The 44,513-nt window shown below is 62.6% G+C and carries 37 protein-coding genes and 1 pseudogene; 18 read left to right on the plus strand and 20 right to left on the minus strand.

What is annotated here, in order from left to right:
- Positions 1 to 222: 222 nt before the first annotated feature.
- A pseudogene (locus CGA21_RS30295) lies at positions 223 to 351 on the plus strand (outer membrane lipoprotein carrier protein LolA); the annotation flags it as partial.
- A 68-nt stretch (positions 352 to 419) separates the two neighbouring features.
- Here the strand turns inward: CGA21_RS30295 and CGA21_RS27910 are convergent.
- The 3 genes from CGA21_RS27910 to CGA21_RS27920 are packed head-to-tail and all read right to left on the minus strand — an operon-like array spanning position 420 to position 2,577.
- Positions 420 to 1,055 (minus strand): nuclear transport factor 2 family protein, encoded by a 636-nt coding sequence (locus tag CGA21_RS27910; protein ID WP_110755115.1) that lies wholly within the window; start codon positions 1,053 to 1,055, stop codon positions 420 to 422.
- Positions 1,055 to 1,828: an SDR family NAD(P)-dependent oxidoreductase gene (locus CGA21_RS27915; protein WP_188265521.1), complete on the minus strand. Its 774-nt coding sequence runs from the start codon at positions 1,826 to 1,828 to the stop codon at positions 1,055 to 1,057. Before CGA21_RS27915 ends, CGA21_RS27910 begins: the two co-directional genes overlap by 1 nt.
- A 14-nt stretch (positions 1,829 to 1,842) precedes the next feature.
- On the minus strand, positions 1,843 to 2,577 hold the full coding sequence (locus CGA21_RS27920; protein WP_188265522.1) for an SDR family NAD(P)-dependent oxidoreductase: 735 nt from the start codon (positions 2,575 to 2,577) through the stop codon (positions 1,843 to 1,845).
- A 253-nt stretch (positions 2,578 to 2,830) separates the two neighbouring features.
- Between CGA21_RS27920 and CGA21_RS27925 the strand changes: the two genes are divergently transcribed.
- On the plus strand, positions 2,831 to 3,664 hold the full coding sequence (locus CGA21_RS27925) for an alpha/beta fold hydrolase (protein ID WP_110755112.1): 834 nt from the start codon (positions 2,831 to 2,833) through the stop codon (positions 3,662 to 3,664).
- A 79-nt stretch (positions 3,665 to 3,743) separates the two neighbouring features.
- On the opposite strand, the gene CGA21_RS27930 is transcribed toward CGA21_RS27925, so the two are convergent.
- The 5 genes from CGA21_RS27930 to CGA21_RS27950 form a co-directional block, all read right to left on the minus strand.
- A complete protein-coding gene (locus CGA21_RS27930; RefSeq protein ID WP_110755111.1) occupies positions 3,744 to 4,976 on the minus strand; it encodes an NADH:flavin oxidoreductase in 1,233 nt (410 codons plus the stop codon).
- Positions 4,977 to 5,051: 75 nt separating this feature from the next.
- On the minus strand, positions 5,052 to 6,698 hold the full coding sequence (locus CGA21_RS27935) for a DUF1302 domain-containing protein (protein WP_188265523.1): 1,647 nt from the start codon (positions 6,696 to 6,698) through the stop codon (positions 5,052 to 5,054).
- A gap of 95 nt (positions 6,699 to 6,793) precedes the next feature.
- Positions 6,794 to 8,410 (minus strand): FadD3 family acyl-CoA ligase, encoded by a 1,617-nt coding sequence (locus tag CGA21_RS27940; protein ID WP_188265524.1) that lies wholly within the window; start codon positions 8,408 to 8,410, stop codon positions 6,794 to 6,796.
- Positions 8,411 to 8,441: 31 nt separating this feature from the next.
- On the minus strand, positions 8,442 to 9,464 hold the full coding sequence (locus CGA21_RS27945) for a ferredoxin--NADP reductase (RefSeq protein ID WP_110755109.1): 1,023 nt from the start codon (positions 9,462 to 9,464) through the stop codon (positions 8,442 to 8,444).
- Positions 9,465 to 9,542: 78 nt separating this feature from the next.
- A complete protein-coding gene (locus CGA21_RS27950) occupies positions 9,543 to 10,730 on the minus strand; it encodes an acyl-CoA dehydrogenase family protein (protein ID WP_110755108.1) in 1,188 nt (395 codons plus the stop codon).
- An 897-nt stretch (positions 10,731 to 11,627) separates the two neighbouring features.
- On the opposite strand from CGA21_RS27950, the gene CGA21_RS27955 reads away from it, so the two are divergent.
- From CGA21_RS27955 to dmpG, 4 genes are all read left to right on the plus strand, one after another.
- Positions 11,628 to 12,401 carry a glucose 1-dehydrogenase gene (locus CGA21_RS27955; protein ID WP_188265525.1) on the plus strand — a complete coding sequence of 258 codons (774 nt, stop codon included), beginning with the start codon at positions 11,628 to 11,630 and terminating at the stop codon, positions 12,399 to 12,401.
- Positions 12,402 to 12,487: 86 nt separating this feature from the next.
- Positions 12,488 to 13,279, plus strand: coding sequence for a fumarylacetoacetate hydrolase family protein (locus tag CGA21_RS27960; RefSeq protein WP_188265526.1), 792 nt, complete (start codon positions 12,488 to 12,490; stop codon positions 13,277 to 13,279).
- Positions 13,280 to 13,311: 32 nt separating this feature from the next.
- Positions 13,312 to 14,238 (plus strand): acetaldehyde dehydrogenase (acetylating), encoded by a 927-nt coding sequence (locus CGA21_RS27965; RefSeq protein WP_110755341.1) that lies wholly within the window; start codon positions 13,312 to 13,314, stop codon positions 14,236 to 14,238.
- Positions 14,239 to 14,248: 10 nt separating this feature from the next.
- A complete protein-coding gene (gene dmpG / locus CGA21_RS27970) occupies positions 14,249 to 15,277 on the plus strand; it encodes a 4-hydroxy-2-oxovalerate aldolase (RefSeq protein ID WP_188265527.1) in 1,029 nt (342 codons plus the stop codon).
- Between the two features lie 832 nt (positions 15,278 to 16,109).
- Here dmpG and CGA21_RS27975 read toward each other — a convergent pair.
- From CGA21_RS27975 to CGA21_RS28025, 11 genes are all read right to left on the minus strand, one after another.
- Entirely contained in the window at positions 16,110 to 16,943 is an 834-nt protein-coding gene (locus tag CGA21_RS27975; protein WP_188265528.1) for an SDR family NAD(P)-dependent oxidoreductase, read from the minus strand.
- Positions 16,944 to 16,954: 11 nt separating this feature from the next.
- On the minus strand, positions 16,955 to 17,722 hold the full coding sequence (locus CGA21_RS27980; protein ID WP_188265529.1) for an SDR family oxidoreductase: 768 nt from the start codon (positions 17,720 to 17,722) through the stop codon (positions 16,955 to 16,957).
- A 251-nt stretch (positions 17,723 to 17,973) separates the two neighbouring features.
- Positions 17,974 to 19,209, minus strand: a complete 1,236-nt coding sequence (locus CGA21_RS27985; RefSeq protein WP_110755014.1) for a helix-turn-helix transcriptional regulator — start codon at positions 19,207 to 19,209, stop codon at positions 17,974 to 17,976.
- Between the two features lie 145 nt (positions 19,210 to 19,354).
- Complete coding sequence (locus CGA21_RS27990) at positions 19,355 to 21,787, minus strand: efflux RND transporter permease subunit (protein ID WP_110755015.1); 2,433 nt, start codon at positions 21,785 to 21,787, stop codon at positions 19,355 to 19,357.
- 14 nt (positions 21,788 to 21,801) lie between these two features.
- Entirely contained in the window at positions 21,802 to 22,788 is a 987-nt protein-coding gene (locus CGA21_RS27995; RefSeq protein ID WP_188265530.1) for a WD40/YVTN/BNR-like repeat-containing protein, read from the minus strand.
- A 426-nt stretch (positions 22,789 to 23,214) separates the two neighbouring features.
- Entirely contained in the window at positions 23,215 to 24,165 is a 951-nt protein-coding gene (locus CGA21_RS28000; protein WP_110755018.1) for an OB-fold domain-containing protein, read from the minus strand.
- A gap of 4 nt (positions 24,166 to 24,169) precedes the next feature.
- Entirely contained in the window at positions 24,170 to 25,381 is a 1,212-nt protein-coding gene (locus CGA21_RS28005) for a thiolase family protein (RefSeq protein WP_110755019.1), read from the minus strand.
- 93 nt (positions 25,382 to 25,474) lie between these two features.
- A complete protein-coding gene (locus CGA21_RS28010; RefSeq protein WP_110755020.1) occupies positions 25,475 to 27,142 on the minus strand; it encodes a DUF1302 domain-containing protein in 1,668 nt (555 codons plus the stop codon).
- A gap of 67 nt (positions 27,143 to 27,209) precedes the next feature.
- A complete protein-coding gene (locus CGA21_RS28015; protein WP_110755021.1) occupies positions 27,210 to 28,295 on the minus strand; it encodes an MBL fold metallo-hydrolase in 1,086 nt (361 codons plus the stop codon).
- On the minus strand, positions 28,288 to 30,141 hold the full coding sequence (locus CGA21_RS28020) for a long-chain-acyl-CoA synthetase (protein WP_188265531.1): 1,854 nt from the start codon (positions 30,139 to 30,141) through the stop codon (positions 28,288 to 28,290). The genes CGA21_RS28015 and CGA21_RS28020 overlap by 8 nt, the downstream gene beginning before the upstream one ends.
- Entirely contained in the window at positions 30,138 to 31,223 is a 1,086-nt protein-coding gene (locus CGA21_RS28025) for an alkene reductase (protein ID WP_110755023.1), read from the minus strand. Before CGA21_RS28025 ends, CGA21_RS28020 begins: the two co-directional genes overlap by 4 nt.
- Before the next feature lie 353 nt (positions 31,224 to 31,576).
- Between CGA21_RS28025 and CGA21_RS28030 the strand changes: the two genes are divergently transcribed.
- The 3 genes from CGA21_RS28030 (at position 31,577) to CGA21_RS28040 (ending at position 33,999) form a co-directional block, all read left to right on the plus strand.
- Positions 31,577 to 32,902 carry a spinster family MFS transporter gene (locus tag CGA21_RS28030; protein ID WP_188265532.1) on the plus strand — a complete coding sequence of 442 codons (1,326 nt, stop codon included), beginning with the start codon at positions 31,577 to 31,579 and terminating at the stop codon, positions 32,900 to 32,902.
- Positions 32,903 to 32,979: 77 nt separating this feature from the next.
- Entirely contained in the window at positions 32,980 to 33,408 is a 429-nt protein-coding gene (locus tag CGA21_RS28035; RefSeq protein ID WP_223194287.1) for a nuclear transport factor 2 family protein, read from the plus strand.
- Positions 33,409 to 33,504: 96 nt separating this feature from the next.
- Positions 33,505 to 33,999, plus strand: a complete 495-nt coding sequence (locus tag CGA21_RS28040) for a nuclear transport factor 2 family protein (RefSeq protein WP_188265533.1) — start codon at positions 33,505 to 33,507, stop codon at positions 33,997 to 33,999.
- A 95-nt stretch (positions 34,000 to 34,094) separates the two neighbouring features.
- Here the strand turns inward: CGA21_RS28040 and cysQ are convergent, their stop codons facing one another.
- Positions 34,095 to 34,859 carry a 3'(2'),5'-bisphosphate nucleotidase CysQ gene (gene cysQ, locus CGA21_RS28045; protein ID WP_177411683.1) on the minus strand — a complete coding sequence of 255 codons (765 nt, stop codon included), beginning with the start codon at positions 34,857 to 34,859 and terminating at the stop codon, positions 34,095 to 34,097.
- 1,044 nt (positions 34,860 to 35,903) lie between these two features.
- Here cysQ and cysD point away from each other — a divergent pair.
- The 9 genes from cysD (at position 35,904) to CGA21_RS28090 (ending at position 44,243) form a co-directional block, all read left to right on the plus strand.
- Positions 35,904 to 36,890 (plus strand): sulfate adenylyltransferase subunit CysD, encoded by a 987-nt coding sequence (gene cysD, locus CGA21_RS30060; RefSeq protein WP_223194290.1) that lies wholly within the window; start codon positions 35,904 to 35,906, stop codon positions 36,888 to 36,890.
- Positions 36,890 to 38,803 (plus strand): sulfate adenylyltransferase subunit CysN, encoded by a 1,914-nt coding sequence (gene cysN / locus CGA21_RS28055; RefSeq protein WP_110755028.1) that lies wholly within the window; start codon positions 36,890 to 36,892, stop codon positions 38,801 to 38,803. Before cysD ends, cysN begins: the two co-directional genes overlap by 1 nt.
- 73 nt (positions 38,804 to 38,876) lie before the next feature.
- The gene (locus CGA21_RS28060) at positions 38,877 to 39,989 is read left to right on the plus strand and encodes a DUF1214 domain-containing protein (RefSeq protein WP_110755029.1); all 1,113 of its coding nucleotides are present in this window, start codon (positions 38,877 to 38,879) and stop codon (positions 39,987 to 39,989) included.
- Positions 39,986 to 41,173, plus strand: coding sequence for a sulfotransferase family protein (locus CGA21_RS28065; RefSeq protein ID WP_188265535.1), 1,188 nt, complete (start codon positions 39,986 to 39,988; stop codon positions 41,171 to 41,173). The genes CGA21_RS28060 and CGA21_RS28065 overlap by 4 nt, the downstream gene beginning before the upstream one ends.
- An 18-nt stretch (positions 41,174 to 41,191) precedes the next feature.
- Positions 41,192 to 41,908, plus strand: a complete 717-nt coding sequence (locus tag CGA21_RS28070) for an EthD domain-containing protein (RefSeq protein ID WP_188265536.1) — start codon at positions 41,192 to 41,194, stop codon at positions 41,906 to 41,908.
- Between the two features lie 22 nt (positions 41,909 to 41,930).
- On the plus strand, positions 41,931 to 42,386 hold the full coding sequence (locus CGA21_RS28075; protein ID WP_110755032.1) for a nuclear transport factor 2 family protein: 456 nt from the start codon (positions 41,931 to 41,933) through the stop codon (positions 42,384 to 42,386).
- 20 nt (positions 42,387 to 42,406) lie between these two features.
- On the plus strand, positions 42,407 to 42,874 hold the full coding sequence (locus CGA21_RS28080; RefSeq protein WP_151142821.1) for an SRPBCC domain-containing protein: 468 nt from the start codon (positions 42,407 to 42,409) through the stop codon (positions 42,872 to 42,874).
- Between the two features lie 39 nt (positions 42,875 to 42,913).
- Positions 42,914 to 43,705: an SDR family oxidoreductase gene (locus tag CGA21_RS28085; protein ID WP_188265537.1), complete on the plus strand. Its 792-nt coding sequence runs from the start codon at positions 42,914 to 42,916 to the stop codon at positions 43,703 to 43,705.
- 82 nt (positions 43,706 to 43,787) lie between these two features.
- Entirely contained in the window at positions 43,788 to 44,243 is a 456-nt protein-coding gene (locus CGA21_RS28090) for a nuclear transport factor 2 family protein (protein ID WP_020801155.1), read from the plus strand.
- Positions 44,244 to 44,513 lie beyond the last annotated feature (270 nt).

Raw genomic sequence — 44,513 nt, forward strand, 5'->3', positions numbered from 1 at the left:
GGCGCAAGCGCACCTGGGGGCTCGAAAGTGAGGGGGTAATCATCACGTGCTTGAGAGGCATATTCGTAGCCCACAGGTGCATGTTCCTTCCCTGATCAAAACTGACTTCCAGACACCGAAGTATGGAGGAGGAAAGGAACGGACAACCTATATCGAGAGGCCGAGTGGAGGTTCTGCGCAGTGGCTAAACCGTCATGGATGCCGGTTTAGCCACGCTGGGCCATGGATGGCCCAGCGCGGCGACCCATTGTAGGAGCGAGCATGCTCGCGATGGTCGTCAACGATGACGCTGGGCACCTGACACCCCTCGGCGCTCTCAGGTTCATCGCGAGCATGCTCGCTCCTACAGTAAGGGCAGAACCCTAGGTGGCCGTCACCGCAGCAACGGATATGCACCCAATCCAGTCCCACCACGGTTTTCAACGCACCCGAATCTTCGGATCACCCGCCCCCCGGCGCAGATTGGCAAGAAACCCCTCCAACGGCGCCGGTTCGGCGATCTGTGGCAAGGCGTCTTTGTCCGGGCGTTGCGCCCAGAAGGCATCCCAGGACGGAAACAGCTCGTGGAAGGTACCGGCGTAGGGTTCGCGCCCTGGCCAGCGCATTTTCAGGCCGCCGATCGGCGGTTTGTTCAGGTCGCTCGCGTACCAGTAGCACGGCAAGCGGCGACGGAAGCACCAGCGCCCGTCGACCCGCTCGTAGTCGTCCCAGTACAGCATCTGCATGATCACCCACTCCGGACCGGTCTCATGTTCGTTCTTCGAATAGACCACGCCGGTGGCGTGATCGGCATCGCTGAACTCGATGATGTGTTGCCCCAGGTGGTGGGAGGTGCCGTGGAACTGCTTGCGCATGGTTTCGTCCAGCCACGCCTTGAGGTGCGCGCGGCCGCTCTTGTCGCGGCCCACCCGCACGTCCGGGGCGAAGCAGTTGGCCATGGCGTCCATGTCGCGCATGTCCAGGGCCAGGGCGTACTTGCCGGCCAGTTGGCGGATCGCGTCCAGCGACTCCAGACGGTCGATGCGCTCAAGCAAGCTGTCGTTGTCCTGGTTCATCAGTCGAGCACCGTGTACAGGTCCGAACCGCGTCCGCCGTCCACCGCCAGGCTCGCGCCGGTGACATACGACGCCTCGTCGCTGGCCAGGAACACAATGGCGTTGGCCAGCTCCACCGGCAGGCCGACCCGTTTCATCGGGATGACTTTTTCCGTGTTGCTGCGGGTCTTGGCATCGGCCAGCATGCCGGCCGTGGCCGGGGTGTCGACCACGCCGGGAATGATCACGTTGCAGCGGACGTTGTTCGGTGCACCTTCACTGGCCGCCGCGCGACTGAAGTTGATCACCGCTGCCTTGGCCGCCGAGTAACCGGCCATCCACGCCGTACCGAACAGGCCGCAGATCGAAGCAATGTTGACGATCGAACCGCCGCCCTGCGCTTTCATCAATTGCATCGCGGTGCGAGTGCCCCAGAAGGTGCCGTCCACAGTGGTGGCGAAGTTGGCGTGCCAGTCGGCGGTGGTCATGGTGTCGATGCCGCCCCATGTGTAGGCCATCGCATTGTTGACCAGGATGTCCAGGCGCCCGTGACGTTGCGCGGTGGCTTGCAGCGCGCCGACGTAGGCCTGTTCATCGCTGACATCGGCTACAGCAATCTCCGCCTGCCCACCCTGGGCAATGATTTTTTCCTGCACGCCCTGCAGCGGCTCGATGCGCCGTCCGCACAGCACCACCGTGGCGCCCTCTTCGGCGAACCGCAATGCGGTGGCTTCGCCGATGCCGGAACCGGCACCGGTGACGAAGGCAATTTTTCCTTGTAGACGCTTGCTCATGGGTGACTCCCTGATCAGATAAAGGCCATGCCGCCGTTGACGGCGATGTTCTGCCCGGTCATGAAACTGGCATCTTCGCTGGCCAGGAACACCGCGACCCGGGCAATCTCGTCGGTCTCGCACATACGGCCCAGAGGCACGTTTTTCAGCAGCGCCTGCATGTAGTCGTCAGGGATGCCGGCCATCATCGGTGTGTTGGTCGGCCCCGGCACCAGGGTATTGACGCGTATGCCACTGGAGGCCAGTTCACGGGCGATCGAACGGGTCAGGCCCATCACCCCGGCTTTCGACGCGCAGTAGTGGCTTGGGCCGTCGCCGGTCAGTGCGGCGGTGCTGGAGAGGTTGATGATGGCCCCTTTGCGCCCACCCTTGACCATCAGCTTGGCGCCCTCGCGGCAGCACAGGAAGGTACCGCCCAGGTTCACGCCGATCACCCGCGCCCAGCTTTCGTCCGGGGTTTCGAGGAAGCTGTCCAGCGCGCCCACACCCGCGTTGTTGACCAGGATGTCGAGGCCGCCGAAGTGCTGCTCGGCCTGGCCCATGGCATCGGCCACGGAGGCGCCGTCACCGACGTTGCAGGCCAGGGCCAGTACTTTCTCACCCAGGTCGGCCAGGCTCTCGGCCAGGGCTGCCTGGTTCAGGTCGACAGCCACCACCTTGGCGCCTTCGGCGACAAAACCGCGCACGATGGCCTGGCCCATGCCCTGCGCGGCGCCGGTCACGAAGGCGACTTTATTGAGTAACTTCATAGCAATCTCCAAGTCTGCGAATACGCTGCGGCCCGCTGCAATGGAGCCGTCACTTGCATGATTAGCGGCAAGGCCCCGGGCACACATCGTCCGATGGGACTAGCGCCACGTGGTCTGAACGGACGATGTGAACACCCCCGTCTACGCCCAGCATTCGCCAAGCGCGCACCTCGCCAGGCGCTGTTTCCCCTTCGATCCGCTGCAGCGCCTGGCGCGGCTGTGCCTCATGAATCCGCAGACAATGGAGAACCCCATGAACCAACCCGTAGACCTGCCCCTGCCCGTCGGCCATTACGCGACCCTGCCCAACGGCCTGCGCCTGCACTATCTGGATGAGGGCGCAGGCCCCGTGGTGCTGTGGCTGCACGGCAGCGGGCCAGGTGCCAGTGGCTTCAGCAACTTCAAGGGCAACTACCCGCAATTCGTCGCCGCGGGCTATCGCAACCTGGTGCTCGACCTGCCAGGGTTCGGCCGCTCGGACAAACCCGAGGACGTGCAGTACAACCTTGAGTTCTTCGTCGATTGCGTGGCGGCGTTCCTGGAGTCGGTCGGTGTGCGACGTTGCACGCTGCTGGGTAATTCGCTGGGTGGCGCGATCGCCCTGGGACTGGCCCTGCGCCTGCCGCAACTGGTCCACAGCCTGATCCTGCTGGCACCGGGCGGTGTCGAGGAGCGGGAAACCTACTTCAAGATGGAAGGCATCGTGCGCATGGTCAGCCTGTTCAGCGCCGGCCCCATCGGCATGGAGGAGATGCGCAGCATGATGCGCCTGCAGCTGTTCGATGACTCGATCCTGCCGGAAAGCCTGCTGCAAGAACGCGTGGCGGTGGCGGTGACGCAACCGAAGAACCTGTTCAGTACGATGATGGTGCCGAACATGGAAGCGCAGCTGGGTGACATTCAGTGCCCGATCCTCGGCTTCTGGGGCACCAACGATCACTTCAACCCGGTCAGTGGCGCCCAGCGCATCATCGACGGCGCGCCGAACGCCCGCTTCATTGTGCTCAACCGCTGCGGGCATTGGGTCCAGGTGGAACACCGCGAACTGTTCAACCGCAGCTGCATCGATTTCCTGCAGAACGGCTGATCGACAAGCACCACAAAACCTGTGGGAGCGGCGGTGCGGCGATCCCACAGGGTTTGTGGTGTACTGGTTGCCTGGGTTGTTAGCGATCTGCCGCCTTCTGGCTGTTCAATATCGCGTCACCGGGCTGGCCGAGTACGCAAGACGTGCCACCCGGGGTGTACATCATCGCTACGCAGCGATTGCAGGCGGTGCAGATCGAGTCGCGGCTGGCGCCACTTTCGAGTTTGTTGATGTAGTCATTTTCGGCCAGCAACACCCGGCCCATGGCGACCAGGTCAAAGCCCTCGGCCATGATCTTTTCGATACTCGCCAGGCTCTTGGCACCGCCCAGATAAGCCAACGGCATTTTCACCGCCGCACGCACCTTGCGCGCATGCTCAAGCAAATACAGCTCACGGAATTCCACCGTCGGCTCCTTGCGCCGCTGGATGGCCATCGCCAAAGCAATGATCTTGTTCTTCTGCTGCACGCGGTTTTCCTTGGGGAACGAGGAACCGAACATAGTGGTGATCGACTCGGCATTCATACCCGCGCTGAGCACCAGCAAGTGCGCGCCCTCTTCTTCCAGCATGCGGGCGATCTTCGCCCCGTCTTCGGCGCTGTTACCGGCGCGCACACCTTCGGTGACGCTGTATTTGCAGATCACCGCCATGTCGTGGCCGACCGCATCCAGCACCGCCCGCAGCACCCGGCGCGGAAAGCGCAGGCGGTTTTCCAGGCTGCCGCCGTACTGGTCGCGGCGCTTGTTGTACATCGGCGAAATGAACTGGCTCAGCAGGTAGCCGTGGCCCATGTGGATTTCCACGGCATCGAATCCCGCCTGGCGTGCCAGGCGTGCGCCTTGCGCGAAGTCGCGCACCACTTGTTGCATGTCGGATTCGTTCATCGCCTGCTTGAGGAACATGCCACTCATCAGGCCTATCTTGTTGAAACCGCCGCTGGCCGACAGCGGACGCTTGGTCGAGCGCTCGCGGATAAAGGTAAAGCAACCGCCATGGGTAATCTGCGCGCTGGCCAGGCCACCGGCCTGGTGCACACCATCGGTCAGGGCCTTGAAGTGTGGCAGGCTGGATTGGGTCAGGGTCAACTGGTTGGGCAAGGTACGACCATCGCTGCTCACCGCGCAGTAGGCCACGGTAGTCAGGGCGATGCCGCCAGCGGCCAGGGCGGAGTGCAGCTTGACCAGTTGCTTGGACGGCACGCTCTGGGCACTCATGCCCTCGTTGGTGGCGGACTTGATAAAGCGGTTTTTCAGGGTCAGTGGGCCAATGGTGATCGGACTGAACGGTGATGGGGTCGGACGAGGATTCATGACAGGCCTCTCTTTATTTTTATCGGGCTAAAAACGAAGGGCTGCGTCGCCAGACGGGCGACGCAGCCATGATCATCAGAAGGTGTACTTGGCGTTGAGCGACAGGTAGTCGCGGTCAGCCAGCAGTCGGCCCTGGGCAACGTCCGGCGAGCTCAGGTACGCGACATAGGTCATGCCGATCTGAAAGTTGCCCAGGTACTTGAAGTCGCCACCCACGGTCAGGCGCTTCTCGTCGCGGCCCAGGCCCTGATAGGCGCTGCCGTCGACGTTCTGCGTCCATACCACTTTGGTGCTCAGGTCCAGGCCGGTGGCGATGGAGGGATAATCCATGTAGGCGCCGACACCGAGCAGGGTCGAGCCACGGGTCTGGGTCTTCGATTGGAACTGGTCGAAGGCGCCGTCCACGCCGGCCCCGCCGCCGGTGATCGTCAGGCTGTCGACCCCGTCGATGTGTTGATGCACCACCTCACCCATGAAGGTGGTCTGCTGGGCGAGCAGGCTTGGCCCCAGGATGTACATGGCATTGAGGTTGCCCTGCCAGATCTGCCCGGTGGTCGGCGCGCCGTTGTTGAGGTAGACCGAGGCACCATCGCGGTAGCTCAAGTCACCGGCGTACTGCACCGAATCGCCGACCTTGGAGCTGAAACTGACACCTGTCAGCTTGACGTCTTCGAAGTAGCCCAGGCGATAGGACGGCGCGGTGCCGTCGTGCCCGATGCCCTTGAGCGAAGAGTATTGGGTGGTGCCGGTGAAGTCGAAGAACATCGAGCCGATGCGCTCGTTATAGCGGTAATGGAACAGCCCCACTTCGGTGTTCTCGGTGATCCGGTAGCGCACGCCCAGGCCCCATTGACCGCTGTCGCTGGCGTCTTTTTCACCGGCATAACCGACCGCCAGGCCGTTGGGCAGGCTGTTGACCACCCCGCTGCCCAGGCGATAGAACTCGGCACCGGGACCGAAGGTATCGCTGCCGAAGTAGTCGCCCACGGGATTGAGCTGGGTCTTTTCCCACTCGTACTGGTAGTAGCCCACCAGCGCGAGGTCTTCGTTCAGCGACCACGACCCGGACACCTGCCCTACCGGCAAGTACGAGTCCTTGGCCTCGGTACCCGGCACGTTGAACTTGGTCGCATCTACCGGGGCCTGGCCCTGGCTGATGTTGGGCCAGAACAGGCTCTCGCCCCAGGCCACCAGATGCCGCCCGGCCTTGAGCGACAGGTACTGGGTCTCGCCGAGCTCGAAGTTGCCATACACATACGCATCGAGCAGGCGCGCCATGCTGCCACTGAGCCTGCGGGTTTCGTCGCTGAACCCATCGTTGTGCCCGGTCTTGTTGACCGTCTGTGGCGAATCGTTGGCGTTTTTCTGGTTATAGACATCGTCGTAGAACTGGCTGCCGCGCAGCACCGCTCCGAGGTTGTCGTGCTTGAGCTGCAGTTCGCCGAACAGGCTCAGACGGTTATTGATCAACGAGCCGCGCTTGAAGTTGCGCGTGCCGTCGTCGTTGTTCGGATCGTTGAGGTACTGACTCGCCTGCTTGGCGGTACGCATGGAGGCGGTGTAGTTGACCGTCAGCGACGAATCCAGGGTGGTATTTTCCCCCAGTTCGATGCTCGGTGCGGCGCTGGCCGTGGCACTGGCGATGGTGATGGCCGTTGCCAACAGACAGCGGCCAACGCTCAACTCTCCCGAATGGCGCGCGACAGTGTTTCCCGTGAACATGCTCCTCTCCTTTTGTTGTTGTTTTTTCTGGTGTCGCCACAGCATGAAAAAAGCCGATGCCGCGCACATCGTCCGTTTGGTGAGATGAGTGCGCCTCATGCCTGGGCGCTATTGGCCACCAGCGCGCGCAGTTCGTTCTTCGCCACCTTGCTCGACGGGTTCAATGGCAAGGCACTGAGGAAGCGCACCTGGCGCGGCACCTTGTAATTGGCCATCTGTTCCCGGCTCCAGGCGATCAATTGCGCCTCGTCGAGCTCTCGTCCATCACGCAGCACCACACAGGCACACCCGACTTCGCCCATGCGTTCATCGGCGACACCGATCACCGCCACCTGGGCAATGGCCGGGTGCCTGATCAGCGCTGCCTCGATTTCCGCCGGGTAGCAGTTGAAACCGCCGACGATGAACATGTCCTTCAAGCGATCGGTGATGATCAGGTTGCCCGCCCCATCCAGGCGCCCGACATCGCCGGTGTGCAGCCAACCTTCGGCGTCGATGGCTTCGCGGGTCGCTTCAGGGTTCTGGAAATAGCCCTGCATGATGTGAAAACCACGCAGGCAGATCTCACCGGTCTGTCCTGCGTCCAGCGCCTGGTTGTGCGGGTCGCGGATGCTCACTTCGGTGCCGGCGATCGGCCGGCCGCTGGTGCCGGCAATCACCTGCGCCGAATCTTGCGGATCGCAGATGGTCGCCAGTCCGCCACACTCGGTCAGGCCGTAGGCGGTGGTCACCACGGCGAACCCCAGCTCAGTGCGCATGCGCTCGATCAGGCTCGGCGGGATGCTCGCCGAACCGGTCACCGCGATTCGCAGGCTCGACAGATCGGTCTGCTTGAGTTGTGGGTGGGCCAGCAGCGAGAGATACAGGGTCGGCGCACCGGGCAGGACGCTGATGCGCTCACGGGCGATGCGCTGGAACACTTGTTCGGCATCGAACACCGCATGGGGCAGGATGGTCGCCCCGCCGATCAGGCAGGTCAGCCAACCGGCCTTGTAGCCAAAGGCATGAAAGAACGGATTGACGATCAGGTAGCGGTCCTCTGGCACCAGGCCGAGGACCTTGACGTATTCGGTGAAGGCCCGCAGGTTCTGGCCATGGCCGCTCATGACGCCCTTGGGTTTGCCGGTGGTGCCGGAGGTGAACAACAGGTCGCACATGGCCTCGGGGCCGACCGCCAATGCACGGCGCTTGGCGCTGCCGGCATCGATAGTCGCGGCACCCTGCAGGAACTGTGCAAGGGTCAGGTCCGAAGGCTGCTCCGGCGTGTCGCCATCGATGATCACCAGGTGTTCGAGGCTGGCCGGCCGATGAGGTGCGAGCAGCGCCGGGTAGTCGACGTCGAGAAAACGCTGCTGGACAAACAACACCCGGCAACCGCTGCGCTCCAGCACATCCGCGGCCTCAAGGCCCTTCATGCGCGTGTTGATCGGTACCAGCACCGCCCCGGCGCACTGAATGCCCAGCGCCGCGAGGATCCAGTCGCCACTGTTTGGCGCCCAGACGCCAACCCGGTCACCGGCCTGGATACCCAGGGCCATCAAGCCCCGGGCGAAGCCCATGACGCGATCGGGCAGATCGGCGTAGTCGATGCATTGGCCGTGCTCTTCAATGACCGTGCGCCCGGCAAAACGTTCGGCACTGCTGAAGACCAACTGGGCAAGGGTGACAGGGGCAGCGCTCAGGGGCGCGGCAAGGTTCAGGCTCTGATTCATCGTGGGCTCGTGCTTGGCATCATGGAGGGCATCAATCGGGAAAGCGGATACGCAGTTGTGCGCTGGTGGGCACCGCCTGGCAGGCTAGGATCCAGCCTTCGGCCAGATCGCCCGCGTCCAATGCATCGTTGTGCAGCAGTTCGACCTCGCCGCTTTCCAGGGTGCACATGCACGAGGCGCAGCCACCGACACGACAGGCGCTGGGCGGGTTCAGGCCGGCGCGCTCCATGGCAGCCAACACGGTTTCGCCGCTGTCACAGGCCAGCTGGTGATCCTCGCCATCCAGGCGCACTGCCAACTGCGCGGCCACGGCCGCCTCGCTGCTGGTAACCTGCGGCAATTCACCTTCGCCGGGCAGCGAGACGAAGCGTTCGACGTGCACCCGGCGATCCGGCATGCCGAGGCTTTTGAGCGCACTGACCGCCGCGTCCATGAACGGACCCGGACCACAAATGAACGCCTGGGCATCGATAAACGACCGCGCCAGCTCGGCCAGTTGGCCGACGCTCGGGATGCCCTGCACCGAATCGAGCCAATGGACGATTTGCAGGCGTTGCGGATGAGCGCTGGCCAGGCTTCTGAGTTCGTCCTTGAAAATCACTGAGGACTCATCGCGGTTGGCATAGATCAGCAGGACCCGGCCGGTTCCGGCGAGCAACGCCGAACGCAGGATCGACAGCACCGGGGTCACGCCGCTGCCGCCCCCGAACAGCAGCAAGTCGCAGTCGAGGCTGCGTGGCACGAACACCCCGGCCGGTGGCAGCACCTCGAGGTTCTGCCCGGCCTGCAACTCGCCGCACAACCAGTTCGACGCGCGTCCCTCGTGCACGCGCTTGACCGTTACTCGCAATGGCTCATCCAGCAACGGCGTGCTGGACAATGAGTAACATCGGGGCAGCCAACCGTCCTCGAAAGGGACGCGCAAGGTCAGGAATTGGCCGGGTTGATAGCGAAAACGTTCGCTTAGATGCTCGGGCACGTCGAACACCAGGGATCGCGCATCGGCGGTTTCCTCGATCACGCGCGCCACGCGCAGGGCAAGATAATTGTTCATAGGTCAGGTACTCATGACCACCTGGCCGTGGATCACGGACAGGTGGAAACCCAAGGGGGCGAAACAGGCTCTGTCGCCTCAGACGTAAGGGTCCGGGTTGGGCAGGCCGAGCATCACCGCGCCGTAGCTGCGCCCGTAGGCCATGTAGTTGTTGGCGATGTGTCCGCGCGCCTGGTGCAGGTCGCGGAACAGCCGCGCCACCGGGTTGGTGTTGTACAGACCCGAAGCGGCCATGCTGCGCAGCAGATCGTTGGCGCGTTCGGCGCAGATGTTGGTCACATAGGCCGACTGGTAGCGATACAACAGACGGGTCTCGGTGTCCGGGTATTCGCCGGCACGTGCCAGGGTCATCAGGTGCTCGTAGTTGCGCTCCAGCACCAGGCGCAGGCTATCGACGGTGACCATCGCTTCGGCCACGGCGGTCTGTGCCACCGGGTCCTCAGCGGTACGGGCGCCGTGCTTGCCGATGTGCTTGGCGGCATTGTCGCGGAACTCGTTGATCGCGCCCTGCAGGGCGCCGATGGCCGAGGTCGAGACGGCGCGGGAGAACACCTGGGCGAACGGGATCGCGTAGATCGGGTTGGTGTTGACCAGGCGCCCGGGTGTCGCTTCGAGGGTCCAATTGTTGGTGCGTTGCACACGATGGGCCGGGACGAATACATCTTCGACCACGATGTCATGGCTGCCGGTGCCGCGCAGGCCCATCACGTCCCAGTTGTGTTCGATCTGATAGTCGTGACGCGGCAGCAGGAAGGTTCCGTGCTCGGCGGCCATCTCGCCATCGGGTGGCAGGATGCCGCCCAGGAACACCCATTGGCAGTGCTCGCTGCCACTGGAGAAACCCCAGCGCCCGCTGATGCGGTAACCGCCCTCGACCACCGTGACCTTGGCCGCCGGCATATAGGTCGAGCAGATCAGCGCGCTGTGGTCATCGGCCCAGACTTCGCGCTGCGCCTCGATCGGGTAACGCGCCAGTTGCCAGGGGTGAACGCCCATCACGCCGTAGATCCAGGCTGTGGACATGCACCCTTCGGCGAGGATGGTCTGGATCTCGAAGAAGGTGCGCGGGTCCACTTCATAACCGCCGAACGCCCTTGGCTGCAAGGCCCGCAGCAAGCCGGCGGACTGCAACTCGACGACGCTCTCCACCGGCACCTTCAAGTCCTTGTCGGCCTGCGCCGTGCGTGCCTTGAGTGCCGGCACCAGGCTGCGTGCCCGCTCAAGCAGATCTCGTTCGTCCTGGGTTTTTTCTCGCATGCTGTGCATCACTCAATTCTCCCGATCTCACTGCGCCACTGCGCCAGTTGTGATGGATCATCGGATTGAGCGGGGAATCATTCATCGTCAAAGCGGACTAGGGGTGCGTGGGCTGACAGCCTACTGGGATATTTACGGGGTACATATCCGTTGCTGCGGTAACGGCTACTTATGGTTTCGCCCTTACGGCGAGTCACTTTCGAAAAGCGCGAAAGTAACCAAAGCGCTCTTGCCCCACCACTCGGTGCCTCGCTAAGGCTCGGCATGCCAGAACGAAGGCATTGCTCCGTGGGTCGCCGCGATGGGCCATCCATGGCCCAGCGCGGCTAAACCGGCGTCCTGCCGGTTTACCCACTGCGCAATGCCTGCGTTCGGCCAGCGTGGTTTAACGGGGCGACCCAGATCAAAAACAAAAGCGAGGCGGCCTTAAAGCCGACCTGACTTTTCCGGTAACCCCCGACCTGATCGTTCCCACGCTCCGCGTCACCGTTGCGCACGGCTCACGTCATGCGTCGTCATCGGAACGCGGAGCGTCCCTGGCGGCATTCCCACGCAGAGCGTGGGAACGATCACACAGGGAGAACGCGTACGGCTCCCGATCAGGTCGGCGTTAAGGCCGCCTCGCCTTGCTTTGGCTTTTGATTTTCTTGCCCCATCGAGAGGCTTCGTTCCGGTTCTGCGCAGTGGGTAAACCGGCATGGATGCCGGTTTAGCCGCGCTGGGCCAGGGATGGCCCAGCGCGGCGGGCCCCGTAGGAGCGAAACCATAGGTGGCCGTTACCGAAGAAACGGATATGTACACCAACCCACCTCATCCAGCCCCCGCTAGTCCGTTGAGACGATGCCCCACCCGATCACCGCAGCGATAGTAAACCCATCCGAAATCGACCCCACGGAGCAAGGGCCCATGAGTATTTTGCAGCGTTTCCAAATGGACGGCAGCGTCGCCATCGTCACTGGCAGCGGCCGCGGTATCGGTCGGGCGATTGCCCTGGCGTATGCCGAAGCCGGCGCCGATGTGGTGTGCTCGGCACGTTCGCTGGACGAAGTGCAGGCCGTGGCCGAGGAAATTCGCGCCCTCGGTCGGCGCGCCCTGGCCTTCGCCTGCGACGTCAACGATGCCGAGCAACGCCAGGCACTGGTGCGCCAAAGCGTCGAGCACATGGGCCGGATCACTCATCTGGTGAACAACGTCGGCGGTGGCGGTCCCAATGATCCGCTGAGCATGACACCCGAGCAGTTCGCCCAGGTACTGAACTTCAACGTCGCCACCACCTACGCCTTCTGCCAGCTGTGCGTACCGCTGATGCGCGAGGCCGGGGGCGGCAACATCATCAATATCAGCTCAGTGGCGGCGCGTTATGCCCAGCGCCATTTCAGCGCCTACGGTGCGGCCAAGGCGGCCCTCAGCCATCTGACCCGTCTGCTGGCCCAGGACTTCGCCCCGCAGATCCGGGTCAACGCCGTCGCCCCCGGCCCCACCCTGACCGAGGCACTTAACGGCGTGATGCCTGCCGCCATGCGCCAGGTCATGGAAAACAACACCCCGCTCAAATGCCTGGGCACCCCGCAGGACATCGCCGCCGCCGCGTTGTACCTGGCCAGCCCTGCCTCGGCCTGGGTGACCGGCAAGATCATCGATGTCGATGGCGGTGCCGACTCGTCGGTCTGGCCTGGCTGAACGACTCCTTTGGGCCCGCCCCTGTCGATGTTGGGGCGGGCTTTTTTCTTTTCATCCTACTTCCGATCCAACTGGAGCCCCTCGCCATGGACACCCATTTGATCAACGCGCTTGGTGACGAGCTGTTCAACGCGCTGCGCAACCGCCAGACGCTGGCGCCCCTGACCCAACGCTATCCGCAGATCACCCTGGAGCAGGCCTACGGGATTTCCCTGCAATTCCTGCAGCGCCGTGAAGCCCTCGGCGAGCACGTGGTCGGCAAGAAAATCGGCGTCACCAGCCGTGCCGTGCAGGAAATGCTCGATGTCCATCAACCGGACTTCGGTTTCCTCACCAACGCCATGCAGGTCGAGGACGGCAGCGACGTCAGCCTGGCCCGTTACAACCTGATACAGCCCCGGGCCGAAGGCGAAATCGCCTTTATTCTCGGCGAAGATTTGCAAGGCCCGGGCATCCTTGCCGAGGACGTGCTGGCCGCCAGCCAATGGGTCGTGCCGTGCTTCGAGATCGTCGACTCGCGTATCGACGACTGGCAGATCCGCATCCAGGACACCGTGGCCGACAACGCCTCGTGCGGCGTGTTCGCCCTCGGCTCCCAGCGCATCGACCCACGCTCGCTGGACCTGGCCGCGGTGCACATGCAAATGAGCAAAAACGGCCAACCGGCGGGCTCGGGCCTGGGCTCGGCGGTGCAAGGCCATCCTTGCGCGGCTGTGGCCTGGCTGGCCAATACCCTGGGCGAGCTGGGCATCCCGTTCCGCCGTGGCGAAATCATTCTTTCCGGTGCCCTGGCGCCGCTGGTGCCGGTGATCGCCGGTGACCATATCAGCCTGTCCATGACCGGCCTGGGCGAAGCCAGCCTGCGCTTTGTCCCGTGAATCGCCCTTCCCTCTTCAGGAGCCAAGAAACCATGAGTAAAAAGATCAAATGCGCGCTGATCGGGCCGGGCAACATCGGCACCGATCTGCTGTACAAACTGATGCGCAGCGAAGTGCTGGAACCGGTGTGGATGGTGGGCATCGACGCCACCTCCGAAGGTCTGGCACGAGCACGCGAGCTGGGCCTTAAAACCACCGCAGACGGCGTGGACGGATTGCTCCCGCATGTACTCGAAGACCAGATCCAGATCGCCTTCGACGCCACGTCGGCCTATGTCCACGCCCAGAACTCGCGCAAGCTCAATGCCCTGGGCGTGTTGATGATCGACCTGACACCGGCGGCCATCGGCCCGTATTGCGTGCCACCGGTCAACCTCAAGTCTCAACTTGGCCTGGGTGTGATGAACGTCAACATGGTCACCTGCGGCGGCCAGGCCACCATTCCGCTGGTGGCGGCAGTGTCCAGCGTGCAGCCGGTGGAATACGCCGAAATCATTGCCACCGCCGCGTCCAAGTCGGTCGGCCCCGGCACCCGCAAAAACATCGACGAGTTCACCCGCACCACCGCCAGCGCCGTGGAAAAGGTCGGCGGCGCGAAAAAAGGCAAGGCGATCATCATCATCAACCCCGCCGAGCCGCCGCTGATCATGCGCGACACCGTGCATTGCCTGACCGCGAGCGAACCCGACCAGCCGGCGATCACCGCCGCCATCGAGGCCATGATCGAGCAAGTACAGCGCTACGTGCCCGGCTACAAGCTGGTCAACGGCCCGGTGTTCGACGGCAATCGGGTGTCGATTTTCATGGAAGTCGAAGGCCTGGGGGACTACCTGCCCAAGTACGCCGGCAACCTGGACATCATGACTGCCGCCGCGGCACGCACCGCCGAGATGTTCGCCGAGGAAATCCTCAAGGGCGAGCTGGTACTCACCGCTACTGCCCAAACCGCTCACGCATAAGGAGTCGACCATGGATCTTCGCGGCAAAAGCATCACCGTTCACGACATGTGCCTGCGCGACGGCATGCACCCCAAGCGCCACCAGATCAGCCTGCAACAAATGAAAGACATCGCCTGCGGCCTCGACGCGGCCGGTGTGCCGCTGATCGAAGTCACCCACGGCGACGGTCTGGGCGGCAGCTCGGTGAACTACGGCTTCCCGGCCCACACCGACGAAGAGTATCTGTCGGCAGTGATCCCATTGATGAAAAAGGCCAAAGTCTCAGCCCTCCTGCTGCCTGGCATCGGCACCGTCGATCATTTGAAAATGGCCCATGAGCTGGGGGTCAACACCATTCGCGTAGCCACCCATTGCACCGAGGCTGATGTCAGCGAACAGCACATCTCCCACGCCCGCCACCTTGGCATGGACACCGTCGGTTTCCTGATGATGGCCCACATGAACAGCCCGGAAGGCCTGGTCAAGCAGGGCTTGCTGATGGAAAGCTACGGCGCCAACTGCATCTACCTGACTGATTCGGCAGGCTATCTGCTGCCCCACGACGTCAGTGCTCGCGTGGCGGCGATGCGCGCGGCCCTCAAGCCTGAGACCGAGATTGGCTTTCATGGCCACCACAATCTGTCGATGGGGGTGTCCAACTCCATCGCCGCGATTGCCGCCGGGGCCAACCGCATCGACGCCGCCTGCGCAGGACTCGGTGCCGGCGCGGGCAACACGCCGATGGAAGTGCTGGTGGCGGTGTGTGATCGCATGGGTATCGACACCGGCGTCAGTGTGTTCGGCATCCAGGACGTGGCCGAGGACCTGGTGGTACCGATCATGGACTTCCCGATCCGCAGCGACCGCGATGCCCTGACCATGGGTTACGCCGGGGTCTATGGCTCGTTCCTGCTGTTCGCCAAACGTGCCGAGAAGAAGTACGGCGTGTCGGCACGGGAAATTCTCGTTGAGATGGGACGGCGTGGGATGGTTGGTGGGCAGGAGGATATGATCGAGGACACTGCCATGACACTTGCTCGTCTGCGGCGGCTGGGGTAAGGCTTTGTGTTACGCGATTTTTTTCAGGTGTACATATCCGTTGCTGCGGTAACGGCCACCTAGGGTTTCGCTCTTACAGCGAGTCACTTTCGAAAAGCGCGAAAGTAACCAAAGCGCTCTTGCCCCACCACTCGGTGCCTCGCTAAGGCTCGGCATGCCAGAACGAAGGCATTGCTCCGTGGGTCGCCGCGATGGGCCATCCCTGGCCCAGCGCGGCTAAACCGGCGTCCTGCCGGTTTACCCACTGCGCAATGCCTGCGTTCGGCCATCGTGGTTAACGGGGCGCCCCCAGATCAAAAACAAAAGCGAGGCGGCCTTAAAGCCGACCTGACTTTTGCGGTAACCCTAATCCCCTGTGGGAGCGAGCCTGCTCGCGAAGGACGTCAACGATAACGTGCCCAGTCTGGATGAACGCGTTGCCTGGAGATTTTTCGCGAGCAGGCTCGCTCCCACAATGAGATAGCAGGCAGACCTGAAATCAGGTCGGCTTTAAGGCCGCCTCGCTTTCGCGTTTGATCTTGATCTGGCTTTTGATTTTCTTGCCCCATCGAGAGGCTTCGTTCCGGTTCTGCGCAGTGGGTAAACCGGCATGGATGCCGGTTTAGCCGCGCTGGGCCAAGGATGGCCCATCGCGGCGGGCCCACGGAGCAGGACCGGAGCGAGGGCATGCCGAGCATTAGCGAGGCACCGAACGCCAGGGGCAAGAGCCCTTGGTTACTTAGGGCCGGGCGGCGTTCCGTTTTTCCAAGTGACTCGCTGTAAGAGCGAAACCCTAGGTGGCCGTTACCGCAGGAATGGATATGTACACGAAAAAAAACAGTCGATCACTGGCCTAACGCCAATCAGCAACAATCCCATGCTCCAACGCAAACGGCTGCGCAGCAATCGTCCGACGCTGAAACCCTGGTGCCTGCTCAGCAGTAGCCAGCCACAACATCACCGCCGCCGGCACATGCGGCGGCGCACTCCCGGAACGCAAAGCGATCAACCCCTTGTCACCGATGGTCGCCTTGAGCGCTTCAGTGGTCACCACCCCTGGATTAAGGGTGTAGGCACGAACGCCGAGATCACCCAATTCCGTGGCCATTACCCCGGAGAGTCGCGACACCGCCGCCTTGCCCGCGCCGTAGGCATAACCCCAACCGCCCTTGCCCGCCGCCACCGGTGGGTCGCTTTCGCCGGCGCCGGAGGTAACATTGATCACCACCCCGCCACCGCGCGTCACCATGTGTTCCGCCACCGCCTGGGTCAACAGGAATGGGGTGAGGATGTAGCCCTGGAACATCCGCTCCAGGGTCTGGGCTTGCAGGTCCATGAACCCGGCGTTGAGGTCGCTGCCCTGGTAGATCGCGTTGTTGATCAGTACGTCAATGCGACCGTACTCGGCCAGCACCGCCCGGCAGGCGCCCAGGGCCGAAGCGCTGTCGAGCAGGTCCATGGGCACGACGAGCACCCGACAACCTAGATCGCGCAACGCCTGCGCAGTGCCGTTGAGGCTGCCAGCCAGCGGCGCTCCGGCAGCGTCGCGCAGGGCATGTTCATGTTGTTCGCCCTCGTTGAGGGTACGGGCGCTGATCGCCAGGTCGAAACCGGCGCGGGCGAACGCCAGCGCCGCCTCGCGACCGATACCACGGCTGGCGCCGGTGATGAATGCCACCTTGTTCATGCAATTTCCTTTCAGAAGCGCGGGGCGCGGACCATGGCGTCCATACCGCCATCGACAAATACTACGCTGCCATGGACGAAGGAGGCTTGCGACGATTGCAGGAAGACCACCACTGCAGCGATCTCATCAGGGCTACTGGAGCGGCCCAGGGGTGCGACAAAATCGCGGGTTGCCTGGCCAAAGCGCGCATCATCCAGCGACGCCTGGTGCAGCGGGGTTTCCACCGCACCCGGCGCCACCACGTTCAAACGCATGCCCTGCTTGCCCCAGCTTACGGCCAGGCTACGAGCATGACGGCTGATCGCGTATTTGGAGGCCGCATAGGCGACATGAGGCTGACCGAGGGTATTGGCCAGTTCCAGCGCCTGGACTTCATCGCCTGCAATCATCGCTTCAACCATCGCCTGACCGTCGACGCCTGAATGAGTCGCCGCCACCGAGCCGATCACCAGTGCCGCCGGTTGCTGGCCCTTGGCAAGCGCACCTTGCAAGCCATCGAGCAATTGGCTGACGCCGAAGTAGTTGACCGCCGGAATCAGGCCGCAGGTCGGCGCCGTGACACCGACCCCGGCGCAGCAGATCAGCCCGTCGAGAACGCCGCCGCTGAGCTCAAGCACTTGGGTGATGGCCGCGTCACGCCCCTGGGCAGTGGACAGGTCGGCGATCACTTCGGCGTTGCTGCGATCGATCCCGATAACCTGGTGCCCGGCGGCGCGCAGCGCGGCGGATACGGCGGCACCGATTCCCGAGGCGCTGCCGGTGATGGCTGTTATTGGCATAGTGGTTCTCCGTGATGGGTCCGCCCAGTATCGACAGGGCGATCACGGGACGGCATCGTCCGTGCGGACTAAAAATTGAAGTGTTGAAACAAGAAGTAAATCCGGGCGCCGTGGTGTGACCGATACACCGCAGTGTCTGGCTCGCCCGTAGGAGCCAGGCTTGCCGGCGAAGAACGATAACGCGGTACAACAGGTACACCGCAGCGTCTGGCTCCTACAACGATGACGCGGGCTCCTGCAGCCCTTCAGGTTCAGGCCTGGCGATAAATCGGCACGGCCAGTTGCAGCGGCGGCACTTTGATTTTTTCCGTCACTTTCAACCCAAGCCTGGGTTTGCCCAAAGCCACCACGCTGTTGAGCAGGATGCGCACCAGCTCGGTCTGGCGCCGCACACCGGTCTTGGAGAATATCGAGCGCAAATGCGCCCGCGCGGTATTGCGCCGGATATTCAGGACCTCTGCAGCTTCTTCCAGGGACAGGCCGTTGGCCAGTTCCATGGCCAGGGCGGTTTCGGCCTTGGTCAGGTTGAACAACTGCTTGGTCACCACCTCGCTGGCCAGGGATTTACTCGACGCATCGCGGATGTACACCAGCGCTGCAGGCTGGCCCTTCTCCTCGGCCCAGTCCAGGGACCGTATCGATTCAACCACTACACCGAGGGCGACCAGTCCGGAAGGACGGGTCACTGACATGGCCTCGGCGTCTTTTGGAGCATCCGGGGAAAACGCGGCGCGAATCAAGCGTTGCAGCTCGCGGTTGTCGCTGGGGTAAGTCGCCTCCAGGCGCCCGCCCACCAGTTTCAAGCCGTCGGAACGGGCGAGGATTTCCTGGGCCACCGGGTTGATCTGCAGCACGCTGCCGCTCTCGTCGAGCACCAGGGTCGCCACCGATAGCCGGCTGATGGCCTGGGAGTACAACTCGCTCAGCGATTCACTGCGGTCCAGCAGGTTATGCAACTGCGAGGCACGCCGCAGGTGAGGCAGGAAACTGGCGCACACCGCGCGTTCATGGGCAGAGAAATTGGCTGCCCGTTTAGGGCGGGTCATGCGAAAACGCAGTTTGCCGCCGTCCGGCGTGGAAATGTCGGCACACATCAGGTGGTATACGTCATGGGGCTCGCAGAACATCTTGAAGTAGCCGTTCTGCTCCCACTGCGTGGAGCTCATGATGTCGTCCACGGTGAATACATGGTCCAGCGGCTGATTGGCGAAAGGTGAATTGGTTTGCGGGTAGGTCATGTAACAGACATCACCGGCACCTTCGATCTCGCCCACGATGATCATCACGCCGGTATCGGGTTGATCCGGCACCCGCAGGATCAGCGTGACGAAGTTGGCATCGTAGAGTTTGAGAAAGCTCCTGAGCGCCGTGGCCATCAGTTTTGGATCGAGGGCGCCCTCATAGATCTCGCCCACCAACTGGTTGTAGCGCGTAAGGTCCAGGCCAAGGCTGGCCAGGGCTTCATGGGTCAAGTCACCATTTTGCATAGTCTTTTCTCGCTCGGGTAAGGACTGTGCCCTTCCCTTGTTATTTTTATAATTTCGGCTGGGGAGCCAGGGCTCCCCTCTCTCGACTGCTACTTGCCCGCCAGTTTCACCAGCGCCTGCGGACTCCACAATAGGTCCGGCAGGATTATTTTTCGTGCGCGGTATCACGCGCAGCCGGGCTGTTTTTCAAGCGGTACTGCCCGTGTGCCGGTACCGGTTGGCGTACCCGTGCGGTGACCAGCGGTCGCCCGCGATTGAACCAGGCCGCCAGCGCCGGCAGGAGGAAAATCGCCCCCAGCACGTTGACCAGGAACATGAACGACAGCAGCACGCCCATGTCGGCCTGGAACTTCAACGGTGCGAACGCCCAGGTGCAGACCCCGATGGACATGGTCACAGCCGTGAACACCGCGGCCGTACCCCGTTGGCACATGGCCTCGTAGAACGCCTCCCGCAGATTGGCACCGCGCAGCATTTCATGCTGGATACGCTCGTACAGGTAAATCCCGTAGTCGACGCCCACCCCTACTCCCAGCGCCATCACCGGCAAGGTGGCAACCTTCAGGCCGATCCCAAGCAGGGTCATCAGCGCGTTGCACAGGATCGCAACAATCGCCAGCGGCACCAGAATGCACAGCACCGCGCGGATCGACAAGAAGGTCAGCCAGCAAAACAACGCCACCGATCCGAATAGTGCCCCCAGCATGATGACTTCGGCGCGCTTGACCGCCTCGTTGGAGGCTGCCATCACCCCGACGTTGCCACCGGCCAGGAGGAATTCGACTTGCGGCGAGCTGACTTCGGCAATGATGCGGTTGGCCTCACTGATCACATGGCTGACGGTGCTGCCTTCGTGGTTAGCGAGGAACACCAGGATCTGCATCTGTTGGCAGCCGTCGGTGACCAGCCCGTCATCCGGCATATAGGCCCGTGCGCCCTGGCTCAGGCCTCGGGGCGAGCCCGGGATCGCCGCCCAGCGCGGATTGCCTTCGTTATTGCCGGCGATCACCCGTTTGCCCATATCCGCCACGCTCTGGATCGACTGCACGCTTGTGACGGTGCGCATACGAAAATCGAAGGCTTCCACCGCACGCATCACCGTGGGTGAAAGGCAGCCTTCGTCGACGCCCTTGACCTGGACGAACACCGACAACACATCAAGACCGATGGAGTAGCTGTTGATGATCTTGGCGTTGTCCTGGTTGTAGCGTGAATCGGCCCGCAGTTCCGGCGCGCCCGCGCCGATGTCGCCTACCGCCAGGTCGCGAGCCTTCCAGGCCCCGGCTGCCAGGAGCAACAGGCTGACGGCAAACACCCCGAGGGCCGGTCCCGGTTCGGCAAGCGCCGACAGGCGCCACCACAGGCGATGCCTGCCCGCCGGCCGCGCCTGCGCCCGGCGCAACAGCGCCGGTTCCAGGCGCAGGTAGGAAATGATCACCGGCAGCATGAGTTTGTTGGTGATGATCATCAGCATCACGCCGATGCAGGCCGTTACCCCCAGTTCGTGGACGATGGGGATATCGATCATCATGATCACCGCGAACCCCAAGGCGTTCATCAGCAAGGCCAGGGAGCCGGGGATGAAGATCTTGCAGAACGCCAGGCGCGCCGCCTCCCTGGAACTGCTGCCGGCCAGCACGTCCTGCTTCCAGGCATTGGTCATCTGCACCGCATGGGATACGCCGATGGAGAAGATCAAAAACGGCACCAGGATCGACATCGGATCGATGCCTAACCCCAACAGCGGCAACAACCCCAGCAGCCAGACCACCGGCAGCAACGCTACCAGCAGCGCCACCACGGTCAGGCGCAGGGAACGCGAGTACAGCCACAGCAGCAACCCGGTGATCACGAACGCGACGACAAAGAAGCCGATCACCGTATTCAGGCCCTCGACCACGTCGCCCACCAGTTTGGCGAAGCCGACAATGTTGATCTCGATGTCAGGGCTGTTGTACTTGCCGCGAACTTCTTCCAGGCGCTTGGCGATGTCGACATAGGATACCGGCTGGCCGGTCTTGGGGTCAGTGTCCTGCAAGTCGGCACGAACCATGGCCGACTTCAGGTCGTTGGCCACCAGGCGGCCGACCTGTCCGGAAGCCGCGGTGTTGCTGCGCACCTGCGCCAGGTCCTCAGGGGTGCCACTGAAGCGCGGTGGTACCACCACGTCGCCGAAGAAGCCTTCCTCGGTAATTTCGATATAGCGCACGTTGGCGGTAAACAGCGACGTCACGCTGGGACGGCTGACTCCGGAAATGAAAAACACGTCGTCGGTGACTTTGCGCAGGGTCTCCAGGTACTCGGCATTGTAGATATCGCCCTCGCCTTTCCAGCGCACGCTGACCAGGAAACGGTTGGCGCCGGTGAAGTAACGGCTGAACTTGAGAAAGTTGACCATGTACTCATGACGCACCGGGATCTGTTTGTTGAAGCCCGGGTCCAGTTGCGTGTGGGTTGCGCTATAGCCCAGGCCCAGCGTCACCAGGACAAACAGCAACAGCAGTCCCTTGCGCCAGGCCATCAGGTAGTCCGCGCACGTTTCGACGCAACGCGTCACCCAGTGTTTACCTTGATTCATTGCCTGCCTCTCATTTACTGGGTGGCCTGTGTGGCCACTAGGGCAGCAACGCTGCCACCTGAACCCTGCAATACCCCACGCTCGCCACCCACCAGCAGGCGCGAGCCCACCATCGTCGCCGAGGTCAACGTACCGAGCCCGGCCAGCCGCGCGACACCTACCAGTGCACCCTGTGCATCCAGGCGCACCACCGAGCTGCCGGCGCCGACGATCACCAGGCCCGAGTGATCGGGCAGCAGTACATGGCCGTACAGCGGCAGTTGATTACCCACGTCGATCTGGGTCCAGCTGTCGCCGAAGTCGTGGCTGACGTACACATGCCCGCGCATGCCATAAGTCACCCAATTATTCGCGCTCAGGCGCACGATGCCGAACAGCGAACCGCTGTAGAACGCCGGCAAGGTTTGCCAATGCTGGCCGCCATCAGCCGTGCGCAGGACCAGGCCCTGTTCGCCCACCAGCATGCGCCGGCCATCATCGCCACCGGCCATGCTGTTGAGGTGTGCGCTGTCGATGTCCAGGACCTGCGGTGTCCAGGTCTGTCCGGCATCGGAAGATTGATAGAACTTGCCAAAGCTGCCGAACGCCATGACGTTGTCGCCACCGCTGCTCCAGATCCCCAGTAATGGCTCGCCCAAATCGCTGTCGTAGCGGATTTCCTGCCAATGGCTGCCAGCGTCCGTGGAACGCAGGATCAAGCCGTCATGCCCCACCGCCAGCAAGCGCTGCGGGTCCAGCGCCACCAAGGCAGTCAAGGTGGCATCGCGTTGCGGGGCGACACTGGCGGGCTGCCAGCTGACGCCCTGGTCGTCGCTGAGCAGGATGCTGCCGCGCTCGCCCACGGCGACCACGCGCGAGCCAAGGTTGAGCAGGCCGTTGATCTGCACCCGGTCCGGGCGTGTGGCCAACCGTTCGGCCTGCGGTGGGGATTTTGGGGAAAAGGTGTAGCCGATGGTCAGGGCGACCACCAGGCAGACCAGGTAGCCGATCACAGAGCGCATGAGCAACGCTCCTGTTCGGGGCACGCGTGCATAGGGCAAGTCATAGGCCAATCCTCTTGTTCTTGTCAGGCGCCAGGGCATGCGAGGCAACCGAATCGGGCGTTGCCTCTTGGGCAATAGTCGGCGCAAGGGGTGGGTCACACATCGTCCAAATGGCTTATGGATTGGCGCAAATGGCACAGGACCGCAGGGAGATCGCGAACGGGTGACGCGGTGCAACCGGCGCACCGCGAAATCATTGTTTGTCTGTAGGCGCGAGGCTTGCCCGCGAAGCAGGCGCTGCGATGTACCTGTCGCACCGCGTCATCGTTTTTCGCCGGCAAGCCTGGCTCCTACAAGGAACCAGGCGCCGCGGTATATCTGTTGTTCCGCGTCATCGATCTTCGCCGGCAAGCCTGGCTCCTACAGGAACCAGGCGTCGCGGTGTCAGGCGAGGTACAGGATGACCAGGTCGTTGATCACCGATGGCCGGTCCTGGCCCACCACGTGGGTGGTGAGTTCCAGGGTCAGCTGGGTGCCACGGGCCGACAGATCGACCTTTTTCACCCGCGCCCGCGAATGGATGCGCGAGCCGGCCGGTACTGGCGCCGGGAAGCGCAGGCGATCGGAGCCGTAGTTGATCTGGGTGGTGAAACCGCTGATTTCGAAGCCCAGTGCCAGTTTCATCCGTGACTGCAGCACCTGCACCAGCGCGCCGTGGGCGATCGTGCCGCCGAACGGGCTTTGCAGGCGGGCGCGTTCCGGATCGGTATGGATCCAGTAATCGTCGCCCGACAACTGGGCGAAGGCGTCGATCAGCGCCTGGTCAACCACCACCACGTTGCTCCAGTCGCTGAACTGATCGCTGACCAGGGCCTGCAAGGCCGCTTCATCATTGAGGTCAATCTGCCGCACGGGCGGTTGCTCCGACGCCACCGGCGCCGGTTCGCTGTCCTGCGCGGGCAGCGGCTCAAGGCTCGCCGCATCCTTGTCCACTCCGGTGAAACGCAGCAGGCGGTTGCCCTTGGCATCGACTTCGGCGAACACCGGCTGCAAGGCCATGCCGATGCGGATTTCGTCTTCTTCGAGGCCCACCAGGTTGGTGTTGATGCGCACCCCTTGGGCCAGCTCGACCACCGCCAGTTTCTGCGGCATTTCATCCATGAAATCGGGCAAGGTGGCAATGCGCGTCACCGTGTAGCTGTACAGCGTCGCGGCGCCGTCGACTTCGCGCCAGGCCAAATCATGTTCCAGGCACACCGGGCAATGCCGGCGCGGGTAGAAATTCCAGTGCGCACAGGCATTGCATTGCTGGATCAACAGGCGGCGAGCCTTCAGGCCCTCCCAGAACGGTGCGGAGATCTGCGTCGCGACCGGCATCGGTTTGTTGTTGGACATGTGCTTATGCTCCCTGAAGTATCAATGCGCCCTGCTCGCTCATCACGCCGCCGGTGCCGGAGACGTAGACGCTGTCGCAGCGCCCCAGTTGGCGCTCGCCGGCCGCGCCGGCGATCTGCGTCACCGCCTCGATCACCTGGCTCATGCCACCGGCCGAGGCCGACTGGCCGAAGCTGAGTTGCCCGCCATGGGTGTTCATCGGGAAATCGCCACGCCAGGTCAGGTCGTGTTCACGCACGAAGGCCATGCCCTCGCCCTTGCCACAGAAACCGGCGTCTTCCAGGGTCAGCAAAGTGGTGATGGTGTAGCAGTCGTATATCTGTGCGGCATCGACGTCCTTGGGCTTGAGGCCCGCCATGGCAAAGGCCCGCTCGGAAGCCGGGCCAATCGGCGTGCGCAGCATGTCCTCGGCATACGATGGCGACTTGAATGCCAGGTGCTCGCCAAAACCGGTAATGAAGGCCGGGCGTTTGCGGGCCCGTGCCGCCACTTCCTTGTTGGTGATGATCAGCGCGGCGCCACCGGCCACCGGCATGACGATCTCGAGGACGTGAAGAGGGTCGGCGACCATTTTACTCGCCAGGACCTGCTCGATGGTCAACGGCTGGCCATAGAACATGGCTTGCGGGTTGGCCAGGGCATTGGTGCGCTGGTCGACGGCGATCTTGGCCATCGCCCGCTGGTCGTAGTCGTACTGAGCGGCATAACGCTGGGCGATCATCGCGTAGCCGGTGTTCTGGCCCATGTGCCCATAAGGCAGGTCGAACTCGGCTTCCGGCGCGCCAAACGCGGTGCTGTGTCCGCCGAAACGCATGGAGCGGGCCATCCAGCCGGGATCTTCGTCGGGTCCCAGCGGCGCCATGCGCGCAGGAATGACGCACAGCACGGCCTGGCACAGCCCCAGTTCGATGGCGGCGGCAGCGCGCCAGACCATGCCTACCGAGGTGCATCCACCCAGGTCCACCACTTCGGCGAAGTTCAGTCGCAGGCCCAGGTATTCGGCGGCCATCGCCGGTACGAACACCGAAGCCTCGTGAAAGTGCGGGCCGTTGATCACCAGCCCATCGAGGTCCGAGGCCTTGAGACCGGCATCGCGCAGGGCCTGTGCCGCCAGGTCGGCGACTTGCTCGAGGTGAAACATCTTGGGCGCGGTCGAATATTTTTCCGGTTTGTATTGTGCGCTGCCGACGATGGCCGCATGCCCTTTGAGTCCCATAGTGCCTCCATGCCGAAGCGTTCAGCCGCGGCCTATTCCAGGTTATGTTGAAGCTCCGGGCACACCACGGCGACCCGGATCTTGGGGGGTCGATCAGAAGGTGTATTTCATCGAGAACGTGGCGTAGTCGCGGTCGGCGAACGGACGGTCGATCGGATCAGCTGCACCCAGATAAGAGATGTATCTCAACCCGAGTTCCAGGTTGCCCAGGTACTTGAAGGTCGTGCCCGCGCTAAGGCGTCGGTCACCTTGCACGCCGGAGATGCTGCCGGCCATGGGCGTGGAGCCGCTGAAGACGTTGGAGAAACTGAAGGGGACTTCCAGATCCCAGCCTTGGAAAACTCCCGGATAACTGAACGATGCGCCCACGGTGTAGGCGCTGGAAGACTTGGTGCGGTAACCCGCGGCTGTGCTGTAGGTGTAGTCATCGGAAGAGGCCACTAGAGGTGCCAAAGAGGGTAATAGGTTCACGCCTTGCAGGTTGGGCGCGGCCGAAGTGGATTCGACACTGTCGACCTGCACGCGGATGACTTCGGCCGTCAGCGTTGTCTGGTTGGCCCAGGGACGGTCACCCAAAATGCGCACCGCCGACAATTGCATTTGCTGGCCCTTGCCCTTGGCCGGTACGGCGCCAAGTCCGGTATTGACCATCACCGGCGCACCGTCGCGGTACGACCATTCGGCGCCGACCTGGGTGTCGCCGATCTTGGTCGAGGCGCTGATGCCGGTCAGCTTGATGTCTTCGAAGTACTTGATCCGGTAGCCATTGCTGACGAAGGCGTTGAGGCCACCGCCCACTGGCAGCGGGTTGTAGCCGACCAGGGCGGTGGCCGGGTTCTTGTCGTGGTAGTTGACGTGGAACAGCGACAGCTCGAGGGCCGGTACCGGACGGTAGCGCATCTGCACGCCCCACTGGCCACCATCACTCGGTTCGTCGGTGCCGCGGTAGGCGATCTTCTGGCCGTTGGCGTAGATGAACTCGCGACCAGGCCCGACAACGTCGCTGCCCGACAGGTAGCTGCCCACTGGCGGCAGTTCAGTGCCCTTCCATTCGTACTGCACGTACGCACCGAAGGTCAGCTGGGGGTTCAGTCGGAACGAGCCGGAGAACTGGCCCACCGGCAAGAGGATTTCCTTGACCTCGACCCCCGGTTGCGAGGCTTTCACCGCGTCAGACGGGTTTTGTACGCCGTTGACCCCGGGGTAGAACAGGCTCTCGCCCCAGGATTCGATGTGCCGCCCGGCCTTGACGTCAAGCATGGTGTCGTTGTCAAAACGCCAGCCGCTGAACACATAGGCATCGAGGAATTTGCTGCGACCGCCGCTGTAGTAACGGGTGTCACTGGTGAACTCGTCGTTGCTGCCGCTCTTGTTCACGGTGGCGGGCGAATCGTTGTCGTTCTTGCGGTGGTAGACATCGTCGTAGAAGGTACTGGCACGCAGCACGGCGCCATAGTTGTCCTTACGCAGGATCATTTCCCCCAGCGCACCCACACGGTTGGTGGTCAGGCTGCCACTGTCGAAGTTGCGGTTGGCATCGTCGGCGTTGACCGTCAGCAAGCGATCGCTCTGACTGCCGGTGCGCACGCCGATGCCATAGCTGGTGGTCACCGACCAGTCGATGGTCGCGCCGTTGTCGAACTCAAAGGTTTCACCGGCCCATACCGGCGTGGACACCAGCGCTACGGCTGCCGCCAGGCTGCTGAGCTGAAACGCGCTCGAACCGATGACCGTAGAGTTATTGTTGTTTTTGTTGATCACACTGATTCTCCTCAAGGGCAACTCAATGGCTGCCTGGAATGTTCAACACTGCTGCCGTACCGCCCGCTCAAAACACATTGAGCGGTGTAATCGCGCACGCTCCCCTTACAGCACGCCGGTAGCGATACCGCCCCCGGTCCTCTTCCCGCACCAGCGACCCTTCGGCCACCAGGTAGTTGGCATGGGCCAACGTTTCGCCAAGCGCCATCAGTTCGTCGAAACGACCGGACAGCCTGGGGAACAGCACAGCCATCAGTTCGAGCACGGTGCGCGGCTCGTCACAGTTGGCCAGCAGCAGCGCCAGGTGCCCGCGGTGATGGGCCTCCAACTGATCCAGGCGCTGATGCAGATTGAAGAACGGCCTTTCGTGCGCCGGCAGCACCAACACGGTGTCGGGCAAGCTGCGCAACCGCTCGATGGAATCGAGCCAGTCGCGCAGCGGGTTGGCCAACGGCTCGGTGGCATGCACGCCGACGGTGGAGGTGATGCGCGGCAACACCTGGTCGCCGGAAATCAGCAGGCCGTCATCAGCGGCATACAGGCAGGCATGTTCCGGCGAGTGTCCGCGACCGATGACCACCTGCCAGGTGCGGCCACCGATGTGCAGGCAACTGCCTTCCTGCAAACGGCGGAAATGGTTCAGTGGCGCCGGCAGGAAATGGGCATTGCTCATCACCGCGAACATCTCGGCACTCTGTTCGTCGCCGACGCCGGCCTTGCGGTAGAAGTCGAGAAAGTCCCAGCCCGGTGGCTGATCGGCGGGAAACTTGACGTGCAACGACTGGAACTCGCTGACGGTCATGTACACCGGGCAATGAAAGCGCTCCGATAGCCACGCGGCCACGCCGGCATGGTCAGAGTGAAAGTGCGTGCAGACCACCGCCAGCAATGGCAGCCCGTCGCACACTTCACTGAACACCCGCTCCCAGACTTCGCGGGTCTGGTCGGTATTCATGCCGGTGTCCACCGCCACCCAGCCATCGGTGTGACGCAGCAGATAGAGGTTGATGTGGTCCAGGCGAAACGGCAGCGGCATGCGCAGCCACCACACGCCCGGCGCCACTTCGCGCACCTGCCCGCGATCGGGCGCCTGCGGCCAGGGATAACGCAGGCCGCCGCGCAGTTCGTGACCGTTGTCGTCGAGGTCAGCCATGGTCGGCCACCGCAAAGGGCGTCAGGCCGGCGCGCGTCAGGGCCTCTACCGAGTAGGGTACATAGGTGCGCGCCTGGTCGTCGCGAATGAACAGCGGATCGCTGCACAGGCTCGGGCAATAGCCCTGGCGTTGCAGATCGACCTTGCGTAGCTTGAAGCTGGCCGTCAGGTCTGCCGACTGGGTGACCCGGATGAACACCGGGGCCGCATAACGCGGCAGGCGCGTTTCGGTCAGGGCGTACAGGGCGTCGGGATCGAATGCCTGGCCGGTCTGCATCAGCACCGCGGCCATCCCGGCGCGACCTTCATGGCCCGGCACCTGGACGCCATAGATATTGATCAGTTCCAGGCCCGCCAGGTCGCCCAGGGCGTCCGCCACTTCGAGGGTCGAAACGTTCTCGCTTTTCCAGCGATAGGTATCGCCGATGCGATCGACGAAATAGCAGTAACCGTTGGCATCCTCGCGCAGCAAATCGCCAGAACTCCAGTAGGCATCGCCCTCGCGAAATACATTGCGACGGATTTTGCTCTCGGTCGCCTCCGCAGAGGTGTAACCCTCGAAACGCCCACCACCGATCTCAGGGTGATCGACGATAAAGCCCATGGCCTCGCCAACCTCGCCCACTTCGCAGAGCTGATAGAAACCGTTTTCGTCCCGTGGGTGGCAGTCGTTTTCGATGTCGTAGCGCACCAGCCGCAGGTTGGTCTTGTTCCAGTCCGGCACGCGCCCGCAAGAACCGAAATAGTTGTCGACGTTGATCACCGCGGCATTGGCCTCGGTGGCGCCCCAACCCTCGAACACCTGGATCGGGCCGAAACGCTCCAGCCAGCGTTGCCAGGAATCGGGGGACAAACCGGCACCGAGCATGCAGCGCAGGCTGTGCTCGCGCTCGCCCGCTCGCACGGGTTGGTTGAGCAGGTAGCGGCAGATCTCGCCGATGTACTGGAAGATGCTGATCTGATGACGCGCCACGTCGTTCCAGAACTCGCGCACGCTGAACTTGCGACGCACCACGATGGCCGCACCGGCCCGCAACGCGGTAGAGGTCACCGACGTGGCCGCGGCGCCGTGGTACAGCGGCAGGCAGCAATAGAAAACGTCCTCGCGGGTAGCTTGCAGGGTGACCTCCATCACATCGCCCGAGGACATCCAGCGCATATGACTGTAGCGCGCCGCCTTGGGCAAGCCGGTGGTGCCCGAGGTGAAGATCAGCAGGGTCGCGGCCTGCGCTTCGATGTGTGCGCGGATATCGCGGGGAAACGGCGTGCGCGGGGCTTTCTCCAGGCGCGCATCGAAATGCCCGTCGACGCCCTTGGGCAGCGGGCCACTCCAAGGATTTTCCGCGTCGCGTATCAGCCAGCACGGCAGGTCCGGAAAACCTTCGGTGGCCTGGATATTGGCCAGGCATTCTTCACCGATCACCAGCGCCTTGGCGTCGGTGGTTTGCAACGCATGCAGCAGCGGACGGCCGTTGACCTGAGTGTTGATGAAGGCCACCACCACCCCGAGCTTGACCAGGCCAAACCAGGTGCAGAAGAACGAGGGGCGGTTTTCCATGGCCAGGGCGCAGACATCGCCGGCACGCAGGCCATTGGCATAAAACGTGTGGGCCATCTGATTGGCCCGCGCATCGACCTCCAAGTAGCTCAAGGTCTGCTCGTTGTAGATCAGGAACGGGCGGTCGCCCTGTTGACGCGCCTGGTGTTCCAGACGGTCGGCCAGGGTGTAGCGATCGTTCGGCTTGATCAGCCCGGCGGCGGCCGAACGCTGGTCAAGCAGGGCCTGGGTTTGCTCCCGAGGCACGGGGCGGGTCGGCAGGACGCCGGTCAGGTCGTTCAGGTTCATTGCGCCACCTCCTGGGCGATCGCTTGATAGGCGGAGTAATCCGAGTAGCCGGCCGGGCCTGGCGTGTAGAGGGTCTTGCGGTCGAAACCACTGAGCGGCAGACCCCGCTTCAAGCGCTCCACCAGATCGGGGTTGGCAATAAAGTGACGACCGAACGACACGGCAGCCCCCTCGCCCGACGCGAGAGCGGCGCTGGCCGAAAGGCCGTCGAAACCATCGTTGAGAATCAACGCATGGGGGCTGTGCCGGCGCGCCAGGGCGAAGGCATCGAGGTCAGCCAGGGGTGAGCGCATGATGTGCAGGTACGCCAGGCCCAACGGCGCCACGGCTTCACACAGGGCGGCCGCTGTCTCGGCCGGATCGCGGTCGTCGATGTCGTTGTAGGGGTTGCCGGGGCACAGGCGAAAGCCAACGCGGCCGGCGCCGATCGCAGTCGCCATGGCTTCGATCACTTCCTTGGCAAAACGCACCCGCCCCTTCGCGTCACCGCCGTAGGCATCCCTGCGCTGGTTGCTGCCGGAGGCCATGAATTGCATCGGCAGATAACCGCTGGTGCAGTGCAGCTCGACACCGTCGAAACCGGCCTGACGCGCATTCAACGCGGCCTGGCGATAGTCTTCGATCACATCGCCAATGCCTTGCAAGGTCAGCGCTTGTGGCTCGTCGGTGTCCACCAGGCCCGCGGCATCGCTGAACACCTGGGTGCGCGCACGCAGCGCCGAAGGTGCCACCGTGGCGGCCCATGTCGGCTTGTTGTGGCGGCTGGCGGCGCGGCCGACGTGCATCAGTTGCAGGACGATGCGCCCACCCTCGGCATGCACCGCCTCGGTGACCTGCTGCCAGCCGGCGATCTGTTCGCCGGTGTAGATGGCTGGGGTGCGGCAATAGCCCAGGCCGCTGGCGGACGGCGCGGTGCCTTCCGCCACGATCAACCCGGCACTGGCACGCTGGCGGTAGTACTCGACCATGGCGCTGCCGGGCACCGCATCGGCAAGGGCGCGACTGCGAGTCATGGGGGCCATGACAATGCGGTTGGCCAGTTGCAGTTCGCCCAGGGCGACCGGCTCGAACAAGACGCTCATTGCAATTCCTCAGCTTCTTATTGTGTTCTGGTTGCCTGAGGGCTTGCCACAGCGTGGGCAAGCGCTGGCACACCAGCGGATATGGGCTGAATGATTGATCGTGAGCGCGGGCGAAACATCGTCCGACAAGACTAGGTTCGCTATCCGCAGGAGCCAGCGGTGCGGCGATCCGACTTGCCGGCGAACGGAGCGCTGCGGTTTATCTGGTGAACCGCGTTATCGTTCTTCGCCGGCAAGCCAGGTTTCTACGGATGATTTGTGTACGACCGTTAAGATGGTCTGAACGGACGATGAGAAAAAACCACAGCAAGCCCAGCATCGCGACAACTAGAACAAAACCGGGAGCACCCGCAGTGAACCAATCCACCCCCGTGACATGGCGAACGCACTATGCGTTGTTCGTGCTCGCCAGCATCTACGTGTTCAACTACATCGACCGCCAGTTGATGGCGATTCTGATTGAGCCGGTGAAGCTCGAATTCGGCATCTCCGATACTGGCATCGGTTTGCTCTCGGGGGTGACCTTCGCGGTGTTCTACACCGTGTTCGGCTTCCCGCTGGGGCGCCTCTCAGACCGCATCGGGCGCAAACCGGTGATCGCCTTCAGCTGCATCGCCTGGAGCCTGATGACCATGCTGTGCGGCATGGCCGGCAACTTCCTGACCCTGGTGTTGGCGCGGATCGGCGTGGCGGTCGGCGAGGCTGGCGGTACGGCGCCTTCGGTGGCGATGGTCTCGGATTTGTACCCGGCGAACCGCCGATCCACTGCCCTGTCGGTGCTGATGCTCGGTTCCAGCCTGGGGGCGATCGTTGGCTTGGGCCTGGGTGGCTGGATTGCCCAGCACCACGGTTGGCGCTACGCCTTCTTGCTGATCGGCGCACCCGGGATCTTCCTGGGCCTGCTTTTGCTGCTGACCGTGCGCACGCCCAAGCGCGTAGTGCCGCAGGCCCATCTCGCGATGCAACAGGATGGCTGGCTCAAGACCCTGGTCGAGCTGTTTCGCATGCCCTCGTTCCTGTGCCTGGTACTCACCGGCGGCGCGGCGGCGATTGCCGGTTACGCGATTGGCACCTGGAGCCCGAGTTTCCTGATCCGCTCCCACGGTCTCAACCTGCAGGAAGCCGGATTCCTGGTCGGTGTAGTGGGAGGTACCGGTGCGACCTTCGGCACCCTGCTGTGCGGCATGGTTACCGACCGCATGGCGCGTCGCGATGTCGGCTGGCAAATCGGCGTGCCGTTGTTGGGTACGCTGATCAGCATTCCCTTCGCCCTGGCGTACTTCCTCTGGCCCCAAGGCACGGCATTCCATATCGGCAACATCGCGGTACCCCAGGCGTTCCTGTTCTACAGCGCGTTCGCCTTTTTCGGTGTGTGGTGGGCAACACCGTGCCTGAGCGCGATCACCCATCTGTTCCCGGCCACACGACTGGCCCAGGCCACGGCCATTTTCGTCATGTCGATGACCCTGCTGGGCGTCGGTATCGGGCCGCTGTTCGTCGGCATGCTCAGCGATTTCTTCGTGCCGACCCTGGGCAGTGAATCCCTGCGTTACGCCTTGGCGTCGTCGGTGTCCATGCTGATGCTGGCCAGCGTATTCCTGGCCCTTGCGCTGCCGCGTTATCGCCAACAGATGAAGAGCCCGGCTACGCCCCTTGCACCGGTCCGTGCCGTGCCGTGACGGCCTGAGCCTTTCGCGCACCATCACGCCGCTGCAACCTCGCCAGGTTCCAGCGGCTTTTTTTCATGAGGATTGCCATGAGCGCCGTACAGATCAGCAACCTGCTCTACCGTTACGCCGAATACCTGGACAGCGGCCAATTGTTCGAGGCCGCCGAGCTGTTTCGTCACGCCCGTATCAAGGTAAGCAGCCAGGACGAGTGCATCGATCACACCGCCTTGCTGGGCATCTGGCAGCAACGCATCAAGCTCTACCCCTGCGGTACACCGCGCACCCGACACGTCATCAGCAACCCCATCATCGACATCGACGAAACCTGCGGGACCGCCACGGTTCGCGCCTGCTACACCGTGCTGCAGGCCACCGACACTCTCCCCCTGCAACCCATCGCCGCCGGGCGCTACCTGGATGAGTTCGAACGTGTCGACGGGGTCTGGCGGTTCAGCTTTCGTGACTATTCGCACCTGGACATGATGGGGGACTTGCGCGGGCATTTGTTGATGTAGGCACAAGTGGTCTGAACGGACGATGAGGGAAACCCGCGGCGGGCCGAGCATCGGGTCAACCGAAGAGCCGGAAAACCGAAAGCAAAGGGAGGCAAGATGGACATCAACGATCTGCTGCTTGAGCGCGAGCTCAATGTGGTTCTTTCCCGCTATGCCCGTGCCTGCGACCAGCGCGACTGGTCCGCCATGGATGATGTTTTTTTGGCAGACGCCACAGCCGACTATGGCGGCTTGCATCGCATTCAAGGACGTGAGCCGATTGTCGCCATGATCCGTGCGCATCTGGAGGGTTGCGGGCCTTCCCAACATCTGCTTGGCAACCTGTTGGTCGATGCCAGCGATTCGGCCATCGAGAGCCGCGTGTACGTGCGCGCCGCGCATCGCGGCGCCGGCAGCCTGCAGGACATGACCTATGAATCCCTGGCCGAATACCACGATCGCTGGGTATCCACGCCGAAGGGCTGGCGTATTGCCCATCGGCGCATGGACATCAGTCACGAGCAGGGCTGCCGCGACATCCTGCGCCCCGGCCTACCCTGTAGGAGCGAGCATGTCGAATCGTCGCACCGTCGCGATGGTCGTGAACGATAACGCGTTAACCAGATGCCCCGAGGCGCCCTCGGGTTTTTCGCGAGCATGCTCGCTCCTACAGGGGGGAACGACTACATTCGCCAATGCCCGGCGATCTACAGACCCTGTGCGTAAAAATGCGGATTGTCCAGGCCGGGCTTGCCATAACGCAGCGCGTCGCCGGCAAGGGTGCGAATCTGCCCACCGGCCGCGACAAGCACCGCATGCCCCGCGGCGATATCCCACTCCATGGTGCGCCCCAGGCGCGGATAAAGGTCTGCCTCGCCAGCAGCCACCAGGCAAATCTTCAGCGATGAACCGGCACTTTTCAGTGAACGCACCTGACGCCCGTCGAGGAATTTGTCCAATGCCTCGGCATCGCCATGGGAGCGGCTGGCGACCACGTCCAGCCCCTCCTGCGACACCGTTCGGCAGTGAATTGCCTGGCGCTCTCCCGTCTGTTCGATAAAGGCGCCGTAGCCACGGGCACCGGCAAACAGTCGGTCCAGCGCGGGCGCCAGGACCACCCCGAGCACCGGTTCACCGTTATCGATCAGGGCGATATTGACGGTGAACTCGCCATTGCGATTGATGAACTCCTTGGTGCCGTCCAGCGGGTCCACCAACCAGAACCGCCGCCCCACCTCCGGCACCTGGCCGGCAGCGGCGGCCTCTTCGGAAATCACCGGGATCTGCGGCGTGCGTGCAGCCAAGGCCTGCAGAATCAGCGCCTCGGCGCGCTCGTCAGCCTCGGTCACCGGCGAAGCATCGACTTTCCCGCGCACCTCGAAATCCGAGCGATACACCTCCATCACCAGCTCGCCCGCTGCGCGAACAATACCGATGACGTCTTCAAGCAGAACAGTCATTGAGTCGTTCATGGGAATTCTCCTGTTTTTTGTTCTTCGTATGGTCCGTTCGGCCTATGCGCCGTTTTGCGGATCCGGGAACAGTACAGACATCTACAGCCCCGCCACTCAGCAAATGGATGTTTAACAGGAGTTCCCGTGTCCCACGGCAATCAGTTATCCGTTGCGCAGATCAACCAGCTGCGCCTGCGTGCCGTGCAGTTGCGCATCGGCGGCAGCACGCTCAAGACCATCAGCCAGGACACCGGGCTCTCATCGCCAACCATCATCTCTGCCTACAAGGCGTGGCAAGCCGGTGGCTGGAGCGCCGTGCCCGTACGCGAACGTGGGCGCAAGCAAGGTGAAGGCCGCAGTCTCAGCGCCGAACAAGAACGCAATATTTACCAATTGCTGGTCAGCACGCTGCCGGAACGGCACCAGCTGCCGTTCCGGCTCTGGCAACTGGAAGCGATGCAGGCATTGGTCAAGCGTCTGCACGATATCGACCTGCCAGAACGCACCGCCGCCCATTATCTGCAACGCTGGCAGCTCAATGCCGAGCGCCCGGCCAAGCGTGTCGCCAATGCTTCGCTGGCGGTGCAGCGCTGGTACCGCAGCACCTACCGCGACATTCTCGAACAGGCGCGTACGCAGAACGGCGAGATCCACTGGATCGATGACTACGGTGCGCGCAACGACCAGGGCAAGCTCAGTTACGGGGTGCTACGCGCGGTCAGCAATCGCGGCAAGGTGCTCTGGCTGCCTTACGAAGACGGGTTGCGCGCCCCCCACCTGGAAGGGTTCTTCGACCGCCTGTGTTGCTCGGCCGAACGCAAAGTCTTCGCCCTGCTCTCGGGCATGCATTGGCAGCGCGCCGCGACCTTTATCACCTGGGCCGGCGAACGCGCTGAACGGCTGCATCTGTTCCATCTGCCGCAAGCCAGCGCAATGCTCAGCGGTGCCCGCGAACTGGCGACCCAGATCAATCAGCAAGCCGCGCACGTCAGCCATGACGATGTGCCAACGACCATCGTCCCTGCCCGGCCCCGCGACCCCATGCTGCAGATGTTGCGCCTGATGTTAAAACATCAAGTCGCGCATAAGTCCGAATCGCAGCAGTTGTACGTTGATAAACGACAACAACAAAAAGCGAGAGGAAAATCTATGACGCTTACCCACCTGCAACGACTGGAGGCCGAGAGCATCCAGGCAATGCGCGAGGTTGTCGCCGAAGCCGACAACCCGGTCATGCTCTACTCCGTCGGCAAGGACAGTGCGGTCATGCTGCACCTGGCGATGAAGGCCTTCTACCCGGCCAAGCCGCCCTTCCCATTACTGCACGTCGACACCACCTGGAAGTTCCAGGAGATGTATCGCTTCCGCGATCAAATGGTGGCCAAGCTCAACGTGGACCTGCTGACCCATATCAACCCCGAAGGCATTGAAATGGGCATCAGCCCGTTCAAGCACGGGTCGCAGATCCACACCGATATCATGAAGACCGAGGGCCTGAAACAGGCGCTGGATCACTACGGTTTCGACGCGGCCTTCGGCGGTGCCCGTCGTGACGAGGAGAAATCCCGGGCCAAGGAACGGATTTTTTCCTTCCGCTCCGACCAGCATCGCTGGGACCCGAAGAAACAGCGCCCGGAACTCTGGCACCTGTACAACACGCGCAAGCACAAAGGCGAGTCGATTCGCGTCTTCCCCCTGTCCAACTGGACCGAGCTGGACATCTGGCAATACATCTACCTGGAAAACATCCCGATCGTACCGCTGTACTTCGCCGCGCCGCGCCCGGTGGTCGAACGTGACGGCATGCTGATCATGGTCGATGACGATCGCATGCCGCTCAACCCGGGTGAAGTGCCGATGATGCGCAACGTGCGCTTCCGCACCCTGGGTTGCTACCCGCTCACCGGTGCCGTCGAATCCGACGCCGACACCCTGCCCAAGATCATTCAGGAAATGCTGCTGACCCGCACGTCCGAGCGTCAGGGGCGAATGATCGACCACGACTCGTCCGCATCGATGGAGAAGAAAAAACAAGAGGGGTATTTCTGATGGCACACGTATCTGACCTGATTGCCGAGGATATCGGCCAATACCTCAAGGCCCACGAGCACAAGAGCCTGCTGCGGTTCATCACCTGCGGCAGCGTCGACGATGGCAAGAGCACCCTGATCGGACGCCTGCTCTACGATTCGAAAATGCTCTTCGAAGACCAGATGGAAGCGCTTGAGGCCGACTCGAAAAAAGACGGCACCCAGGGTGGCGAACTGGACTTTGCCCTGCTGGTGGATGGCCTGGCCGCCGAGCGCGAGCAAGGCATCACCATCGACGTGGCCTACCGTTTTTTCTCCACTGACCGGCGCAAGTTCATCGTTGCCGACACCCCGGGCCATGAGCAGTACACCCGCAATATGGTGACCGGCGCCTCCACGGCCGACGTGGCCGTGGTGATGATCGATGCCCGACGCGGTGTACTGACCCAATCCAGGCGTCACAGCTACCTCGCCTCGCTGCTCGGTATTCGCAAGGTGGTATTGGCGGTCAACAAAATGGACCTGATGGACTACTCGGAGAAAGTCTACAACGCCATCGTCGATGACTATCGCGCCTTCGCCAAGCAGATCAACCTGCAGGATTTCACCGCGATCCCGATGTCCGCGCTGCGCGGTGAAAACATCACCGAGCAGAGCGAGCACATGCCGTGGTACCGCGGCACCACGTTGATGGGCTATCTGGAAACCGTTGAGATCGACGAGGCGCACCAGCAGAAACTGGCGTTCCGCATGCCGGTGCAATGGGTCAATCGCCCCAACCTGGATTTCCGTGGTTTCACCGGGACCATCGCCAGCGGCGTGATCCACCCCGGTGACCGCGTCCGTGTCTTGCCCGCCGGGCAAGAGAGCCGGATCTCGCGCATCGTTACCCTCGATGGCGACCTGCAACAAGCCGTGGCCGGGCAGTCCATCACCCTCACCCTGACCGACGAAGTCGATTGCAGCCGCGGCGATGTACTGTCCACCGCCGAAGACCCGGCCAGCGTCGCCGACCAGTTCCAGGTCAGCCTGGTCTGGATGCACGAACAGGCGATGCTCGCCGGCCGCCCGTACTTGATGAAGATCGGCGGCAAGACACTGTCGGTCACCTTGGCGGCGCCCAAGTACAAGATCAACGTCAACACCATGGAGCACTTGGCGGCCAAGGAACTGGCGTTGAACGAGATCGGCGTGTGCAACCTGTTCACCAGCCAGCCGATCGCTTTCGATGCCTATAAGAACAACCGGGAAACCGGCAGCTTCATCCTCATCGACCGCCTGACCAACGCCACCGTCGGTGCCGGCCTGATCGAGTTCTCCCTGCGCCGCTCGCAGAACATCCATATGCAACACGTGGATGTGAACAAGAAGGCTCGCGCCGAACAGATGGGCCAGCAGCCGGTGCTGCTGTGGTTCACCGGTTTGTCGGGGGCCGGCAAATCGGCCATTGCCAACCTCCTGGAAACCCGCCTGTACGCCCGCGGCCGCCATACCTACCTGCTCGACGGCGACAACGTGCGTCACGGCTTGAACCGCGACCTGGGCTTCACTGACGCCGACCGCGTGGAAAACATCCGCCGGGTAGCCGAGGTGTCCAAGTTATTCGTGGATGCCGGGTTGATCGTGTTGACCGCCTTCATCTCGCCCTTCCGTTCCGAACGCGAGATGGCGCGTGGGCTGCTGCAGGAAGGCGAGTTCATCGAGATCTTCGTCGATACGCCGCTGGCCGTGGCCGAAGAGCGTGACCCCAAGGGCCTGTACAAGAAAGTCCGCCGCGGCGAGCTGAAAAACTTCACGGGTATCGACTCGCCTTATGAGGTGCCGAGCAAGCCGGACATTCATATCCAGACCAGCAAGCTGACGCCCGAGGGTGCAGTGGACCGGATCATCGAGGTGCTGATCGAGCGCGGCTTCATCGGCAAGGAACTCTAGCCCCGACGCCCGGTTCGCCGGGCATCCAGCGAGCACCCTGCGGCGGTGCTCGCCTAATCAAGAGAGTCTAACAATGACAATCAGCTCTATTGACGAACAACAGTTGTTGAGTGGCCAGACCTGGGCCACCTTCTGCGATCACCTCAAGCGCTGCGGCGAGCAGATCCTGCGCCCCGAAGCACCAGCCGATGCAGCCACCCGCGCCGAAGGTTTCCGCTACCTCACACGCCTGCTGCGCATCGGCCTGGAGATGCACATCGAGTTTGCCGACCCGGCCTTTCCCAGCTTTTTCAAGACTTCCCACGAGACCGCGAAGATTGGTGCCGACAACCCGGACAACCTCTACGAGTACTCGCGCCTGGACGGCACGCTGCAATACCGCATCAAAGGCCAGCGCGGCAGCGTCGCCTACCTGAGCTTTGGCACCCAGAAAGGCGGTTACGAAACCGACGGCACCTTGATCCAGACCGGCTTCGTCGACGCCAGCCAACTGCAGGTCGATGCCCAGGGCCATTTCGAAATCATCCTCAGCACCGAGCCGCAACCGGGCAACTGGCTGAAGATGGAAGAAGCCACCAATGCCCTGATCGTGCGCCAGACGTTTCTTGACCGTCGCAGTGAAGTGCCGGCCAAGCTGAGCATTGAGCGCATCGGCACCGAGAGCAAGCCCCAGGCCCTTGATCCGGCGACATTCCAACAGGGCCTGGCGCGGGTATCGAGCTTCGTCGAGAACACCGCCAGGCTGTTCGCCGACTGGAGCCAAAGCTACCTGCCGCACAGCAATCAACTGCCTCCGGCCGACCAGGCGCTCTGTCAGTCCGTGGGCGGCGATCCAAACATCTTCTACTACCACTCGCACTGGGCGCTGGCCGAGAACGAGGCGCTGGTGATTCACATCGACAAGGTGCCGGACTGCGACTTTTGGAACTTGCAGATCAACAACTACTGGATGGAATCGCTGGACTACCGCTACCACCAGATCTGCTTCAACAAACACCAGGCCCGCTACGACGACAACGGCGGTGTGACCCTGGTTCTCAGCGAGCTCGACCCCGGGGTAAGCAACTGGCTGCAAACCGCCGGCGTACGCCAAGGCACCCTGTGCCTGCGCTGGGTCGGCGCCCAGGAGCAATGCCACCCCACCACTCGCGTTGTAAACGTGTCTGCCGTGGCGGAGGTCGTATGAACGCGCGCACTGGCATTGAAGACCTGACCGTGGAAAACCTGTTGGCCAGCGCCATCGCGCGCGCCAACGGCCTGAGCGATTTTGGCGATGACAACTATCGCGAGTCCTTGCAGGCGCTGCTGGTTGCGCTGGCCGCCGAAGCCCGGCTGTCACCGTCCGGCCTGTATTTGCTGGAAGAACGGCTGGTGGGGCAACTGGTCAACCGCCTGGTGATGGAGGACTACCTGCGCCGTTATCCGGAAATAACCGAGATAGCGATCGACGATCCGCTGGTCATCGTGGGCCTGCCGCGCACCGGCACCACCATGCTCCAGCGCACCTTGGCGGTCGACCCGCGCTTCTACTCGGCCGCCTGGTGGGAGACGCGTTTTCCGGCACCGCTGGCCGACGAAACCCTGGCGGTGCCGGCCAAGCGCATTGCCCAGGCCAAGGCCGAGGTCGACCTGATGGCCGAAGTCATTCCGCAGATCCTGGCGATCCACCCTCTGGACGCCATGCTCTGCGACGAAGAGTTCATGCTCATGGAACACTCGTTCATGTGCGCCATGGACGCCTACGTCAATGTGCCCAGCTACACCCGCTGGCTGGACCGGCAGGACCAGCGCCCGGTCTACACCCAGCTGAAAAAAATGTTGCAGTTCCTGCAGTGGCAGAAACAACAACGGGGTGAACCGATGGGCCAGCGTTGGCTGCTCAAAGCGCCGCAGCACCTGCACACCTTGCATTTGCTCCTGGATATCTTCCCCAAGGCCCAGGTGATTCTGACCCACCGCGAACCGGCCCAGACGATCCCCTCGATGGCCAGCATGGCCCATACCCTGTGGCAGATGTACAGCGACGACCCGGATCCGAAAGCCGCCGGCGAGCAGTGGAACAGCCGCATGGCGCGAGGCATCCGTCACACCATGCAGGTTCGTGATCAACACGCTGCCGAGCGTTTTCTCGACATCAACTTCGCCGACACCGTGACCCAGCCGTTGCACGTGCTGGAGAAGGTCTATGCCTTTGCCGGTCTGCCGTTTACCGATAAAGCCCGCGCCGACGCGCAGGCCTGGCTGTCGCAAAACAGCCGGGAAAAACGCGCCAGCCATGACTACAGCCTGGAGCGCTTCGGTCTTAACGAGGCGCAAATGACCGAGGACTACCGCGAATATCGCGCCCGTCACCTGAGCATCAATCACTGAACAAGGGCTGGAGTAACCATGGAAAAAATCATGTTGACCTTGTGGAAGCCGACACAACCGAGCGCCGGGCAATGGCGTGCGGATTTGCTTGGCCTACACGACGAACTGGCTCGTGCCGGCGCCAAAAATATCCGTGTCATGGTGGTCGATGAGGCGGTGGCCGCTGCCCACGCACAGCGCATCACCAACAGCGCCGTGCCGCTGGACGGGCTGCTTTCGTTGTGGCTGGACAGCGCCTCGCAATGGCCCGCCATCCAGGCAATCGTGGCGCCGCAGACCCGCCGCCTGGAGGCTTATCTGGTGGTGGAATCCGAGCCCTACCCCGAAGAACGCCAGGCTCGCGCCGCTCAGTACCGGGTGCCACTTGGCGAGCGCACACCCGGCATGAATCAGGTGGCCCTGCTACACAAGCCCCACCGGTTGAGCTACGAGCAATGGCACGACACCTGGCGCAACGGACACGGGCCCAAGGCCTATCCCCTGCAATCGATTTTCGGCTACCGACAGAACACCGTGGTGCGCTCGCTGTCCTTCGGCGCGCCGGTGCTGCACGCCATTGTCGAAGAAAACTTCCCGCCCGAAGCCATTGGCAATCAGCAGGGGTTCTTCGCAGCCCTTGGTGATCCGGACACCTGCGCAAAGCGCCAGCAGGCCATGTACGAATCGACCAGCCAGTTCATCGACTTCGAGAAAATTGACTGCATCCAAACCAGTGAATACCAACTCAGCGAGTGAGTAGCCCACAAGGAGGCTTTCCATGTTGGATCTAGAAGCAATCGAGCTGATCAAGCAGCTCAAGGCGCGCTATTTCCGCGCCATCGACACCTGCAACCTCTCGATGCTGCAAGACATGCTCACCGAGGACGTAGCCCTTTCGTTCAAGAGCCCGGCCTACGAGTTCCACGTCAACGGACTGGGCGATGCACTGGACTTCTACCGCACCTCGTTCACCAAGACCCGCCTGGCTACCCACAACGGTCACACCCCGGAAATCGAAGTCAGCGGCGATCAGGCCACGGCGCTCTGGTACCTGAGCTACGTGTTCATCAACCTCGAGGACAACACCCACATGCATGGCAGCGCCATCTACCAGGATCGCTACATCAAGCGCGGCGAGCGCTGGATGATCGCCCAGACGGGTTACGAAACCCTGCTCGAGACGATCCAGCCCTTGAGCGAACACCTGCAGATCACTTCCCGCCCCATCAACTGAACGCACGACAGGAGACCGTCATGGCAAGAGCCGAAAACATAGTGACCTCCCACACAGTGGAAATTGACGCCCCCGCCCGAGTGGTCTGGGAAGTGCTCGTTGACCTGGACAATTACCACCTGTGGAACAGCTTCTGTCCGAGCATCCGCTGTGGCCTGCAGATCGGCGACGAAGTGCATATGCAGGTACTGACTCCCGATACCGGCGAGACCGTCCCGGTCTTCGAGTACCTCGTGGCCTGCGACCCCGAGCAGCTGTTGTCGTGGGAGCAGCGCCCCGTTCCCGAGAACATGGACGCCGCCCGCCGCGACCAGTACATCAAGGCCATCGATGCCAACCGCTGCAGCTATTTCACCACTGACATTTTCCTGGGCCTGAACCAGGACACCATCATGCGTGAACACGGTGCCTGGGTAAAAATCGGCTTCGACCAGATGGCCCTGGACCTGAAACGCCGCGCCGAAGAACTACACGCCAGTCGCTCCTGAACGCCCTTCCCCGACCAAAACAATAAGAAGGTAATTGCCATGTTGCTCAAAGACAAAGTCGTCATCATTTCCGGTATCGGTCCTGGCCTGGGCATCAAGCTGGCCGTGCGTGCCGCGGAGTACCAGGCCAAGGCCGTGGTGTTGGCCGCGCGTACGCCGGCCAAGCTCGATCAGGCCGAACAAGCGGTGCGCAACGCTGGCTACAGCACCCCGATCCTGAAAGTCCCCACCGACATCACCCAGCCCGAACAGTGCCAGACGCTCGCCGACCTGACGACCGAGCACTTCGGCCGGATCGACGTATTGATCAACTCCGCCTACGCCCATGGCGCCTGGGGCACCTCCAGCGCATCGGCCATGGACGACTGGCGAAGCGCGATGGACGTCAACCTGTTCGGCACCCTGCACATGACCCAGGCCGTGCTGCCACAAATGAAGAAACAGAAGTCGGGCAGCATCGTCATGATCAACACCATGGCCACCCGCACCCCCAACCAGCTTGAATCGGGCTATGCCGTCTCCAAAGGCGCATTGAAAACTGCCGTGCAGTACCTGGCCCAGGATCTAGGCCCGTTCGGCATCCGCGTCAACTCCACCTTCATGGGCTGGATGTGGGGCGCGCCGGTGATTGGCTACTTCGAGAGCGAAGCCAAGCGCCTGGGGGTGCCGATGGAGTCGCTGGTCGAGCAGATCGCCCAACAGATTCCGCTGCGCAAGATTCCTGAAGACAGTGATTGCGCCATGGCCGCGCTGTACCTGGCGAGCGACTACGCCAAGGCCATTACCGGCGCGCAACTGGACGTCAACGGCGGCCACTTCCTGCCCTGCTGAACCCTTCAAGGCGACGTGAACGTCGCCTCTTTTGCGACGGCCATGCGAAGCCCGTGTGGCCCTCCCCCTGGAGATTACCAACATGCTGGATCTCGTTGCCATCGAGCAGATCAAACAGCTCAAGGCCCGCTACTTTCGTGGTGTCGATACCTGCAACCTCGAGCTGTTGCGCAGCATCCTTTCACCCGACGTGAAGGTCCGATTCGACAGCCCGACTTACCAGTTCGAACTCAACGGGATAGAAGAGGCTATCGAGTTCTACCGCACCAGCTTTACCAACCGCCGTTTCGGCATGCACAACGGCCACACCCCGGAAATTGCGGTCAACGGTGATGAGGCCACTGGCCTGTGGTACCTCAACGACGTGTTCATCAACCTCGATGAGCAGACCCTGCTTAACGGCAGCGCGATCTATGAGGATTGCTACGTCAAGCTGGAAGGCGAGTGGCGCATCTTGCGTACCGGTTACAAACGGCTGCTGGAGATGATCGGCCCGCTGGATCCCCAATGGTCGATCACCTCCCAGCCGATCAACTGACTCCCCCCTGTAGGAGCGAGCATGCTCGCGATGAACCTGAGTGCGCTGCGGGGTGTCAGGTTTCCAGCGTTATCGTTAACGACCATCGCGACGGTGCGACGATTCGACATGCTCGCTCCTACAGGGAACGATCAAAGCCAGAGTGTCTAGTCCTGAAATAGGTTTACATCTATTTCACCCAGCGCCCGATGCACCGCATCGGGCGTTTTGTATTTTAAAGACAGGTGCGGGCGCTCCTGGTTGTAGATCAAGATTGCCTCCCGCACCATC

It is taken from the genome of Pseudomonas sp. PSB11 (assembly GCF_014596605.1).
Taxonomy (GTDB): Bacteria; Pseudomonadota; Gammaproteobacteria; order Pseudomonadales; family Pseudomonadaceae; genus Aquipseudomonas; species Aquipseudomonas umsongensis.

What these genes read in the sequence shown, in the direction of transcription:
- CGA21_RS27910 (WP_110755115.1), bottom strand. Translation starts at nt 1,055, where the DNA reads ATGAACCAGGACAACGACAGCTTGCTTGAGCGCATCGACCGTCTGGAG.
- CGA21_RS27915 (WP_188265521.1), bottom strand. Translation starts at nt 1,828, where the DNA reads ATGAGCAAGCGTCTACAAGGAAAAATTGCCTTCGTCACCGGTGCCGGT.
- CGA21_RS27920 (WP_188265522.1), bottom strand. Translation starts at nt 2,577, where the DNA reads ATGAAGTTACTCAATAAAGTCGCCTTCGTGACCGGCGCCGCGCAGGGC.
- CGA21_RS27925 (WP_110755112.1), top strand. Translation starts at nt 2,831, where the DNA reads ATGAACCAACCCGTAGACCTGCCCCTGCCCGTCGGCCATTACGCGACC.
- CGA21_RS27930 (WP_110755111.1), bottom strand. Translation starts at nt 4,976, where the DNA reads ATGAATCCTCGTCCGACCCCATCACCGTTCAGTCCGATCACCATTGGC.
- CGA21_RS27935 (WP_188265523.1), bottom strand. Translation starts at nt 6,698, where the DNA reads ATGTTCACGGGAAACACTGTCGCGCGCCATTCGGGAGAGTTGAGCGTT.
- CGA21_RS27940 (WP_188265524.1), bottom strand. Translation starts at nt 8,410, where the DNA reads ATGAATCAGAGCCTGAACCTTGCCGCGCCCCTGAGCGCTGCCCCTGTC.
- CGA21_RS27945 (WP_110755109.1), bottom strand. Translation starts at nt 9,464, where the DNA reads ATGAACAATTATCTTGCCCTGCGCGTGGCGCGCGTGATCGAGGAAACC.
- CGA21_RS27950 (WP_110755108.1), bottom strand. Translation starts at nt 10,730, where the DNA reads ATGCACAGCATGCGAGAAAAAACCCAGGACGAACGAGATCTGCTTGAG.
- CGA21_RS27955 (WP_188265525.1), top strand. Translation starts at nt 11,628, where the DNA reads ATGAGTATTTTGCAGCGTTTCCAAATGGACGGCAGCGTCGCCATCGTC.
- CGA21_RS27960 (WP_188265526.1), top strand. Translation starts at nt 12,488, where the DNA reads ATGGACACCCATTTGATCAACGCGCTTGGTGACGAGCTGTTCAACGCG.
- CGA21_RS27965 (WP_110755341.1), top strand. Translation starts at nt 13,312, where the DNA reads ATGAGTAAAAAGATCAAATGCGCGCTGATCGGGCCGGGCAACATCGGC.
- dmpG (WP_188265527.1), top strand. Translation starts at nt 14,249, where the DNA reads ATGGATCTTCGCGGCAAAAGCATCACCGTTCACGACATGTGCCTGCGC.
- CGA21_RS27975 (WP_188265528.1), bottom strand. Translation starts at nt 16,943, where the DNA reads ATGAACAAGGTGGCATTCATCACCGGCGCCAGCCGTGGTATCGGTCGC.
- CGA21_RS27980 (WP_188265529.1), bottom strand. Translation starts at nt 17,722, where the DNA reads ATGCCAATAACAGCCATCACCGGCAGCGCCTCGGGAATCGGTGCCGCC.
- CGA21_RS27985 (WP_110755014.1), bottom strand. Translation starts at nt 19,209, where the DNA reads ATGCAAAATGGTGACTTGACCCATGAAGCCCTGGCCAGCCTTGGCCTG.
- CGA21_RS27990 (WP_110755015.1), bottom strand. Translation starts at nt 21,787, where the DNA reads ATGAATCAAGGTAAACACTGGGTGACGCGTTGCGTCGAAACGTGCGCG.
- CGA21_RS27995 (WP_188265530.1), bottom strand. Translation starts at nt 22,788, where the DNA reads ATGCGCTCTGTGATCGGCTACCTGGTCTGCCTGGTGGTCGCCCTGACC.
- CGA21_RS28000 (WP_110755018.1), bottom strand. Translation starts at nt 24,165, where the DNA reads ATGTCCAACAACAAACCGATGCCGGTCGCGACGCAGATCTCCGCACCG.
- CGA21_RS28005 (WP_110755019.1), bottom strand. Translation starts at nt 25,381, where the DNA reads ATGGGACTCAAAGGGCATGCGGCCATCGTCGGCAGCGCACAATACAAA.
- CGA21_RS28015 (WP_110755021.1), bottom strand. Translation starts at nt 28,295, where the DNA reads ATGGCTGACCTCGACGACAACGGTCACGAACTGCGCGGCGGCCTGCGT.
- CGA21_RS28020 (WP_188265531.1), bottom strand. Translation starts at nt 30,141, where the DNA reads ATGAACCTGAACGACCTGACCGGCGTCCTGCCGACCCGCCCCGTGCCT.
- CGA21_RS28025 (WP_110755023.1), bottom strand. Translation starts at nt 31,223, where the DNA reads ATGAGCGTCTTGTTCGAGCCGGTCGCCCTGGGCGAACTGCAACTGGCC.
- CGA21_RS28035 (WP_223194287.1), top strand. Translation starts at nt 32,980, where the DNA reads ATGAGCGCCGTACAGATCAGCAACCTGCTCTACCGTTACGCCGAATAC.
- CGA21_RS28040 (WP_188265533.1), top strand. Translation starts at nt 33,505, where the DNA reads ATGGACATCAACGATCTGCTGCTTGAGCGCGAGCTCAATGTGGTTCTT.
- cysQ (WP_177411683.1), bottom strand. Translation starts at nt 34,859, where the DNA reads ATGAACGACTCAATGACTGTTCTGCTTGAAGACGTCATCGGTATTGTT.
- cysD (WP_223194290.1), top strand. Translation starts at nt 35,904, where the DNA reads ATGTTAAAACATCAAGTCGCGCATAAGTCCGAATCGCAGCAGTTGTAC.
- cysN (WP_110755028.1), top strand. Translation starts at nt 36,890, where the DNA reads ATGGCACACGTATCTGACCTGATTGCCGAGGATATCGGCCAATACCTC.
- CGA21_RS28060 (WP_110755029.1), top strand. Translation starts at nt 38,877, where the DNA reads ATGACAATCAGCTCTATTGACGAACAACAGTTGTTGAGTGGCCAGACC.
- CGA21_RS28065 (WP_188265535.1), top strand. Translation starts at nt 39,986, where the DNA reads ATGAACGCGCGCACTGGCATTGAAGACCTGACCGTGGAAAACCTGTTG.
- CGA21_RS28070 (WP_188265536.1), top strand. Translation starts at nt 41,192, where the DNA reads ATGGAAAAAATCATGTTGACCTTGTGGAAGCCGACACAACCGAGCGCC.
- CGA21_RS28075 (WP_110755032.1), top strand. Translation starts at nt 41,931, where the DNA reads ATGTTGGATCTAGAAGCAATCGAGCTGATCAAGCAGCTCAAGGCGCGC.
- CGA21_RS28080 (WP_151142821.1), top strand. Translation starts at nt 42,407, where the DNA reads ATGGCAAGAGCCGAAAACATAGTGACCTCCCACACAGTGGAAATTGAC.
- CGA21_RS28085 (WP_188265537.1), top strand. Translation starts at nt 42,914, where the DNA reads ATGTTGCTCAAAGACAAAGTCGTCATCATTTCCGGTATCGGTCCTGGC.
- CGA21_RS28090 (WP_020801155.1), top strand. Translation starts at nt 43,788, where the DNA reads ATGCTGGATCTCGTTGCCATCGAGCAGATCAAACAGCTCAAGGCCCGC.